Source organism: Lysobacterales bacterium (assembly GCA_016703225.1).
Taxonomy (GTDB): domain Bacteria; phylum Pseudomonadota; class Gammaproteobacteria; order Xanthomonadales; family Ahniellaceae; genus JADKHK01.
The window spans coordinates 568,243-623,486 of record JADJCM010000002.1 but is presented as its reverse complement, the minus strand read 5'-3'; the positions used below and the strand labels follow the sequence as shown (position 1 = coordinate 623,486).

The window sequence follows — 55,244 nt, the reverse complement described above, 5'->3', positions numbered from 1 at the left end:
ATCTCCGCGGCGTTGATCGATGCCATCGGCGACGACGGCTATCTGCACGAGGACAACGACGGCATCGTCGCGGCACTGCCGGCTTCATGGCGGGTCGAAAGCGCCGAGATCGAGATCGTGCTGCGCCTGATCCAGCAGTGCGATCCACCCGGTGTCGGCGCCCGCAACCTGCGCGAGTGCCTGCAACTGCAGCTGCAGCAGCAGCCACCCTGCGCCACGCGCGACCTGGCCCTGCGCATCGTCAGCGAGCACCTGGAAACGCTGCCGCGCACCGAACCGCAGCAACTTGCGCGGCGGCTTGGCGTCGAGATCAGCGCAGTGGAGTCGGCACTGCGTCTGGTCCGCAGCCTCAACCCGCGCCCCGGCGAACGCCCGGAGGACAGCGACGGCGACGCCGTGGTTCCGGACCTGATCGCACGCAAGCTCAACGGTCGCTGGCGCGTGCAGCTGAACCCGGCGACGGCGCCGGCGATCGGCATCAACCGCCAGTACGAGCGCATGGCCGCCGAATCGAGGGGCGACACCGGCAGCTATCTGCGCGGCCGCCTGCAGGAAGCGCGTTGGCTGATGAAGAGCCTGGCGCAGCGCGGCGAGACCCTGACCAAGGTAGGCAACTGCATCGTGCGCGAGCAGGGCGCGTTCCTCGACTATGGCCCGGAGGCGTTGCGACCGCTGACCCTGCGCGTCATCGCCGACGAGGTCGGCCTGCACGAATCCACCATCTCGCGGGCAACCACGCGCAAGTACATGGCCACACCGCGCGGCGTGTTCGAGCTCAAGCGCTTCTTTTCCAGCGGTGTCGCCACCAATGAAGGCGGCGAAGCCTCGGCCACCGCCATCCAGGCCATAATCCGCAAGCTCATCGATGCCGAAAACAAGGCGAAACCCTGGAGCGATCAGGCCTTGATGGAGTCACTCAAACTGTCGGGTATTCAGGTTGCGCGGCGCACGGTCGCCAAGTACCGTGAGGCCATGAACATCCCATCATCCAGCGACCGGCTGCGAAAGGTGTGAACCCGTCCATGACCCACCCTTCCGATCGCGATTGCCGGCCCCATACCCATCTTGCCGCCCGAGCGGGGAACCCGCGGAGACGGAACATCCGGGCGCGCAGCGCGCCCATCATCGTTGGAGGTAGACCATGCAAATCGAGATCTCTGGTCAAGGCGTGGAGGTCACGCCGGCCCTGCGCGATTACGCGACCGAAAAGCTGCAACGGGTCGAACGCCATTTCGATCACGTCACCCGAATCCATGTAGTTCTCGGCCTCGAAAAGCTGACCCACAAGGTCGAGGCCACCATCAACTCGACCCAGAAGCAGATCCACGCCGACGCCGAAGCCAACGACATGTACGCGGCCATCGACCTGCTCAGCGACAAGCTCGACAGCCAGATCCGCAAGCACAAGGAAAAGCTGACCGACCATCACCGCGCCGAAGCACAGACCCGCAAGACCGGCACCTGAGCCCGACCGCGCCGGCCGCAACGCGCGGCCGGCGCGCCCCTGCCGCAACCCCTCCGCGAGTGTCCCGATGCGCACCAGCCACCCGCTCCCGCATGCACGCATCGCGCCCGGCAACGCAGCGCTCGGAGCCGCCGCATGATCCGCACCATCACCGCGCGCGAACTGTTCGACCAAGTCACCGAGCGCATGAAGCTGCGCTGGGTCGCCGGGCAGCGCGGCGAGCACCGCATCGTCGAACCGGGTGAGAACCTGCAGCGGCGTCCGTCGCTGGTCGGTTACCTCAACATCATCTACCCGAACAAGCTGCAGATCGTAGGCATCGACGAACTCAAGTACCTGGACGCGCTCGACTCGCGCCAGCGTTGGGACACGGTGCAGAAGATCATGAACTACAAGCCAACCGCGATCGTCGTCACCCGCGACCAAGCGGTGCCGGCCGACCTGCGCGAAGCGGCCGAGGAGACCCAGACGCCGATTTGGGTCAGCGCCCGCCGCGGCCATGAAGTGCTCACCTACATGCAGTACCACCTGTCGCGCGCCCTGGCGCGCAACACCTCGCTGCATGGCGTGTTCATGGAGGTGTATTCGATCGGCGTGCTGATCACCGGCGACGCCGGCTCGGGCAAGAGCGAGCTGGCACTGGAGCTGGTCACGCGCGGCCATCGTCTAATCGCCGACGACGCCCCCGAGTTCACCCTGATTGCGCCCGACGTGATCGACGGCACCTGCCCGGAGATGCTGCAGGACCTGCTCGAAGTGCGTGGCCTTGGCATCCTCAACGTGCGCCAAATGTTCGGCGACACCTCGATCAAGCGCAACAAGTACCTGCGCCTGGTGGTGCACCTCGGCAAGCTCGAAGACGTGCACCAGAACGACGGCATGGCGCGCCTGCAGGGCGTGACCACGACGCGCAACGTGCTCGATGTCGAAGTGCCGCAGATCACGCTGCCGGTCGCGGCCGGACGCAACCTCGCGGTACTGGTCGAAGCGGCGACGCGCACCTTCCTGCTCAAGAGCAAGGGCATCGATCCGGCGCAGACCTTTATCGACCGTCAAGCCCACCAGATGCGCAGGGCCTCGCCATGGTAGACGCGCCACTGCACTTCACGCCGCCGCCACCGCCGCGCACCCCGGGCGAGCCAAGCGAGCGCCTGATCCTGGTCAGCGGCCTGTCCGGCGCCGGCAAGACGGTCGCGCTGCGCACGCTCGAGGACCTCGACTACTACTGCGTCGACAACCTGCCGACCGCGCTGCTACCGGCCTTCGTCGAAGCGGTACGCGCCCAGGGCCATCATCCGCGGCTGGCCGTGGGCGTCGACGTGCGCAACCGCCAGGACGACCTGCAGAAACTGCCGACGATGCTGGCGCGCATCGCGCACCAGGGACTGGCCTACCAGCTGATCTTCCTCGACACCCGCGACGAGGTACTGCTGAAGCGTTTTTCGGACACGCGGCGACGCCACCCGCTGACGCACGACGGACTCGCCCTCAACGATGCCATCGTGCTCGAGCGCAAGCTGCTGCGACCACTGGTCGCGATCGCCGACAAGGTGATCGACTCCTCCGAGTTGAACGTGCATCAGCTGCGCCGCGTCATCGCCACCGAGTTCGGCACCCAGGGCGCGTCGCTGTCGCTACTGTTCGAGTCGTTCGCCTACAAGCGCGGCGTGCCCTCGGACGCCGACTTCGTGTTCGACGCGCGCTGCCTGCCGAATCCGCACTGGGAAGCGACCCTGCGCCCGCTGTCCGGCCGCGACCCGGCGATCCGCGACTACTTCGCCAAGTTCCCGGAAGTGGCGCACTACATCGAACAGATCCGCGCCCTGCTCGCGACCTGGCTGCCGCGCTTCGAAGCCGACCAGCGCAGCTACATCACCGTCGGCATCGGCTGCACCGGCGGCCGCCACCGCTCGGTCTACATCGTCGAACGCCTGGCCGAAGCCTTCCGCGAGTCACGCGAACACGTCATGACCTTTCACCGGGAGCTGGAATGAGCGTCGGAGTACTGCTGTTGACGCACAGTGGCGTCGGTCCGGGGCTGCTCGGTGCTGCGCGCGGTGTGATGGGGCCGTTGCCGTTGCGTACCGCGGCGATCGAGGCCGGTTTTGGCGAGGGCCACGAACAGGTGCTGATGCGCGCATCGGCAGCGGTGCGTGAACTGGAACAGGGTGCCGGGGTGCTGGTGCTGACCGACCTCTACGGCGCCACGCCGAGCAATGTCGCGGCCAAGCTCGCCAACCTCGGCTGCCGCATGCGCCGGGTGGCGGGAGTCAACTTGCCGATGCTGCTGCGAATCATGAACTATGCCGAACAGCCGCTCGATGAACTGGTCAACACCGCGACTGCCGGCGCGCGCAACGGAGTGATCGTCGACCATGCTTGAACAGGATCTCGTCATCAGCAACAAGCTCGGCCTGCACGCGCGTGCCTCGGCCAAGCTGGTGCAGCTCGTCTCCGGATTCCGCTCCACGGTGATGATCAGCTGCCGCGGTCGCGAGATCAATGCCAAGAGCATCATGGGCCTGATGCTGCTCGCCGCAGGCATCGGCACGCCGCTGCGACTGCGCGCCGAGGGCGAGGATGAGGTCGCGGCCATGGCGGCGGTGGTCGATCTGTTCCAGCGCAAGTTCGACGAGGGCGAATGACGACGCTGCGCACCGAACTCGAAGGCAGCATCGCCGCCAAGGGCCTCGCGCTCGGCAGTGCGCGTGTAGTCTATTCGGCCAAGATCGACGTTGAAACCGAGCCGCTGCCGAGTGCCGGCATCCCGAACGAGGTGAAACGATTCGAGGGAGCGCTGAAGACCGCACGCGCGGAACTGGCGAGCCTCAGCGAGCGCGTCTCCGGTGCGCTTGCGCGCGACCTGTCGGAGATCATCGACGCGCACGCGATGATCCTCGACGATCCCGAGTTCACCGACGCCGTGGTTGCGCTGATCCGCAGGGACCAACTGCGCGCGACCGCGGCCTTGAAGCGCCAGCGCGACCTGCTCGCCGAGGCCTTCGACGCCATCGACGATCCCTACCTGCGCGCGCGGCGCGACGACCTCGATCACGTCGTCTCGCGCGTCTATGCGGCACTCGCGCGCGGTGGCGCCGAGCCCGAGCGCAAGCCGTCGGCCGAAGGCCAGATCCTGGTCTGCGACACCGTGGCGCCGGCCGAGCTCGCGCAACTCGCCGAGACCGGTTTGCGCGGGCTGGTGTGTACTGCCAGCAGCCCGTATTCGCACACCGCCATTGTTGCGCGCGGGTTGCGCCTGCCCTTCGCCTGTGGCGTCAAGCATGCGCTCTCGGTGGTGCACGAGGGCGACGTCATCTTGCTCGACGCCGACCACGGCCGCATCGTGGTGCGCCCGGACAACATCGACCAGGCGCGCTTCCGCACCCTGCAGAAGGAAGCCGAACGCCTGCGCCGGCAGCGAGCGCGCATCAAGGTCACCGACGCCCACACCCGCGATGGCGTGTCGATCAAGCTGCACGTGAATGCCGAGAACCCGGACGTGATCGCCGCCGCGCGCCGCGCCGGTGCCGACGGCGTCGGCCTTTTCCGCACCGAGTTCCTGTTCATGAAACGGCGCGAACTGCCGAGCGAGGACGAACAGTTCCGTGCCTACCGCGATGCGATCGTGGCCATGGCCGGACGCCCGGTGACCCTGCGCACGCTTGATCTCGGCGCCGACAAGGCCATCGGTGGTCCGCTCGAGATGGCGCTGGAGGAAAACCCGGCGCTCGGCCTGCGCGGCATCCGCCACTCGCTGGCGCATCGCGACATCTTCATCGCACAACTACGCGCCATGCTGCGCGCCTCGGCCTATGGCCCGATGCGCATCCTGCTGCCGATGGTGTCCTCTGTCGAAGAGGTGCGCGAAGCGCGCGCACTGATCGAACTGTGCAGCGACGAGGTGCGGCGTGCGCGCCATCCGGTCGCTGACGAAGTTCCGCTCGGTGCCATGATCGAAGTCCCCGCCGCCGCGCTGGTCAGCGCCGACATCGCGCGCCATGCCGACTTCCTCGCGATCGGCAGTAATGACCTGGCGCAGTACGTGCTGGCCGCGGACCGCAACAACGCCGCCGTCGCCAGCAACTACGACCCGCTGCATCCGGCGTTCCTGCGCCTGCTGTTCCTGGTGCTGGACAATGCCCGCCAGGCCAAGCGCCCGATCAGCGTCTGCGGCGAGATCGCCGGCGACCCCTACTACACGCCGCTGCTGCTGGCGCTCGGGCTCAGCGAATTCTCGATGCACCCAAGCGCACTCGCCGACGTGCGCGAAGTGCTCGCGACGCTCTCGCGCAAGTCGCTCAAGGCGCGCGCGCCACGCCTGCTGCACGCACCCGACCGCGCCGCGCTCGCCGAGATCGTCAGCTCGATGACGACAGCGTGAGCGTTCGCTTCAATGCTCGCCCTGGTATTTCTTCTCGCCAGCGGTCACGCGCAGGTCGAGACGGTTTTCCGGCGGCGGTAGTGGGCAGGTCGAAAACGGATTGAACGCGCAGGGCGGGTTGTAGGCCTTGTTGAAGTCGATGACCAGCTTGCCGTCCGCCTTTGGCCACGGCGCGTAGACGAAACGACCGGGCCCATAGGTTTCCTTGCCCGAGGTGCGATCGGCGAAGATGATGAACAAGTCCTCCGAGCCTTCCTCGATCACCGGGTAGATGCGGTACTCGCGGCCGTCGCGCGTGAAACTGCCATAGCCCGGGTTCGGCATCTCCTCGATGGTGCCGATCACCGTCTGGATGCCGAACGACTGCGGCTCCTTGTGCGGCGTCCAGTCGGCCTCGATACGCCAGCTTGCATCGACCGGGTAATGCGCGATGCCGGCGAAATTCCGACGCCGCTCGGACTCGCTGTCGCGCACGCGCAGCGCGTACTTGTCGCCCCGCTTGAGCACCAGAAAGCTCACGCTGCCGGCGCTGACCAACGAAGGCGAACCGCTGGCATCGGCAGCGAGCACGTGCCAGATGCGTCCGCCCTCGCTGCGTTCGGCGCTGCTGTTGCTGACCATGACCTGCGGACCGCCGCTGGCCGCGGCGAACACGATCTCGTCGCCCTGCAAGCGCAGCGTGCCCCAGTGCGCCGGACCGGCGGCAAGCACGATGGCATTGTCTGCTGCGCTGCCGAGCGTCTGCTCGCCCGCCGTCAGCCAGTGCAGGCCAATCAGGCTGAGCCAGCCATCCGGCTTGCGCAACCGCTCCAAGCGTCCACTGCGCCAGGCGTCGACATCGGCCGCATGATCGAACACCGGTGCCGCGGCCTCAGACGGAGGTGTCGCCGACAGGCGCGCTTCGTTCTGCGCGCAGGCAGCCAGCAAGGTGGCGGCCAAGGCGGACAAGATCATCGGCAATCGATTGCGCATGGGATTTCCTCGAAGTCATGGGTTCAACGTCCGCGCTGGAACACGCGGTCCAGATCCTGCATCGTCCACTGCACCCAAGTCGGGCGGCCGTGGTTGCACTGGCCGGAACGTTCGGTTTCTTCCATCTGGCGCAGCAGCGCGTTCATTTCCGGCAACGTCAGGCGCCGGTTGGCACGCACCGATGCATGGCAGGCGAGCGTGGACAGCAACTCGTTCGCCGCCTCCTGCAGTCGGCGCGAACTCTCATGCTGGACAAACTCGGCCAGCACATCGCGCACCAGTAGCGCCACATCGACACCGTCGAGCAGTACCGGAATGCGCCGGATCACGACTGCGGTCTCGCCGCTGCGCGCCAATTCGATTCCGAGTTCCAGGAATGCGTCGTGGTGCTCTTCCGCGGCATCGGCCTCGCGTCGCGACACCGCAACCGCGGTCGGCAGCAGCAGCGGTTGCGATACCACGCCACCCGCGATCCGCTGAGCCTTCAGCCGCTCGTAGGTGATGCGTTCATGCGCGGCGTGCATGTCGACCACGACCAGGCCCTGCGCGTTCTGCGCGAGCACGTAGATGCCATGCAACTGGGCGATCGCGAAGCCGAGCGGCGGAATGTCCGCAGCGTCCGACACCGGCAGACCGGCAGGCGTGTCCCCAGTCGCCGCAAGCGGCGCTGCGGCTGCATTGCGTCCATAGACCTGGCCATACGCTGCCAACGGCTCGGCCACGCCGAGACCGAGCCCGGCCTGGCGCGGCACAAAGAACGCGGCCGGCGCCGTGGCGCGCATCTCGGGCGCCACGATCGTCGCAGCCTGGCCGGCGCGCGTATGCGCCAGCGCCTCGTGCAGGCTGCGATAGAGGAAATCGTGCACCAGTCGCTGCTCGCGAAAGCGCACTTCAGTCTTGGCCGGATGCGCATTGACATCGACCCACTGCGGATCGAGATCGAGGAACAGCACAAATGCGGCGTGGCGGCCATGGAACAGCACATCGGCATAGGCCTGGCGCACCGCATGCGCGATCACGCGGTCACGCACCAGACGCCGGTTGACGAAGAAGTACTGACGATCGTTCTGCGCCCGCGCCGCGGTCGGCAGCCCGACATGGCCGTGCAGGCGCAAGCCGACGGCGCTGTGGTCGATACGCAGGCTGTGCGCGAGGAACTCCTCGCCGAGCATGGCGTCGACGCGCGCCTCCGGCGACTCGCCGCTGACCTCGTCACGCAGCAGCGCACGGCCGTTGTGCAGGAGCGCGAACGCCACCTCGGGCCGCGCCAGCGCGATCGCGCGCAGCCAATCCTCGACGTGACCGAGTTCGGTGCGCTCGGCACGCAGGAACTTGCGCCGCGCCGGAACATTGAAGAACAGTTCGCGCATTTCGGCGAGCGTGCCGACCGGGTGCTGCGCCGGCTTGATGTGTCCGAACTGACCGTTGTCGACTTCGAGTTCCGAGGCATGCGAGGCCTGCGCCGTGCGCGACACCAGGCGGAAGCGCGAGACCGAGGCGATGCTCGGCAAGGCCTCACCGCGAAAGCCCATGCTGCGCACCGACTCGAGATCTTCCAGCGAAGCGATCTTGCTGGTCGCGTGCCGCGTCAACGCCAGCGGCAAATCCTCGACATCGATGCCGACGCCGTTGTCGCGCACCCGCACCAGCTTGACGCCGCCCGCCTCCAGCTCGACCTCGATGCGGCTGGCGCCGGCATCGAGCGCGTTCTCGACCAGTTCCTTGACCACCGAAGCCGGGCGCTCGATTACCTCACCGGCGGCGATCTGGTTGATCAGCTGTTCGGGAAGTTGCTGGATGCGCATCGCGGACTCGGTCGGAGCCGCGCATTCTAGCGGTGCGCGCGGTTCAGATCGCCACGGGGATCTTCAGCACCACGCCGGCGTCGACGCTGTCGTCGGCCAGTTCGTTTTCACGCTTCAACGAGGCCACCGAAACGCGATGGCGTTGCGCGATCAGCGACAGCGACTCGCCACGCGCAACCACGTGGTGGCGGGCGCGCTGCGGATTGGCGGCAAACCAGGTGCCGGGCGGCGGCGTCGTCGCGAAGTAGTCGCGGATGCCTTCGACCAGGGCGTCGGCCAGCTTGTCGCGATGGGCTGGGTCATTCAGCCGCTTCTCTTCGGACGGATTGCTGATGAACGCGGTCTCGACCAGCAGCGACGGCACATCCGGTGAACGCAGCACGACGAAATTGGCGCGCTGCACCTCGCGCTTGTGCAGATTGCCGATGCGCGACAGCCCGCGCAGCACGTTGTTGGCGACGACCTCGCTGGCCTGCATCGTCGCGCCCTGCGACAGGTCCAGCAGCACCGCCGCGAGCGTCGCATCCTTGTCGTCGATGGACACGCCGCCGACCAGATCGGAGGTGTTCTCGCGATCGGCGAGCATGCGCGCCGCCTCGCTCGACGCACCGCGGTTGGAAAGCACGAATACCGACGAACCGCGCGCCTGCGACTTGACGAAGGCATCGGCATGGATCGACACGAACAGATCGGCCTTCTGCTCGCGAGCGATCTCGTAGCGACGGTTCAGCGGGATGAAAAAATCGCGATCGCGCGTCAGCACCGCCTGCATGCCGGGCTCGGCGTCGATGCGTGCGGCCAGCGCCTGGGCAACAGCCAGGGTGATGTCCTTCTCGCGCGAGCCATTCGCGCCGGACGCGCCGGGGTCGTCGCCGCCGTGGCCGGCATCGATCGACACCACCACCTCGCGCTCGCCGCCCGCGACGCCAAGCGAATCCTCATGCTTGACCACGCGCGGCGCGTTGGCACGATCGAACAGATCGATGACCAAACGGTGCCCAAACTTGTCCGCGGGCGGCAGCAGAAAACTCTTGGGCTGCACGCCGCGATCCAGATCGAGCACGATGCGCAAGCTGTCGGCACCTTGACGGCCAGTGCGCACGCGCTGAACCACGCCTTCGAGCGCACTGCCGTCGAGCGACTTCGAGACGCGGCTGCGCGCGATGTCGAGCACCAGTCGATCCGGGTTGTCCAGCGTGAAAAGCTTGTAGTGGACCGGCCCGCTGACATCGAAGACGACGCGAGTGTGGTCATCTGCATCCCAGAACCGCACCGAGCGGACGTCACCGGCCAACACCGCTTCCGCACCGAGTGCGAGCAGGAAAAGACCAGTGAGGCGGGCAAGACAGGCAAGCATGGCCCGGATTTAACTCCAGACAGACCGCGAATTCAAGCAGAAACTTCAATCAAATCCGTTCACTAACGGTGCTTTCTGAACAAGCCTGCAGGTCTCGGCCACAACCGCTTGATCGTCTTGACCGATCGCCAGCCGTTCGCAGAACGCTTCCCCTGCCAGCGTGGCTGCCGACAAGGTCAGCGTGCGCGCCTCGGTGGCCTCTCGATGCAGCGTCGCAACGACATCCAGCGCCGGGGTCTGATCGCCGCCGCGGTCGGGCCACTCAATCAGCAAGATCGCGTCGGAGCCGGCCAAGTCGGCGAGCCCGAGCTCCGCCAGTTCGTCCGGGCGACGAATGCGATACAGATCCAGGTGATGCAGTTGCAAACCCGGCAATTCATAGGACTCGACCAACGCATAGGTCGGGCTCTTGACGCGCATGCCCGGGGCCAGGGTCTGGATCAGCGCGCGCGCCAGCGCGGTCTTGCCGGCGCCGAGATCGCCGACCAATCCGATCGCCAGCGGCGCCTGCAAGGCATGCGCCATGCGCGCGGCGAAGGCTTGGGTTGCGGCGAGATCAGGCAGGGTTGCGCTGAAGTTCATGGGTTCACGAGCATCCGCAGCTCGGCAATCAGGTCCGTGGCGAGCAGGCCACGCTCGCCGTTGCCTGCGGCGCGATCACCAGCCAAGGCATGCACGGTGACGCCAACCCGCGCCGCGTCAACCAGACCCAGTCCTTGCGCGATCAACGCAGCGATGATGCCGGTCAACGCATCGCCCATGCCACCCGAGGCCATGCCCGGATTGCCGAACGGACAAACCGCGACGGCACCATCGCGATCGGCGATCAGAGTACCCGCGCCCTTGAGCACAACGATGGCCCGAAAGCGGCGGGCAAGTTCGCGCACCGCTGCGTAACGATCCTGTGCAATGGCTCCCACCTCGACTCCAAGCAAGCGCGCGGCTTCGCCGGGATGCGGCGTCAGCACGCAGTCGGTCGGCAGCTGGATGCGCGCGGCCGCCAACAGGTTCAGCGCATCGGCATCCAGCACCATCGGCAGAGCGCTTGCGCAGGCTTCCGCCGCCATCTGCAGACCCCAATCCGACTGCCCCAAGCCGGGGCCGAGCGCGATCACATCGGCGCGATCGATCAGGCCGCGCAGTTCGGCACTCGACGCCACCGCGCGCACCATCGCCTCGGGAATCGACGCAAGCATCGGCGCGACATGCTCCGCACGCGTCGCCACCGACACCAGGCCGGCACCGCTGTGCGCCGCTGCACGCGCGGCGAGCAGGGCCGCGCCACCGTGACCGTGGTCGCCACCGATGACCAGCACGTGTCCGCAGCCACCCTTGTGCAGATCACGGGCGCGCGGCGCGAGTGCCGTGCGCAGCCGGGGCAACCCGAGCAGTTCGGCATCGGCATCGGTGCCCGCGAATGCCCCCGCCGGAACCTCCAGCGTAGCCAGTTGCCGCTCGCCGCACACTCGCGCCGCGACGCCGGTCCACAGGCCGCGCTTCCACGCGACGAAGGCGAGCGTTGCAGCCGCATGCACGCACGCGCCTGGGGCGTGGCCACGATCCGCATCCAGCCCCGATGGCACATCGAGCGCGAATACCGGCGCCGATTGCGTGTTGATCGCAGCGATGGCCGCGGCCGCCATACCCTCCGGGGCGCGATCAAGGCCGATGCCAAACAGCGCATCCACCACCAGATCCGCTTCCGGCAAGGAGCCGCCGGTGTACGCCAGTACCTCGCCGCCGGAAGCGTGCCATGCGTTCACGGCGCGCTGCGCGGGCTCGCACGCGGGCGCTGCTCCGACCTGCACCAGCGCGACCTGCAGCCCAAGCGAACGCGCGAGTTCGGCGACGACGTAACCATCGCCGCCGTTGTTGCCACTGCCGCAGACGATGACGATGCGCGTCGCCTCGGGCCAACGCGCACGCAGCGCGCGAAATGCCACCTGGCCGGCCCGGCGCATCAGCGTCCACAGGTCGATGGCAGAGTCCTGCACCGCGCGCGCTTCGATCGCGCGCACGGCGGCAACGGAGTAAAGCGCGGTCAGCAGCGGGTTCATCGGCGGATTGTACGCGGCCGCCTGCCTATACTGCCGCCATGCGCCCGCCCCCGCCCGATCCGCACTCGCTCGCCGCCACCATCAAGGAACAGGCAGCCGCGCTCGGTTTCAGCGCCTGCGGTATCACCGGCACCACGCTCGGCACGGACGAGGCCCATCTGCTGCGTTGGCTCGACGACGGCTTTCATGGCGAGATGGACTACATGCAACGCCATGGCACGCGCCGCTCGCGACCCGACGAACTGGTACCCGGCACGCTGTCGGTGATTTCGGTGCGCATGGATTACTTGAGCAGCGACGCCGCCGACATGCAGGCGACGCTCGACGACAAGACGCTCGCCTACGTGTCGCGTTACGCGCTCGGCCGCGACTACCACAAGCTGATGCGCAATCGTCTGCAACAGCTGGCGGACCGCGTCGCCGCCCTCGTCGGACCGTTCGGCTACCGCGCCTTCGTCGACAGCGCACCGGTGCTCGAACGCGCGCTCGCGCGCAATGCCGGGCTCGGCTGGATCGGCAAGAACGCCGTGCTGATCGACCGCCGTCGCGGCTCCTGGTGTTTCGTCGGCGAACTCTATTCCGACCTGCCGCTGCCGCACGACGCGCCCGAGACCGGCTTCTACTGCGGCACCTGCACGCGCTGCATGGATACCTGTCCGACTGGTGCGATCGTGGCGCCGAACCGCATCGATGCTCGGCGCTGCATCTCCTACCTGACGATCGAACTGCACGGCCCGATTCCCGAGGAACTGCGCGCGGCGATCGGCAACCGCATCTTCGGCTGCGACGACTGCCAACTGGTGTGCCCGTGGAACAAGTTCGCACAACCGTCGCGCGAACGCGACTTCGCGCCGCGCCACGGGCTCGATCGCATCGCCCTGGTCGATGCCTTTGCCTGGAACGAGGAGCAATTCCTCGCCCGCAGCGAGGGTTCGCCGCTGCGCCGTATCGGCCACGAACGCTGGCTGCGCAACCTCGCCGTCGCGCTCGGCAATGCGCCCTCGACCCCGGCGGTCATCGCCGCACTGCAATCGCGACGCGACGATCCTCGGAACTGGTGCGCGAGCACGTGCGCTGGGCCCTGGCCCGGCACGGCTCAGCGTGAACGAATCTCGCGGATCAGTGCCTGCGTTCCCGGATCAGCGTCATCGCCGCAGCCTCGGACGACAGGGCGGGCAGGAACTCGCGGGCGATGCGCTTGCCCAGTTCCACACCCCACTGGTCGAAGGGATTGATGCCGACCAGACAGGCCTCGACGAAGACGCTGTGTTCATACATCGCGATCAGGGCACCGAGCGCTTCCGGCGTGAGCGCGTCGAGCAAGATCACCGTGCTCGGCCGATTGCCTCCGTGGTGCTTGTGTGCGGCCAGCGGATCGTCGCTGTCGCGGGTGTCGTGTCCGTAGGCGAGCGCCGCACTCTGCGCAAGCAGGTTGGCAAGCAGCACGCGATGATGCTCCTGGTGTGCGTGCGCGGGCTGGATCACGCCGATGAACTCGACCGGCACCACCTGCGTACCCTGATGCAGGGCCTGGAAAAACGCGTGCTGCGCATCGGTGCCGACACCACCCCAGACCACCGGCGCCGTCGGCTGCCCGACCGGCTCGCCGCCGCGGCGCACCGACTTGCCGTTGCTCTCCATTTCCAATTGCTGCAGGTAGGCCGGCAACAGTGCCAAGCGCACGTCGTAAGGCACCACGCAGCGCGAACGATGGTCCAACGCAACCCGATTCCAGTGCTCGATCATGCCGCGCAACACCGGAAGGTTGCGTGCGAACGGCGCATCGAAGAAATGCCGATCCATCTGCCGGGCGCCGTCGAGCAAGTGCTGGAACGCATCCATGCCATGGGCCAGTGCAAAGGAAAAACCGACCGCGGACCACAGCGAATAGCGCCCCCCAACCCACTCCCAGATCGGCAGGCAGCGCTCTGCACTGACCCCGAACTTCTGCGCCGCCGGCACATTCGCCGTCACCGCGAAAACCCGCGCGCGCATCGCCTCGGCGCCGAGCGCGCGGCTCAGCCAGTCAATGAACAGATTTCCATTCAGCAGGGTCTCTTCGGTGCCGAAGCTCTTCGACACCAGAACGACCGCGGTATGCGCAGGGTCCAGACGGCCGATCAGGTCTGCCGCACGATGCGCATCAATGCTGGACACGAAATGCAGGCGCGGACCGGAGCCAGAGGTTCCGATGGCATCGGCGAGCAAGCGCGGTCCGAGGTCGGAACCGCCGATGCCGATGTTCACGACATCGCGCACGCCGCAGCCGTCGTCGAAGCCGTCGGCGCGTAATCGCGCCACCCAGTCCTGCACCAGGCCGGCCGCACGCGCTGCCTCCGACTGCGCATGTGCCACGACAGCGGCATGCAGCGAATCCCCGACATCTGCGCGCAGCGAATGATGCAGCGCCGCGCGTCCCTCGGTGCTGTTCAGCGCTTCTCCCGCGGCGAACTCCGAGCGCATCCGCTGCAGTTCGGCCCGGTCGGCCAACCGCAGCAACCGATCCAGCGCTTCCGAATCAATCAGCTGCCGCGAGAAATCCGCATGCAGCGGCCCCACACGCAAGCGCAGGCGGGCGCCGCGCTCGGCATCATGCGCCAGCAATGCCAGCGTCGACCGCCGCAATCGGGCGGCATCTTCCTCGAAACGCATGGGCACCGAATCCCTGGTTGGAGTCATCCGCGCGAGTATACCGAGCGCCTGCGCCGCCTCCGAACGCTGCCTGGCAGTCGCAGGACCGACCCGAATGGCAGGCAAAAACCCCTCTGAAAACCAGAGAGGGTCTAATCGGAGTGACGATTACCTAACAATGCGCCCTGCTGCCGAGAGGGATTGCTCATTTCAAGCGATCAGACCTTTCGGCGCGAGCAATGTACCAAGAGTGATGCGGAAACGCAACAACTCTGTGGCTTCGTCACAACACAAAATGCAATGTTCTTCTAGATCAGAAGGTTGTCGATCAAGCGCGCGCGTCCAAGCCGTGCAGCTACCAGCGCAACCAGGGGCTCCTGCCGGCCCACCTCCGGCTCGGCAAGATCCTCGGCTCGCCGGATCGCCGCATAATCGACCCGAAACCCGGCTTCGCTCAGCCGGTCTAGCGCCGCCATTTCAACCGCCAACCGGTCACGCCCCTGCCCAACCGCGTCGAGCATCGCCAGGAGCGTCCGGTGGATCTCGACTGCGCGCACGCGCTCGTCCGGCGACAGGTATTGATTGCGCGAACTCATCGCCAGACCATCGGCTTCGCGCACGGTGTCGATCCCGACAATCTCGATCGGCAGCCGGAGGTCGCGCGTCATTCGCTCGATCACGCGCAGTTGCTGAAAGTCCTTGCGTCCGAAAAACGCGAGGTCGGGCTGCACCAGATGGAACAGCTTGCTGACTACAGTCGCTACTCCATCGAAATGTCCGGGCCGGAACGCGCCACACAGACCATCGCCAAGCAACGGCACGTGCACGCGCACCGAAGCTTCGGTACCAAACGGATACAGTTCGGAGACGGTGGGCTCGAACAACAGGTCGCAGCCAGCATCCGCCAAGCCGCGCGCATCCGCCTCGATCGTGCGCGGATACGCGGCGTAGTCCTCGTTCGGCCCAAACTGGGTGGGGTTGACGAAGACACTGGCGATCACGCGATCACAACGCGCTCGTGCTGCTGCGATAAGCGCGAGGTGTCCCGCGTGCAAGTTGCCCATGGTCGGCACCAAGCCGATGCGCGCACCGGCCAGGCGCCACTTCGCCACGCATGCACGCAAGCCGGTCGCATCGCTAGCCCGCTGCAGATCACTCTGCATATTCGTGCTCCGCGGCCGGGAAGCCGCCGGCGCGCACATCAGCGACGTATTGCCGGAAGGCATCGAGTACGCTGTCACGACCACTGAGGAAATTCCTGACGAAGCGCGGACGACGCCCGGAACTGATCCCGATCACGTCGTAGCAGACCAGGATCTGGCCGTCGCACTGCGGCCCGGCGCCGATGCCGATTACCGGAATCTCCAGATCGGCGCGCAGCGCGGCCGCGACCGGGCTCGGCACGCACTCCAGCACCAGTAATTCCGCTCCCGCGTCCTGCACCGAGCGCGCTGCGTCGCGCAGCGCCTGCGCCGCCGCGTCGCCACGGCCCTGCACCTTGTAGCCACCCAGTCGCAACACCGATTGCGGCGTCAGCCCGAGGTGCGCGCACACCGGCACCTCGCGCTCCACCAGATAACGAATGCTCTCGATCACCTGCCCGGCGCCTTCGAGTTTCACCATCGCGCACTCGCCCTCGGCGATCAGCCGCGCGGCGTGCGTGAACGCAGTGCGCGGGTCCGGATAACTGGCGTAGGGCATGTCGGCGATGCGCAATGCCCGCTTCGATCCACGCGCAACGGCTCGACCGTGGTAGACGATGTCATCGACACTGACCGAGAGCGTGCTGCGCTTGCCATGCACGACCATGCCCAGAGAATCGCCGACCAGGATCACATCGATATCGGCGTCGTCCGCGAGCTTGGCGAAGCTCGCGTCGTAAGCGGTCAATGCGCAAATCCTGCGGCCTTCCTGCTTGAACTGCCGCAGCATCGGCACCGTGATCGGCGGGCTGCGTGTTTCGGTCGAACCAGCGTACATGGCAGCTCCTTGCGGGGACCGCGATTATCGGCAGAGCCGACGCGCAGACTCAAGCGTGGAGTCGATGAATATCCGCGGGCAGCAGCCGCGATGCCAGCACCCGCACCTCGTCGCCGCCGAACGGGCGGAAGTCGGGTGCGATGTCGCTCCAGGGCAGCATCACGAAGGCGCGCTCCAGCGCGCGCGGGTGCGGCAACTGCAACTCGGGCGTGGCGAGAACCCGTGCATCGAAGGCCACCAGGTCGAGGTCGATTCGACGCGGACCATTGCGCTCGCCGCGCACGCGCCCCAGCAGCACTTCGAGCTGGAGCAGGCTGCGCATCAACGCGAGCGGACAAAGTGCGGTCCGCAGCTCGACCAGCGCATTGACAAAATGCGGTTGATCGAGCCTCCCCACCGGTGCCGAGCGATACAGCGATGACTGCGCGACGACGCGGCCCAAGGGGCCTTCGTCCAATCTCGCCATGGCCTCGCGCAGGCGCGCGGCCGGATCGTCAAGATTGGCACCTAGCGCGACGAAAGCGCGTGCAACGTCGTTGCTGCTCACTCCGTAGCCGCTGCCGCCGCGCCCGGCTTGCGCCGGCGGCGACGCTTCTTGCGTGCCGGCGCGTCGGTTGCTGCTCCGCGCTCGGGCGCGGGCGGCAGCCCGGCCAGCACCGCGTCCGGACCATCGCGCTGCGCCTGCTCCCAACGCGCCGCCAAATCGGCCAACTCGGCATGCGCGCTGGCGCGCAGCAACAGAAAATCGAAGGCCGCGCGGAATCGCGGGTGCGCGAGCAGGCGCTGCACACGCTTGCGCTGGTTGTTCAGGAAACGCGGCTGCAGGTCCCAGATTTCCTGCATCGGCAACGAGAACCGCTTCGGCAGCGCGATGCGCAGTGCCTGCTCGGCGACGATCTGCGCAGAGGCATCGATTTCGGCATCGCCGTGTCCGCGCTCGGCCAGAGCCGCCGCACGGTACTCGACTGCGGGCCACAGCAGCGCCGCGAACAGAAACGCCGGCGTCACCGGCTTGCCGAGCGCGATGCGCGCATCGGTACTGGCCAAGGCAGCTTCGATCAGAGCGCGCCCGCGCGGGTCCTTGTGGATTGCCAGCGATGACTCCGGAAACAGCACCGCGAACAACCCGTAGCGCTCCATCTCGCGGAAACCGGACAGCGCATGCCCGGCCAGGAACAGTTTCAGCATCTCGTCGAACAGCCGTGCCGGCGGCGCATCGACCAGCAGCGGCCCATATTCGCGGATGCCGACGGCAACATCGTCGGCAACGACGAATCCGAGCTTGGCCGCGAAGCGCACCGCCCGCAGCGTCCGCACCGGGTCTTCGCGGAAGCGTCGTTCGACATCGCCGATCAATCGCAACACGCGCCGCTGCACATCCTCGAAGCCACCGACATAGTCGCGCACCGAGAAATCATCGATCGCGTAGTACAACGCGTTCACGGTGAAATCGCGGCGCACCGCGTCTTCCTCGATGCTGCCGTACACGTTGTCGCGGGTCAGTCGGCCGTCGACCATTTCGCGGTCGCCAGACCCGTCGTCGCTGATGCCGCGAAACGTCGATACTTCGATGATCTCGTCGCCGTAGTGCACGTGCGCCAACCGGAAGCGCCGGCCGATCAGCCGACAGTTGCGAAACAACGCCTTCACCTGCTCGGGTGTGGCGTTGGTTGCGACGTCGAAGTCCTTGGGCCGGTTGCCGAGCAGCAGGTCGCGTACCGCGCCGCCTACCAGACCGGCATCGAAGCCGGCATCGCGCAGGCGGTACAGCACGCGCAGCGCATTCGGGCTGATGTACTGGCGCGAGATGCAATGGTCGGCGCGCGCGACGACGCGCAGTTGCGCAGCGACGCGCTTGCGCACGTCCGCGGGATCGGAGGTTTCGAGAAAATCCATGGTGTCCTGATGACTGCCGGCGGCAGCCGCTGAGATTGTGTGCGGGCCGAGGGGGCCGCGAGCCGCCGCGCATTATGGCCCAAGAAGCCTTGAGATCGGTGTGGTCGCCGCTATACTACGGCGCTCCGCAAAGTGGCCTCAAGCCGCGCTCCCATCGTCTAGCGGTCCAGGACGTCGCCCTCTCACGGCGAAAACAGGGGTTCGATTCCCCTTGGGAGTACCAACCGGGTCCAGTCCATGCCTTTTGTCGTCACCGAGAACTGCATCAAGTGCAAGTACACCGACTGCGTGGAAGTCTGCCCGGTCGATTGCTTTCATGAAGGCCCGAACTTCCTGGTGATCGACCCGGACGAGTGCATCGACTGCACCCTGTGCGAGCCCGAGTGCCCGGCCAAAGCCATCTTTCCCGAAGATGATGTGCCCGCCGGCCAGGAGCACTTCACGCCGCTCAATGCCGAGCTGTCGCGGGTGTGGCCAGTACTCACCCAGCGTCGCGAACCGCTGCCGGAGGCCGCCACGTTCGACGGCCAGCAGGGCAAGTTGAAAGATCTGATCCGCTGAAGTCCGCCGGCACTCCCGCGCCGGCAGCACTCATTCCCACTGGATGCGATCGCGCAGCGCCGACAGCACGCGCTGGGCGTATTCGTCGTCGATGCGCAGACCATCGTCCTCTTCCTCGATGATCACGCGCGCGCCGACCGGGTCGTCGACCACATGCGCAACGCGCAGGATCGTATTCACCCGCGTACCGTCCTTCCACCACCAGCGTTTGCGCTCTTCGGTGACGTCAAAGCCGAGCGTGATGCGGTGTTCCGTTGCATCCACCTCCCCCAGTTTCGCGATCTTGGCCTGGGTCAGGGCCTCGACCACCTTGGCGAACGCGGCGTCCGGCGGCATACGCATCTTCAGCCGACTCTGCGGATCGTCCGCATCCAGCGGCAAGCCCGCGAGTGGCGCTTCGGACACAGAGCCGGCCTCGCCCGCAGCATCTGGCACCATCATCGACTGGCGCCGATCCGGCGCATCGAGCGCATTCGGCACCTGCAACGTCTTGCCATTCTCGGCATCGAGATAGGCCTCGTGTAAGCCGCCCCGGCCGAACAGCCCGCAGCCAGAGAAAAAAACCAGCGCCGGAATCAGCGGCAGCCAACGAACATTGGGACTCGACATCGAACGTACTCCTCAACTCACGAGGTTCGCATCGAGCGATGCGAGCGTCGCGAGACATTGATCAATCGTGGCATGGTGCTGCGCCGACAACGGCGTCAACGGCAAGCGGTGCAGCGGCTGCAGGTATCCGAGTCGATGCAGGGCCCACTTCGCCGGAATCGGATTCGACTCGAGAGCAAGCACCCGGTACAGATCGGATAGCTGCGCATCCAGCGCCGCGGCGGTCATCTGCGTGGCCGCATTGGCCGACAGGGCGCGTTCGCACAGGATCGCGAACAAGCGCGGCCCGACATTGGCCGCAACCGAGATCGTGCCGCGGGCTCCCGCGAGCATTGCACCCAGCGCGGTCGGGTCGTCGCCGCTAAGCACGGCGAAACCCGGCGACTGCAGCTTGAGCAGCGCGGCCATGCGTTCCGGCTCGGCCAATGCTTCCTTGACCCCGATGATGCGCGGGTGTGCGCACAGCGCGGCCACGGTTTCCGGTTGCAGATCGCAGCCGGTACGCCCGGGCACGTTGTACAGGATGATCGGCAGCGGCGACTCGACCGCAAGATGCAGGTAGTGAGCGAGCAGCCCATGCTGCGGCGGGCGCACGTAGTAGGGCGTAACCGCGAGCACCGCTTCAGCGCCAGCATCCGCGGCGATGCGCGTCAGCGCAAGCGTCCTGCGTGTGCTCGGCGAGCCCACACCGGCAATCAGCGGGATGCGCCCACCGATGCGGGCGACTGCATGACCGATCAGCGCCCGATACTCGTCGTCGTCGAGCAAGGCCGCTTCGCCGGTGGACCCGGCGAGGACAAGCCCATGCGTGCCGCTCGCGAGATGCCAGTCGAGCAATCGGTCGAGCGCAGGGAAATCGAGCTGCTCGCGCGCGTCGAAGGGCGTGACCAGCGCGCAAATGCTGCCGTGAAGTTGCATCGGAGGGATTCACCAGGAACGCTGCCATGTTACTTGCGGGTCCCGAGAGCGACAAGTATTCTGCAGCCATCCATTCAGCCCACACGAGCACTCCGTGGCGCGACCGACATCGAACGAAAACTATCTGGTCGTCATTGCGGTGGCCCCGCAGAAGAAATCGCCCCTGCTGCTCCTCACCCGTCGCGTCGGCGAGAGCGGCTGCCATCTCCTCGAATCCCGATTGTCGACCCTCGGCGACGACGTCGCCATCAACCTGCTGCTGGTTGGCTCATGGGACGCCGTCGCCAAGTTCGAGACCGCGGTGCCGCGCATCGAGCGCGAAGAGGGCATCCGATTGCTCCTGCAACGAACCGCCGCGAAGGACACGCAGAACGCCATGCTGCCCTACGTCGTCGAAGTCGTTGCCGCCGACAAGCCAGGCATCCTGCACCAGCTTGCCGAGTTCTTCATCGCCCATACCATCTCCATCGAGAGCCTGAGCTCAAGCCGCTACCGGGCGATGCAGACCGGCGCCGAGATGTTCTCGGCGCAGATCACCATCGGCATTCCGGCCAAGACCCACATCGCCTCCCTGCGCGACGATTTCCTCGAGTTCTGCGACGCGCAGAACCTCGACGCGATCATGGACCCGATGAAGTTCTGATGGCGGACCCGAGCCTCCGCCCATTCCCCGCCACCGCATCGCGGTGTGTCCGACAACCCGAGTGTTTCCCGCTGCATCTGCTCGCCATCGCCGAGGAGGTTTCATGATGATGTCCGAACGCAAGCGCATCTACGTGCTCGACACCAACGTGCTGATGCACGATCCCACCGCCCTGTTCCGCTTCGAGGAACACGATGTCTTCATCCCGATGACGGTGCTGGAAGAACTCGACAACGGCAAGAAGGGCACCTCGGAAGTCGCACGCAATGCCCGCCAGGTCAGTCGCTTCATCAACGAGCTGATCGAGGCGCATGGCGCCGAACGCATCGAACGCGGCCTGAAACTGGTGCGTCCCAAGGGCCTGAACCTGCGGCGCGAGTCGCAAATCGGCCGCCTGCTGTTCCAGACCAGCGCCGGCGATCCGGCGAAGTCGCGCATGAAGGTGATGCCCGACAACCAGATCCTGGCCGCGATCGTGGCGCTGCATCAACAGCACCCGCAAACCGACGTGGTGCTGGTGTCGAAGGACATCAACCTGCGGATCAAGGCGTCGATTTTCGGCGTGCCGGCGGAGGACTACGAGAATGACCGCGCGCTCGATGACTTCAGCCTGCTCTACACCGGGCACACGGAACTGCCGGCCGACTTCTGGAGCAAGCACGCCAAGGACCTGCGCTCGTGGTCGGAAAAAGGGCACACATTCTATGAATTGAAGATGCGCAAGAACGAGGACTGGTCGCCCCATCAATGTCTCTACCTAGCCGGCGAGGACGAACCCGAGTTCCGCGTGCTCAGCATTCGCGACAACATCGCGAAGCTGCAGATCCTCGACGACTTCACCGGCGGCAGCCACTCGGTCTGGGGCATCCATGCGCGCAACCGCGAGCAGAACTTCGCGCTCAACGCACTGATGGACCCGGACGTCGATTTCGTCACCCTGCTCGGCACCGCAGGGACCGGCAAGACGCTGTTGGCGCTCGCGGCAGGACTTGCGCAAGTCATGGACCAGCAGCGCTATCGAGAGATCATCATGACCCGCGTGACGGTATCGGTCGGCGAGGACATCGGCTTCCTGCCCGGCACCGAAGAAGAGAAGATGACGCCCTGGATGGGCGCGCTGACCGACAATCTCGAAGTGCTGGCCAACCCGGCCGAGGGTGGCTCCTGGGGCCGCGCCGCGACCAACGACCTGCTCGCCTCACGCATCAAGATCCGCTCGATGAACTTCATGCGCGGCCGCACCTTCCTGAGCCGCTACGTCATCGTCGACGAGGCGCAGAACCTGAGCCCGAAGCAGATGAAGACCCTGCTCACGCGCGCCGGCCCCGGAACCAAGATGGTCTGCCTGGGCAACGTCGAGCAGATCGACACGCCCTATCTGACCGAAACCACATCCGGCCTCACCTACGCGGTCGACCGCTTCAAGAACTGGCCGCACAGCGCGCACATCACCCTGCGCCGCGGCGAACGTTCACGCCTCGCGGATTTCGCTTCCGAGTCGCTGTGACGGCACCAAAAAAGAGGGGCTCCAATCGGAGCCCCAAGCAGTTCTTAGCCCTGTAAAGCCCTCAGAAATCGACGCGCCAGCGCGCTTCGACCTCAAACTGTTCGCCACCGGCATCGCCACGGCCGAGGGCCGAGGAATTGCCGAGGAAGTACTCGATGGGCGCGTGACTGGCGGCGACGCTCAGTTCACCAGCGCGCTCAAACCGGTGCGAGACGCCGAGCGCGAAGTTGCGGTCGGTGAACTCGTCGCTCAATGCGTTGTACAGCAGCGTCGAACTTGGCTCGGGCTGCTGCTGCGTCGAATAGCGGAAATCGATGCGCGAAGCGCGACCGATCGAATAGTCCATTCTCACGTCGTACACGGTCAGGTCGCGCCAAGCGAAGTCTGGCGAAGTGCCGTCACCGAGCAGCGACAAGAAGCGCTCCGGCAATGCATAACTGGAGAACGCATTGATCTCGCTGTACATCACCCGTTGAGTGCCAAGTGCAAGTCCCAGTCGCGGCGACAGCGCGATGCGTGCCGAGACCTCGGCCCGTGCCGGCAGATCGAAATCTCCCGGATCACTGAACACGCCGCGGTAGGACTGGAACGGCTGCATGTCGATCTTGGACTGCAACGCCGCCTGCACCGAAACCCGTTCGCCCAGCATCTGCGCCGCATTCAAGCGCACACCCGCCGCAGTGGCCGACTCCGCTCCGATCATCTGCATCGGCTCACCCGAATCGATCAGGTGCGAGCCCAGACCGAACGAGGCGAACTGTTGCTCGGCCACGACGACGCCCGCGCCAACGCGCACGCCGCCATCAAACTCGTGCGACAACTGCAATCCGACGAGGCGCTGCGCCAGACCCGGGGCGTTCTCGTCGAACATGCCCAAGGACGCGACATTGCTGGCGACGAGGTCATTTCCGCGCGACTGCGACAACTGCAATTCAACGGTCGCACCAGACACCGCTGCGTTGAACTCGGCCCGCACCGTCTCCGACAAGGCGCTCGCAACCACCATGCGCGAATCGGGCACGACCGCTTCGGATCCTTGCGCCCACGAGAAGTCAGGCGTCATCGCCGAGCGGGCGTATTCCTTCCAGCCATCGGCACGCGCAGCCATCGACCCGGCCAATAGGCCGCAGGCGATCAGGACAGGCAATGTCGACAGGCGAGGGTTCATTTGGTGACACGTTGTTGCGGATGCGCGACATCGTCGCAAAAAAACCACAGCAGGTCAACAGGAACTGAACAACTCTCCGATGACTCGTCCGGCGGAAACCGACTGCCCTCCCGCAACAGGCGATGGACCGCCGCTCAGATGCGCGAAATGATCGCGTCGGCAAAGCTCGACGTGCTGCCACTTCCGCCGAGATCCGGGGTCACGCCCTCGCGTGCAGCCATGGCCTGGCGAATCGCGGCGCGCAACCGGGTCGCCTTCTCGATCATGCCGAAATGATCGAGCATCTGCGCTGCTCCAAGCAGCAGCGCCACCGGGTTGGCGACGCCCTTGCCGGCGATGTCCGGCGCCGAGCCGTGCACCGCTTCGAAGATCGCCGCGTCGGTACCGATGTTCGCACCCGGTGCGAGCCCGAGACCGCCAACCAAGCCGGCACACAGGTCGGAGATGATGTCGCCAAACAGGTTGGTGGTGACGATCACGTCGAACTGGTGCGGGTTCATCACCAGTTGCATGCAGCAATTGTCGACGATCATCTCGTTCATCTGGAGATCGGTGTACTCGGCCGCGACCTCGCGCGCGACGCGCAGGAACAGCCCAGAGGTGGACTTCAGGATGTTGGCCTTGTGCACCACCGTGACCTTTTTGCGTCCGACCGTGCGCGCCAGATCGAAGGCGTAGCGCACGATCCGCTCGGAGCCACGGCGCGTGACCTTTTGCGTCAGCGTCGCCACCTGGCCGTCAGCCGACAACGCCTGGCCCTCGCCGATGTAGGCGCCTTCGGTGTTCTCGCGCACGGTGATCAGATCGATATTCTCGTAGCGCGACTTGGTGCCCGGAAAACTGATCGCAGGGCGCACGTTGGCGTACAGGTCGAAGCGCTTGCGCAATTCGACGTTGATCGAACTGAAGCCCTCGCCGACCGGCGTGGTCAGCGGACTCTTCAGCGCGACGCGGTGGTGGGCGATTGCTTCCAGCGTCGGCGCCGGCAGCAGTTCGCCGTGCTTCTCCAGCGCGACCATGCCGGCATCGACGAAGTCGTACTGGAAACCGCACTGCAGTGCATCGAGGACACGCAAGGTCGCGTCCATGATTTCGGGGCCGATGCCGTCGCCGCGGATCACCGCAATGGTGTGGGTCATGGGGAGCGTCCTGAAAAGGCGGCATGCGGCCGCAAAGGGGGCGCGATTATCCCGACGCCACCGCGCAATTGCCAGATTCGAAGGCGGCGCCGATGCAGCCAGGGTTCAGTGGCAGTGCCGCGGCGACCAGCCCCGCTTCAGGCCAACGCAAACTCCGGACGCTCGTGCAAGCGCCCGACCTCGGCCAGCCATGGCGCCAGGTGCCGGTCAGCCCAGCGCAGTGCACGCGCGATGTCGGCGCCATAGTGCTGGCGCAGGATGGACGCTTCATGCTCGCGTTGTGCGAGTCCGTAGGGCCGCGTCTCCGCTTTCGCATGCAGCGCGCCGGCACGCAGCGCCTGCTCGGACAAAATCGCAGCAGGTATGCCCAGTTGCAGCCAGGCATTGGCCGCAGCGGAAACGGCCACCGGATCGGCGAGCAGCACCCGCTCCTGCAGCACACGCACGCGTGCCGCACCAAATCGGTCCAGCAGGCGATCCACCAGCAGCATCTGTGCCGCCCACTGCAAGGCCACCTGACACAGCAAGTCCGGCGGCGGGTGCGGCGGCCGCGACATGCCAAGCGCTTTCAGTGCCCGCGCAACCAGTTCGCCTATGCGGGCATGGGTCTCCGGTGTCTTCTTGATGTTGCTGACGATGAAGTCGTCGAGTCTGGAAGTCAGCACCAACGCTCGTTCGCCGGGGCGCAGATCAAGCAGGTCGGCGGCGATGTTCAGCGCCGCATGGGTGGGCTTGATCAGTACCGTCGCATCGTCGTGCCAGGGTCGCGCCAGCAGGCGCAGGGGCAGATCCATGGCCCCTGCGAGCGGCCAGTCCGCAAATCGGGCATCGGCCAACCGACGCAGCAACATCGGCTCGCGCAATGCCGTGCAGTAGGGCGCGCAAAACAGCATGCGTGCGAGCAGGGTCGAGCAGCAGAACGAGGTGTGGAACAGCCAGCCCACCCGCGTCTGCGGCCACGACTGCTGCGCCAGCGCGTCGAAAGGCACCTGCACGCAGCGCTGCCAGGGTGCATCGATGCGACTGTCGAGAAACACGTTGCGCTGGAGTGCCGCATCGTCAAGTTGCAGGAAACCGACCCAGCGCCCGGGCAGGTGCAGGTCGGTCGCGAACCAGCGCGCATTCGCAAACCCGTCTGCCGGTGGATCGAACCAGGAGTGCATGCCGGGTCGCGTCCGCTCAGGCGTCAGCGTCGGGAGCAGCGGATTCGAGCTGGTCGAGGAAATCCACGGCGCGGCGCAGGTGCGGGATGACGATCGATCCGCCGACAACCAGCCCGACGCTGAATGCCTCGAAGAACTCGTCGCGACTCACCCCGGCCTCGCGGCATTGAGCAACGTGATAGCTGATGCAGTCGTCGCAACGCAGCACCATCGACGCGACCAGTCCCATCAACTCCTTGGTCTTCAGGTCGAGCGCGCCGGGCTTGTAGGTCTGCGTGTCGAGCGCGAAGAAGCGTCGCACGACCTGGTTGTCCTCGACCAGGATGCGTTCGTTCATGCGTTTGCGGAAATCGGTGAAAGCGGCGACGCGATCACCAGCGGCGTCGGTTACGGTGTGTTCGTGAGCCATGAATCCAGTTCTCCGTTGCGATGCAATTTCATCAGGTCGTCATAGCCGCCGACGTGTCGATCATGGATGAAGATCTGCGGCACGGTGCGGCGTCCGCTGCTGCGCCGAAGCATGGTCTCGAACTCGGCACGATCGCGGTCGACACGCACCTCGTCGTAGGCCAGACCCCGGCTGGCCAGGAAGTTCTTCGCCGCCACGCAATACGGGCAGGCGGCAGTCGAATAGATCAGGACTCCCCTCATATGCAGCTCACTGGCTTGGGCAGTCCGGCATAGCGACAGGCTTGGCGCGCCGGCCCATCAGGGAACAACCGGTACAGGTAACGACTGCTGGCCTTGTCCGCACCCAACTGGCGACCGACTTCCTTGACCAGCAGCCGCATCGGCGGGGCGATTCGGAATTCTTCGTGGTGGCGGCGCAGCAAATGCAGAATTTCCCAACGCTCGGCATCAAGGTTGATGCCGTCTGCGGCTGCGAGGTGAGTCGCCAGCGCTTCGCTCCAATCAGCGAAGTGGCGGAGATAGCCGCGTTCATCGAGTTCGATGCTGTGCCCCGCGAATTCGATGCGGTTCATGCCCAGCACACCTGGCGCGACTTCGCCGCAGCCAACGCGACGAAACCGGCTTCGTCGATGGCACTGAAGCCAAGGATGGCCTGCGGGTCCAGCCCGCGCGTGAGCACGTCGCCCATCAGCACATGCCCGCTGACCCCGGCCGGCAAGGTGATTCCAGGCTGGAACGCGGCACGCACGCCGTCTTGCAGCAGCAGCAGTGCGTCGCCCGGCGCGAGCAGGGCCAGCATCACCGCCCAGGTTTCGCCTTCGGCAGGAGCGCGCACGATGCAATGCAGAGTGTCAGAAGCAGAGGACATGATCGTTTCCTGCGAGCCACGCCGCGAAGCGGGCGCGCGGCAGAATGTCGAGGCCATCCAGATGCGGCTGCAGTGACCGCGATTCAAGGCACTCGCGGCTGGCGACCATGATGCTGGCGCCATGGTGGCGCAGCCCGGCGATCATGCGGTGGCGCTGGCTGCGTTCGTCGCCGTCGGCACTGCCACACAGCATCTCGACTCCGGCACCGATGAAGCCCACTTGCAGCTCATGCTCGAATGCCAGCAGCGACAGCGCGGCATCGATGCCGGCGGCGGCGTCGACGCCACGCCAGGGGCCATGGGTAAACAGGATCGCCACCCGCTTCATGCGCGGAAGCTCACGACCCGATCAACCTCGTCGAGCGCATCGCACCACTGCCCGAGGCTGCCGCGCTGGACCGACGCGATTGGCTCGACTCCGAGTTTCTCCAGCCAGGTCGAACACGCCAGCAGCGGAATCCGGTGCTGCCGCGCCAGCGCCAGCAACGCCCACAGGTCGGCATCGAGATCGGCACCGGCCTGCGCCGCGCGCACGCCGTCGCCGTGCAGGAAAACCTGGCGAATGGCATGCCCGCCAGCGAGCGCCGCAATCGCGAAACCAAGAGCGCTTGCGACGGCGGTACCGGCGTCCGGGGAATCCTGGATGAACAGCGAAAAGCGCATGTGCACGGCCTTAACGGATCTCGGGTTAGGCTAGCGCGGTCTGCCGGACAATGAGAGACCCCGTGCCCGCCCGTACCCTTTCCGCGATTGTAGCCTTCGCACTGTGCACACCGTTCGCGTTTGCGCAGAACGTGCCCTTGCCCGACATCGGCTCCTCGGCTGGCGAGATCCTCAGCCCCGAACAGGAATACCAGTACGGTGCCCGCATGCTCTACGAGATGCGCCGCGTCGATCTGGTGCTGGAAGACGCGCTGATCGCCGACTACGTGCACGCGCTCGGCTATCGCCTGGTTGCTCTGAGCGAACGCCCCGAGCAGGAGTTCACCTTCTTCGTGGTGCGCTCCAACGACATCAATGCATTCGCCGCCCCGGGTGGTTTCGTCGGCCTCAACGTCGGCCTGATGCACACGGCCGAGAGCGAGAGCGAAGTCGCGGCGGTATTGGCGCACGAAGTCGCGCACGTCACCCAGCGCCACCTGGTGCGCGCCTACGAGTCGATGCAGAAGGCGACGCTGCCGATCGCGCTGGCCATGCTCGGTGCGGTACTGGCCTCGCGCAACAGCTCCGGCGACGGCACCGAAGCGGCTCTGATCGGCGGCATGGGCCTGTTGCAGCAACAAGCGATCAACTTCACCCGTCACAACGAATACGAAGCCGACCGCATCGGCATATTCACCCTGGCCAAGGCCGGTTTCGACCCCGAGGCGATGGCCGGATTTTTCGGCCGCATGGGGCGTGCAACACGCTCGAACAACACCGGCGAGGTGCCCGAGTTCCTGCGCACGCACCCGGTCACCACAGCGCGCATCACCGAGGCGAAAAACCGCGTCGAGACCATCCGCCGCGACCCGCCCACGGTCACCGAATCAGCGGCGAATGAAGCACGCTTCCGGCTGATGCGCGAACGCGCCCACGTGCTCACCGCGAGCGAACCGGCGAAACTGGTCGGCATCTATCGCGACCAGCTGCGGCACGCCGATGCCAGCCAGGCCACGGCTCTGCGCTATGGACTGGCGATCGCGTTGCTGCGCTCGGGCCAGGCCAAGGCCGCTGGCGAGGAATTGGACACATTGCTCGCGGCGGCACCGACCGAAATCGCCTTCCTGCTGCCGCGCGCCGAAGCGCGCCGCATTGCCGGCGATACCGAGGGCGCATTGAAGACCTTGCAGGCGTTGGCGGAACTTGCGCCCGACCATCGCGCAGTGCAGTTGGCGCATGCCGAGACGCTGAACGCCGTCGGCGGGAAGTCTGGCGGTGAGCGCGCAATGGCAGTACTGCGGCCGCTGCTCGCACGCAACGGAGCCGACCCATCGACGCAAGCGGTGTTCGCCCGCGCTTGCGAGCTGGCCGGCGAAGAAACCCGCGCGCTGGAAGCACACGCCGAGGTGGCGCTCTACACTGGCCGACCCTATGACGCCATGGAGCAGCTCAAGCGCCTGCTCGAGCGCCCCGGCATCGACTACTACCAGCGCGCCCGCGTCGAAGCACGCATCGAAGAACTGAAACCCTACATGGCCGAGATCGAGCGCCAGCGCATCCGCAAGGAAGACCAGGATCGCTGAGCTTCAGGCCGCCGCCTGCGGCGTCGGCAGCATCCTGGAAACCAGTTCCCGCGCCGCGCTGCGCCGCAGGTAGCGCGGCACGGCGTAGGTGAAGCGGGCTTCGGCGATCGCCGCGTCGGCGATCGCATCGACATCCTCGGCACGCAGGCTGGCCAGCGTCGTGGGGATGCCGAAGCGTGCATTCATGGCGCGGATGCGCGCGATGAATGCCAGGGCCACCTCGTGGTCGCTCGCACCTTCGGCCCCGATGCCGCAGTGGCGCGCCATGCGCGCCAACCGATGCGAGCAGTGCGACAGGGAAACGTCGAGCACATGCGGCATCGCAATCGCGTTCGCCAGTCCATGCGGCGTGTGGTACATGGCGCCGAACTGGTGCGCGATGGCGTGCACGTAGCCGACCCCCGCCTGGGTAAACGCGATCCCGGCCAAGTGTGAGGCGCGCGCCATTTGCTGGCGCGCCTCGAGATCGCAGCCGTCGGCCACTGCGCGCTCCAGGTAGCGCAGGATCAGGCTGGCCGCCTCCAGTGCCTTGACGTCGGTCTTGTGTCGAGCAATGCGCGAGACGAAGGCTTCGACCGCGTGCGTCAACGCATCCATGCCGGTGGCCGCAGTGATGTGTGCCGGCAACCCGGTCATCAGCGACGCGTCGAGCGCGGCGGCCGTTGGCATCAGCGCCAGATCCACCGCCGGCAACTTGCGCCGCTGCACGGGGTCGGTGACCACCGCCACGATCGTGCACTCGGACCCGGTCCCTGCCGTAGTCGGCACCGCGTACAGCGGCAGCATCCCGCGCCAGGCACGGAACAGCCCGGCAAACTTCACCACCGGCTTGCGGTTGCGCGCCAGCGCACCGATCAGCTTTGCGGCATCGATCGGCGATCCGCCGCCGACCGCGAGGATCGCTTCGCAACCATGGGCCTGCAGCACCGCATAGCCGGCCTCGATCTGGGCCACGGTCGGATTCGGCTCGACGCCATCAAACACGACATGCGCGACGCCGAGCGTATCGAGTTCGGCGAGGATGCGATCGAGCACACCAAGCTTGAGCAACACCGCGTCGGTCACCACCAGCACGCGCCGATGCCGGCTCGCGGCCATGAAGCGGACCAGTTCAAGCGACGAATCGCTGCCCTCGAATGCCCGCGGCCAACGAAACGGCAGCATCGCCGTCGTCATCCCGAACAGGCGCATCCAGACGCGCAGCGCAGCCACTTCCAGCGTATGCAACATGAGCTTCGAACCCCGAGCCAGCGAGCACTGGCACCACGACCGGGCATGCTAGCCGCAATCACTCGTGTGCATCACCCAGGCGGCGGCACGTAGCCCGCGACCGCGTCACCGCCGCCGCCAAACAGGAAGGCTTCCATCTGTTCGCGCAGGTACTTGCGGGCTTTCGGGTCCATCGGCGAGAGGCGGTTCTCGTTGATCAGCATGGTCTGGTGCGCCAACCACTGCGCCCAGGCTTCCTTCGAGATGCCGTTGTAGATGCGCGCGCCGATCTCGCCCGGATAGGGCGCGAAATCGAGGCCTTCGGCGTCACGGCCCAGTCTTGCGCAGCGAACCGTCCGCGCCATCGTCAGGCTGCCAGCCTGTGCAGCGCATCGTGAAGCCGCTTGGCCGCTTCATCCGACAGAGAGACGTCCTCGAAACACACTGCAGGGTAGAGAAAATCTTCGCCGGAATCATCAACAATCCGGAGCCAGTCGCGCTCCGTCGCCAGCACTTCATAGATGCGGCCTACGGTGAGGTCGTCGCCCGACACGTCACCGAACTCTCTGCTGGCACAGACTACGAATCGAGCCATCGCTTCACCTTCAGCTTGACCTTGCCGATCCCGTGGGCTTCGTACCAGTGTACTTCCGCGACCCCGAAGCGGCCATCGGTCGCTTCGATTCGTGCAATTCCCTTCTTCTTGCGCCACAACCCTTGCCCGTAACGATCACGCAGTGCGGCCAGCTCGCGAATGCCGGAGCCCTGAGCGATGATCTCGATGTCACGGATCTCGCCAAGGATGCGAATCACGTGCGATGACTCCGGTGCAGCGAATCAATGCCCACCGCCCCCATCAATCTGCTTCAGCTCGGTCGACAGCGATGCCGCCGCGGCCTGGCCGTCGGCGTAGAGCATCTTGCAGTTGTCCTGGTAGAACAGCGCATTCTCGATGCCGGCGAAACCGGCGCCCTTGCCGCGCTTGATCACGATCACCTGGCGCGCGTTGGCGACGTCGAGGATCGGCATGCCGTAGATCGGCGAACTCTTGTCGGTCTTCGCGACCGGGTTCACGACGTCGTTGGCGCCGATCACGATCGCCACATCGGTGGTCGAGAATTCCGGATTGATCTCGTCCATGTCGACGATCAGGTCGTAGGGCACGCCGGCTTCGGCGAGCAACACGTTCATGTGCCCGGGCATGCGGCCAGCGACCGGATGGATGGCAAACTTGATTTCCTTGCCGCGCTCGCGCAACTGCTTGCACAGCTCCCAGATCTTGTGCTGCGCCTGCGCCACCGCCATACCGTAGCCAGGCACGATCACGACCTTGTCGGCCATGTACAGCAATGATGCGGCGTCGCTCGCTTCGATCGGCTTCATCGAACCCTTGATGTCGGTGGCGGACTGTCCGCCACCGCCGAAGTTCTTGAACAGCACGCCGCTGATCGGGCGGTTCATCGCCTTGGCCATCAGCTGCGTCAGCAACATGCCAGCGGCGCCGACGACCATGCCGGCGATGATCAGCGCTTCGTTCTGCATCACATAGCCTTCGAAGGCGACGGCCAGACCGGTGAATGCGTTGTACAGCGAGATCACCACCGGCATGTCGGCGCCGCCGATCGGCAGTGTCATCAAGATACCGACCAGCAGCGCCATCACGAAGAACGCGACGATGATCGTCGTGTCGAGCTGCATTACCAGCATGCCGCCGAGCGCGAGCGTCGCGATGAAGAACAGCAGGTTGAAGTACTGCTGCCCGGGGAAGGTGAAGCGCCGGTCCATGCGTCCGTCGAGCTTGGCCCAGGCGATCACCGAACCCGACATCGAGATCGCGCCGATCAGCGCACCGACGATGGCGAGCACCAGCGTGGTCTTGCTCGGCACCGAACCTTCATGCACGTGCTTGATCATTTCGCCGGCACCGATCGCCGCCGCCGAACCACCGCCCATGCCGTTGAACAGGGCGACCATCTGCGGCATGTCGGTCATCGCGACTTTCTTGCCCCACAGCCAGGTCGGAATCACGCCGACCGCGATCGCGCCGAGGATCAGGCCGATGTTGTGGCCGCCGGTCACCGCAAACGTCGCGACGGTGGCCAGCACCATGCCGATACCGGCCTGGACGATGCCCTTGCGTGCCGTCACCGGACTGGCCATGCGCTTGATGCCGAGGATAAACAGCACCGCGGCGATGAAGTAGCTCGCCTTGGCGATGTTCGTGAGCACCGCCGGCGAAAACAGTGTTGCCATGTCGAGGTTCATCGCTTACTTCCCCTTCGACGACTTGAACATTTCGAGCATGCGCTCGGTGACGACGTAGCCGCCGGCGGCATTGCCCGCGCCAAGCGCAACCCCGATGAAGCCGATGACCTTGCCGATCGGCGTATCGGCATGCGCCAGCGCCACCATCGCACCGACCAGCACGATGCCGTGAACGAAGTTCGACCCGGACATCAGCGGCGTGTGCAGGATCACCGGCACGCGCGAAATGATTTCGTGACCGGTAAAGGCGGCCAGCAGGAAGATGTACAGCGCAAGGAATCCGTCGATCATGATTGCTTCTCCGGGGCAGCGCCTTCGACTGCGACGCGACTGGGTTCGTGCTTGATGACGCCGGCATGCGTCAGGCAGGTCTTTTCGATCAGCTCGTCCGACCAGTCCAGGCTCAGCGCGCCGTCCTTCAGCATCAGGCTCAGGAAATTGAACAGGTTGCGCGCGTACATTTCGCTGGAGTGGATCGCGCCCATGCTCGCCAGATTCAGCGGCCCGATCACCGAAACCCCGCCGACGACCACGGTCTCGCCCGGCTGGGTGAGCTCGCAATTGCCGCCGGTCTCGGCCGCCAGATCGACGATCACGGCGCCGGGCTTCATGCCCTTGACCATTTCGGCAGTGATGATGCGCGGTGCCTTGCGCCCAGGGATCGCGGCGGTGGTCACGATCACATCGATGCCGCGCACGTGCTCACCGAGTCGCTTCTGTTGCTCGGCCTGTTCTTCCGGCGTCAGTGCGCGGGCGTAACCGCCGGTGCCGGCCGCGGAAACGCCGAGGTCGAGGAACTTGGCGCCGAGCGATTCGATCTGTTCGCGCACTTCCGGGCGCACGTCGAAACCTTCGACCTGGGCACCGAGACGGCGCGCGGTCGCGATCGCCTGCAGGCCGGCGACACCGGCACCGATGATCAGCACCTTGCTCGGTCGGATGGTGCCGGCGGCGGTGGTCAGCATCGGAAAGAACTTCGGGGCAGCCTGGGCCGCGATCAGCACTGCCTTGTAACCGGCCATGCCGGCCTGCGAGGACAGCACGTCCATCGCCTGGGCACGCGTCGTGCGCGGCAGCAACTCCATCGAGAAGCTGGTGATCTTGCGGTCGCGCAACAGCTTCACGCGCTCGGGCGAGGCATGCGGCTGCAGCATCGAGATCAGCACCGTGCCCTCGCGCATCTTCGCGATGCGATCGTTCTCCGGCGGCTGCACCGCAAGCACGACATCGGCCTTGGTCAACAGGTCGTTGGCGGAAGCCACGGCGGATGCGTCCTTGTAGAGATCGTCGGGCATCGCGGCATCGACGCCGGTGCCGGTTTCAATGCGCACCTCGGCCCCAAGGGCTTTGAGCTTCTTCGCGATTTCTGGCGTCAATGCGACGCGTCGTTCATTCGCTGCGGTTTCGCGCAGCGTGGCAACCATGACGGGCATGCTCGTCCCCATTCCTTCCGCCGGTGAAGCGCCGATGCTAGCCGATGCAGCGACGCTGCGGGAACCGGCATCGCTACACTGCGCACCCGCACCGGAGGTCCAGATGAGCTTGATCGAGTTGCTCAGGCAGCGCCGCTCCCACCCATCGCGGCAGCTGGTCGATCCCGGACCGAACCCGGCGCAGCTGCGCGAACTGGTTGAAATCGCGATGCGCGTGCCCGACCACGGCAAGCTTGAGCCGTTCCGAATCATCGGCGTGCCACGCGCAGCGGGCAGCGTGCTGGGCGCACGTCTGGCCGCGATCACGCTGGCGCGCCAGCCCGATGCCGATGCCGCGGTGCTGGACAAGGACCGCGCGCGCTTCGATCGTGCGCCGCTCTGCCTGGTCGTGGTTGCACGCCAGCAGGTGGGCCACCAAATCCCGACCCTGGAACAACTGCTGTCGGCCGGCTGCGTCGCCTACAACCTGCTGCTTGGCGCGCAGGCGCTCGGCTTCGGCGCGCAATGGATCACCGGCTGGCCGGCCTATGACCCCGAGGCCGCAGCGCTGTTCGGACTCGCTGCCGACGAGCAGGTAATCGCCTTCGTGCATGTCGGCACGCCGCAAGGCGATGGGCCGAATCGGGCGCGACCTGACTTCACCGCGAAGTACCGCGAGTGGCAGCCATGAGCGCACAAACGCCGGTCTACCTGATCGACGCCAGCATCTACGTCTTCCGCGCCTACTTCTCGGTATCGCCGGAGTTCTTCGATGTCGAGGAACGCCCGGTGCATGCGGTGTTCGGTTTCCTGAACACCCTGCTGACCCTGCTGCATGACGAAAAGCCCGGGCATGCCGCGGTCTGCTTCGACGAATCGCTGACGACCTCGTTCCGCAATCGACTGTATCCCGCCTACAAGGCCAATCGCGAGCTGCCGCCCGCGGACCTGGCCACGCAATTCGAGTACTGCAAGCAGTTGTGCCATGCGCTCGGATTGCGCGTACTGGTCGATGGTGAATACGAGGCCGACGACCTTGCCGGCAGCGCCCTGCATGTGTTGCGCGCCCAGGGCTTCCGAGGCGTGCTGATCACCGGTGACAAGGACTTCTCGCAACTGGTCGGCGAGCATGATCTGATCTTCGACGTCAGCCGCAAGGAAAAAACCGATGCGGCCGCCGTGAAGCGCAAGTACGGCATCCGCCCCGAGCAGTTCGCCGACTACCTGGCCTTGATGGGCGATGCAGTCGACAACATCCCCGGCATCCATGGCATCGGGCCGAAAACCGCTGCGACCTTGATCGGCCATTTCGGTTCGCTCGATGCCTTGCTCGAGCGCGTCGAGGAAGTGCCGTTCCTGCGCCTGCGCGGGGCCACCCAGATCGCCGAGAAGCTGCGCAAGGGTCGCGACGATGCGTTGCTGTTCCGCCTGCTCAGCCGCATCGCCCTGGATGCACCGGTACCGATGGCTGCGGTGGACTACGCCTGCGCGGCGCCGGACATGAAGGCGCTGGAAGCGACGCTCGACCAGCTCAAGTTCGGTCCCCTGACGCGAAGGCGCTGCCGCGAGTGGCGGCAACGCTTCGACTGATCGAGCGGCTTACTGCTTTGGCGCCATCGGCTGGGCGGCGGGGGTCACCACTGCCTTGCCGCTGTCGATGGCGAAGTTGATATCGCTGCGGTACACGTGCACGGGTTTCAGCGCAGCAACATCTTTGGGCACGCCGTAACGGTCGTACTGTCCGCGCTGGGTGTTGGCGATGAACCAGAATTCGTCGCCGACCACAACGCCCTGTGTCGGCGTACCGAATTCCGGTTTGGCGGCATCCAGCGCCTGGGCGTGCGTCACCCGGGTCTGGGTTTCATCCAGCGCCAGACGCATCACCCGGTTCGGCGGAAAGCCGTTTTGCACCGCCAGCAATTGGCCCTTCCAGAAGGCCAGCCCCTCGATGCCGTACAGACTGAGGTTGGCATGCGGCGCCACAGCGAATGCCTTGCCAGTGTTCATCTCGATGCCGAACAACCCGAGGTCGTAGTCGGCGAAAAAGAGCTTGCTGCCATCGTCATTGAAGGCCAAGCCGCGAATGCTGGTCAGCTTCGGATTCTCGACCACCTGCTCCAGCTGATCGCCAGCGAGTCGGTAAATGCGGCGGGCAGGACCATCGGCGACGTAGACCCCGCCGGACGGTGACAGAGCAATCGACGACAGGATCGACGGCCGGTGGTTGGCCGGAGTCTCGACCTTCCCCACAAAAGCGCCGCTCGACAGCATGAACTGGTACAGCACGGCCTTGCCGAAATCTGCGGCCTGGATACCCAGACGATGCGGCACGCCATTGCCGATCACCCACAGCAGATCGCGCTTGGCATCCACCGCGAGGCCGTACACGGCGAGCAGTCCATTCGCGGCATCGGCCTGGATGAAGGGCGTCACCTTGCCGGACTCATCAACCAGATTGATCGAGCCGTCGCGTACCGATGCCGCGAGGAAACGCTTGCGCACCGGGTCGTAACCGACCGACTCGATCAGGGTGTCGCCGCCGGGAAGATCGAACCCCGGGGACCCGCCGCCGAACGCCTTCTGGTTGGCCTGCAGATTGAGCACGATGTAGTCCCACACGCGCGTGCCCTTGATCTTGTCGAAGCGCGCATCCAGCTCGGGCGCGTAGGCGTAGCCCTGCGCTTGCAGACGCACCAGAAGATCGTAGGCATTGCGCTTGTTGTCCTGCCGCGCGTAGGCCGCCGCGAGTTCGTAGCCGATCGGTCCCTGCATCGGGCGCAGCGCAAACAGCTTCTGCAAGGCATAGGCCTGGTGACGCCAGTCCTTCTCCAGCTCGAACTGCTTGGCCAAGCGCGTCAGGGTCAGGGCATCGCTGACCAGATCGATCTTGTTCTCGATCTCGGTGGGAACCCTTGCCGCGGCCACCGGGCCGGCCTTGGGACGGGCCAGCAGCGGCGGCACAGCCGCGTCCTCGGCGAGTGCCGGCGGTGCCGCGATGAGCCAGGCCAGAATCAGGAGCAGCAGGCGATGTTCGAAATACATGAGGATTCCTCGAAACAGGATGGCGATCAGACCTGCGAGCAACGCGGAAGTTTCACGCGCCGCAACCCATTGCCGCTGCAGAAACCGGGCCGCTAGCATGACCGCAGAACCCAAGGGGCGCGCACCATGACGGAAACCGAACTGCTTTTCAACGGACGCTGGCTGAATGTGCGCAGGCGCGGCAGCTGGGAATTCGTCGAGCGCGCCAACCCGCATGGCGCAGTCATCATCGTCGCGTTGACTGCTGGCGACGAGTTGTTGTTCGTCGAGCAGCACCGGCCGCCGCTGGATGCGAGAACCATCGAGATGCCGGCCGGATTGATCGGCGATCTCGCCGGCAGCGAGCACGAAGATGCACTCGCCAGCGCTGCGCGCGAACTGGTCGAGGAGACCGGCTACGCCGCCGCGCGTCTCGACTACATCACCGGAGGACCGGTGTCGTCGGGGCTGAGTACCGAGATCGCACATTTCGTGCGCGCCACCGGACTGACGCGGGTCGGCTGCGGCGGCGGCGACGAGAGCGAGAACATCATCGTGCACCAGGTTCCGCTGTGCGATGCCGCCGCGTGGCTGGTCTCGAAGGGAACGGCCGGCTACCCGCTCGATCCGAAACTCTGGGCCGGGCTGTATTTCGCGGAACGCAATGCGGATGGATCGGCCTGGCGGTGATGGGATCACGGCGGCAGGCAAGCCGCTCCCACGCTACAGCGGTCCGCGCTCCCAAGGGCCGGTAATCGCTACCGTGAATCCCGGCGTGTAGCAGTTGGCGAACAGCCAGCGACCGTCCGGCGAGAAACAGACGCCGCACCACTCCTCGAAGCGGAAATCACCGCGGAAGCCGAACTCGCCGGCGAGCACGACATTGCTTTCGGCGAAGTCGAATGCGCGCCCTTCGCCATCCATGCCGATCATGCGCTGCGGTTTGCCGCTGTCGTTGTCCTCGTTGATCAACAGACCAGCACGCGGCGTCACGCAGAGGTTGTCCGGGTAATCCATGGTCTTCGCCGACTTCGACTCGAACAGCAGGCTCAGCGTTTCCTGGCGTGGCCGATAGATCCATATCTGGCCGATGCCGAGGTCGCCGCCCGAGGTCGAGGTGAAGAAGATGGCATCGCCGTGGATGTAGCAGCCTTCGAGCCGCGCGAAGGCAGTCGCGCCTTGGCGCAGCCCCTGCTCGGCCACTGCCGCACTCTGCACCGCAGTCGGAGAACTCAGCCGACGCGGGTCTTCGATCGGCAGCCAGCGCACGTCGAACGTTGCGCCGACAGTCACGCCGCGGCGCAGGTCACTGCGGCCCGCAGCGGCCAGCATGGACAACTGCCCGCCGCGCGCCAGTTGTTCCGGGTCCTCCGGAATGTAGCGATAGAAGCCCGAAACTCCGCGTCCGTCCTCGGTCAGGTAGACATGGCCAGTGTGCGGATCGGTCGCCGCCGCTTCGTGCTTGAAGGCACCCATGGCTTCGATGATCTGCGGCGGGCGCAGTCCGTCGGCAAACACCTCGAACACGAAACCGTGCGGCTTGCTCAACTCCGGACGATGCTGGCCGCGATCATCGATGCCGGCGTGCGGATCGAAGGTCATTTCCTCGCAACTCAGCCAACTGCCGCGCCGACTCACGCCGCCAGCGCAGTTCTGCAAGGTGCCGGAAAGCACCGCGCGGAAACCGCTGGCTTCGCCGCGGTCACCATCGAAATCGAATGCGACGCAGCCGCCGCTGGCGGGCGCGTCGTACTGCAGCGACGAATCGCCGAAACTGCCTTCCGAGGTAATGACTTCATGGTTGCGGATCAGCGTGCAGCGGGCACCGACAGCGGAGACCACGCCCATGCCGTCATGCGCGGTCGGGATCATGCCACCCTGCATCGCCTCGCCGGCCCAGCCGAAGCTGCGATAGCGAAAGCCCTCGGGCAGACGCAGCAAGTGCGCACCGGTGGTTTCGTCTGCGATCGGACGCAAGGGCCCATAGCCGATGCGCGACGAGGCTGCGGCCGGGGCCTCGCCACGCGCACGGCATCCAGCCAGACCGAACATGCCGGCCAGCGGCAGCGAGGCACCCAGCCCCAAACCTGCGCTGCGCCTGAGAAATGCGCGGCGCTCCGCCAGATGGTCCGAACTCACCTCAGTTCAGGCCGGCAACGCCCAGTGCCTGGATGCGGTATTCGACCCGCGATGCCGCCGGATCGAAGGCCTGGCCCTGGTCTTCGGCCATGTGCTTGGCTTCCTTCTCGCTCAACTCGATGCGCTCGAGTTTGCCGCTGACCACGGCATTGCCGGAAAAGTCCTTGGGCAGGGTGAACTTGTGCTGGGTCATCACCCGCGCGCTCTGTTCGCCGTCGAGCAACTGCATCCAGCAACCCTGCTTCTGGCAGACCTTGCCAACGCGACCGCTGAAGACGCCGTCGATGCTGCTGTGTTCGGCATCAAGCCGACCCAGCACCGCGCCCAGGGCGTCGGACTTGGCTTCAGCCGGGATCACCTCGCCGTAGCCGCCGGCAGCGTTCACACTGGGCGCGGGCGCGGCATGGGCGGCTTCGGCGTGTGCGTCCTCGGCGAACGCGGGCTGCAGGCTGGTCAGCGCGATCAGGGCGAGGGCGAGCGGGGCGAGCTTGAACATCATCGGTGCGATCTCCAGTGGTCGGGTTCGAGGGCGTGGGTTCAGTGCAGTTGCAGGGAAAAAAGTTCCGCGACCGGCGCGCTGCTGCCGTAGCGGCCGCTGGCGTCGCGGCTCGGCTCGGCCAGGGCGAAGTCCGGGTCGTGGGTGAAGAACAAGCGTACGCCACGGGCCAGCTTGTCGTCGAGGAAGGCGCGCTTCTCGTCGATCAGCAACTCCGGATTGCGGTCGTAGCCCATGGTAATCGGCAGATGCACCCAGGCGCGGCCCGGGATCAGGTCGGCACAGGACACCACACCGCCATCACCGCCGATCTCGGCCAGCATCAGCCCCGGCGTGTGGCCATTCGAATAGCTGAAACGCACGTCGCTACCGAGCGTGTCGCAGCGCTCGCCGGTCACGATTTCAAGGCGTCCCGAGGCTTCGAGCAAGGCGCAGAGCTCGGGGATGAACGATGCGCGGTCGCGCGGGTGCGGCGCCTGCGCGCGCGCCCAAGCCTCGGCGCCGACGATGAAGCGCGCCTGCGGAAACAGCAGCTGCGGCGCCTGCCCTTCCTGCCATGGCGCGAGCAGCCCACCGGCATGGTCGAAATGCAGGTGCGAGATCACGACCGCGTCGATGGTTGAGTCGCTCGCTCCGATCGCCGCCAATGAATCGAGCAGCACGTGGCGGTCCTCGACCACGCCGTAGCGCTCGCGCAGTTTCGGATCGAAAAACGCGCCGATGCCGGTCTCGAACAGCACGCGCTTGCCGTTCACGCCCTCGGCATACAGCGCGCGACACGCGAGCGGGATGCGATTCTGCGCGTCCGGCGCAATCCACTTCGCCCACACCGCCTTGGGCGCATTGCCGAACATCGCTCCGCCATCCAGCTTCTGGCTGTTGCCGAGGATCGACCAGAGTTTGATCGTCATCGCGGCCGCCTCAATGCACGCCCGTGGAGCCGACGCCGCCACGCGGATCGGCGCCACCCGAGAGCGTGTTCGCCTTGCGGTCCCACACCACCAGGTGCATGTTGCCCCAGGGACGCTCGCCATCGCTGAGCACATGGCCGCGCGCGCGCAGGCTGGCAGCTTCGTCCTGGCTCAGTGCACCCGCCTCGGCGGAGATCGCATCGGGCAGGTACTGGTGATGGAAGCGCGGCGCGGCCACGACCTCGGTCGCAGTCTTGCCTTCGAACACTTCGAGCAGACCGATCAGGACCATGGTCGCGATGCGCGAACCACCGGGCGTGCCGATCACCGCCGTCGTCTGCGGCCCGAACGCGATCGTCGGCGACATCGTCGAGAGCATGCGCTTGCCGGGCCGGGGCGCGTTCGCGTCGGTACCGACCAGGCCATAGGCATTGGCCTGGCTGGCGGCGAGCGCGAAGTCGTCCATCTCGTTGTTCAACAGCACGCCGGTGCCGGGGATGATGAAGCCTGAGCCCATCGGCAGGTTGACGCTGGCGGTGACCGCGGCCAGATTGCCCTCGGCATCGATGATCGAGAAATGCGTGGTGTCGGTGCCGCCATCGACCACGCGCCCCTCCGGCAACGAGCTTGATGGCGTGGCGCGGTCCAGGCGAATCGAGCTGCGCAGCCCGGCCGCGTAGTCCTTGCTGGTCAGCAGGCGGATCGGCATCGGCACGAAGTCGGGATCGCCGAGGATGTAGCTGCGGTCGCGATAGGCGCGCCGCATCGCCTCGACCGTGAGGTGGATGCGATCGACCCGTGGCATCGAGCCAAGATCGTAGCCTTCGAGGATGTTCAGGATCGTCGCCAACAACACGCCACCCGAAGACGGCGGCGACGCGCTGATGATGTTCCAGTCGCGATAACGGAAGCGCAGCGGCTCGCGCTCTACCACCTTGTAGCTGGCAAGATCGGCGAGCGTCCAGTTGCCGCCCTGGGCACGTACGCCGTCGACCAGACGTCGCGCCAGTCGGCCCTGGTAGAAGCCAGCGAAACCGCGATCGGCGATGCGTTCCAGTGTCTGCGCCAGATCCGGCTGACGAATGATCGTGCCGAGCGCTGGCAATTCTCCGTTCGGGAAAAACACCGCGCGCGATGTCGGGTAACGCAGCATCACCTCCTTGCGCATCGCCAGCATGCCGCGCAGCCGCTCCTCAAGCGGGAAGCCCTGGCGCGCGATGCGGATTGCCGGCGCCAGCGACCGCTTCAGTGGCAGGCGTCCGTAGTGCTCGGCCAGGTGCACCATCGCTGCAGGCTCCCCGGGAATGCCGCCGGCAAGTGCGCCATTCACGCTCTTGTCGCGATCGAGCAAGCCGTTACCGTCGAGATAAGCCTTGGCATCGACCGCAAGCGGCGCCGTCTCACGGCCATCGATCATCACCTGCTTGCCGTCGCTGGCTCGGTGCAGCAACCAGAAGCCGCCGCCGCCGATGCCGCTCGACGAAGACTCGACCACGGCCAGCGCGGCGGTCACCGCGACTGCGGCATCGAAAGCATTGCCGCCTGCGGCCAGCACCTCGAAACCGGCATCCGTCGCCAGGTGATGGGCACTGGCGATGGCCGCCTTGCCGGGCGCTGCAGGGGTCTCCGCGCCGACGCTCGCGCCCACGCACAGGGCCGCCAGCCACGCCCATCGAAGAATCCTCATGCCTTGATCTCCTGCCGCATCAGCAATGCATACTTGGCCAGCAGTTGATCGCGCGTCTCCGGCACCATCGCATCCGGCTCGATGCACTCGACCGGACACACCGCAACGCACTGCGGTTCGTCGAAATGGCCAACGCACTCGGTGCACAGCGTCGGGTCGATCTCGTAGATGAACTTCCCGGCCGTGATCGCCCGGTTCGGGCAAACCGGTTCGCAGACGTCGCAGTTGACGCAGAGTTCGTTGATCAGCAGGGCCATCGGGGCATTATCGCGCGATCGGTGCGGCTTTTCCCTTCTCCCCTCGGGAGAAGGTGGCCCGAAGGGCCGGATGAGGGACAGCCGGGCTGCGGCGTCCGCGCTCCGTCGTCCCTCACCCCAACCCCTCTCCCTCCGGGAGAGGGGCAGGTTCGGCACTGCGACCTACTTCGCCTCGACGAACACGAACTCGGCGGCGCTCGGCGCCACCGCATCACGCACGCGCTGCTCGTCGGCCACGGCGCCGATGAACAGCACGCGCACGTCCTTGAGCGAGGCCGGGCGCGATACCTTGAACGCTTCGATGATGATGTCGGCCATGCGCGTTGAATTCGGCGAACCGAAAGCGATCATGTTGCCGGGCAGGATGCCGCGGCCGATCACATCGGTGATGTCGGACTGCTGACGGTCTGCCTGCTCGATGACCTCGGGCGTATCACCCGCCGGCACGTAGTACATGTATGGGCGCTGGCGAATGCCTTCCATGTTCTGCTTGGCGATGCCGACCAGGTAGTTCTTCCAGCCCGCGGTGTCGTTCGGGTCGGTCGGCATCGTCACCGCGACGGCGGCAGCGGCAGGCTTGGCTTGTTCTTCTTTCTTGCACGCAGTGAGAGCGAGCAGCGAAAGCAACAATGCGGCAGCGATTCGGATGTTCTTGGTCATGGAATTCCCCGGAATGGACTGGATCTACTGTGCGGCGCACCAGCGGGTCTTCAAGGCCTGCTGGACCGCGGGATGGACGAAACCCGAGATATCGCCGCCCAGCCGTGCGATTTCGCGCACCAGCGACGACGAAATGAAGCTGTACTGCTCGGCTGGCGTCAGGAACAGGGTTTCGACGCGCGGGATCAGATGGCGGTTCATGCTCGCCAACTGGAACTCGTACTCGAAATCCGATACCGCACGCAAACCGCGCAGGATCACTCCGGCGCCGATTACGCCCACGAACTCGGCGAGCAAAGAGTCGAATCCGACGATCTCGACATTGGCCAGCGGGCCGATCGCCTGTTGCGCCAGATCGATGCGCTCGGCCAATGGAAAGGCAGGTCCCTTGCCCGGACTCTCGGCAATGGCGACGTAGAGCTTTTCGAACAGCGGCGCGGCACGGAGCACCAGGTCGGTGTGTCCGTTGGTCATCGGGTCGAAAGTACCGGGATATACCGCGATACGAGGCGAATACGTGGGCACGGCGTGGCTCGGTCGGGTTTACCGGCCGCGAGCTTACCCGACCGGCGCGACACGCCGATAGAGCGCCGCGCGTACCTCCCCCGCCTGCATCTCACGCAACAGCTGCCAATTCGCGGGCAGCGCCGGGGTCAACTGGCGCGGCGACTCGACATAGACGCGCGCGCCATCGACCAGCAGGCCGCGCTGCTCCAGGCGCTCGGCCACGCCGACCCAAAGCTCCGCCGCGAACGGCGGATCGAGGAAAACCAGCGAATACGGCGCGTGTGGGCCGAGCAGAAAAGTCTCGGCCGGCAGTTGCTTCACTTCCGCGCTCTGCTTCAGGCGCGCCAATGTCGCGCGCAAGGTTTCCGCCAAGGCGCGATCAGACTCGACGAAATCGACTTCGGCGGCGCCGCGCGACAAGGCTTCGATGCCAAGCGCGCCGGTGCCGGCGAACAAGTCCAGTACTCGCGCGCCCTCGATCACCGGCGCCAGCCAGTTGAACAGTGTTTCGCGCACCCGATCCGGTGTTGGCCGCAGCCCGGGGCGGTCGGGCACGTCGATGCGCGAACCGCGCAGCCGCCCCGCGATGATGCGGACGCGACCCGGTGCGCGCTTCATTCGTCGGTGACGGCCTGGCAGGTCAGCAGGTCTTCGTCGGTGATGACCCACGAGTCCTTGCCGCCGCACAGGGTGACGCCACCAACGACGCAGGAATCGCCGTCCTCATCGACGATGCGGACATCGTAGTCGTCGCAGGGAATGCCGCGCAGCTGGAAGGTCTCGCCACTGCCAATGACCGCATCGCCCAGTTGGTCCGGGCCCCATTCCTCATCGTCCACCGAAGACAGGTACAGGTGATGGATGTCCCACAATGACTCGTTCACGATCTTGACCACCGAGTCGTACTTGCCCGCATGCACGATCGGGCCGACGGCCATCGCGACCAGGGCCGCGAGCAGAACAAGGACTTGACGCATGGGCGCACTCCATTGGGTGGGCGCCGATTGCACTCCCTTGCCGCGCCTGAATCAAGCCATCGCGGTCCCTGCTAGCATTTTTCGCATTCGAGGAGTTCCGATGTTCCGATTCTTCAAACGCAAGCCGGACATCACGCCGGCCGCAGAAGCCGTGCCGACTCCCGCGCCTCCTCCTCAGGAGGGTGCGGCGATTGCATCCGCGCCCACCTGGCGCGATCGCCTGCGCGGCAGCCTGCTCGGGCGCCAGGTCAGCGCTCTGTTGTCGTCGCACCCCAAGCTCGACGAGGATCTGCTGGATCAGCTCGAGACCACGCTGCTCGGCGCCGATGTCGGGGTCAAGGCGACAGCCGAGGTGCTGGATGACCTGCGCCGGCGCATGCAGGCGCGCGAATTCGCCGACGCCAACGCGCTGTTCGCGCAACTGCGCCGGCAACTGGTGGCGATGCTGCGCCCGGTCGAAAAGCCGCTGGAACTGGCGGAGGGCGTGCGCCCGTTCGTGCTGCTGGTGGTCGGCGTCAATGGTGCCGGCAAGACCACCACCATCGGCAAGCTCGCCAAGTGGATGAAGCGCGAAGGGCTGGAAGTGATGCTCGCCGCCGGCGACACCTTCCGTGCCGCCGCGGTCGAACAATTGCAGACCTGGGGCGAACGCAACCAGGTTCCGGTGATCGCCCAGGGCGGCGGCGCCGACTCCGCTTCGGTGATTTACGACGCGCTCGCTGCGGCGAAGTCGCGTCAGGTCGATGTGCTGATCGCCGATACCGCCGGTCGCCTGCACACCCAGGCCGGGCTGATGGATGAGCTGTCCAAGGTCAAGCGCGTGATCGGCAAGCTCGACGCTACCGCACCGCACGAAACCCTGCTGGTGATCGACGGCAACACGGGCCAGAACGCGCTGAATCAGGCGCGGCAGTTCCATCAGAGCGTGGGGCTGACCGGCCTCGTGGTGACCAAGCTCGACGGCACCGCCAAGGGCGGCGTGGTGTTCGCGCTGGCGCGCGAGATCGGCGTGCCGATCCGTTTCATCGGTGTCGGCGAGGGCATCCTCGACCTGCGCGTGTTCGATGCCGAGGAGTTCGTCGACGGACTGCTGCCGGAACCCGCCGGCCACGCATGAGGGGCCCCACGTTCGCGGCGCGGCTGCTGCACTGGTTCGATCGCCACGGCCGTCACGACTTGCCCTGGCAGCATCCGCGCACGCCCTACCGCGTCTGGCTCAGCGAGGTGATGCTGCAGCAAACCCGGGTCGCCACTGCAGTGCCCTACTTCGAACGTTTCGTGCAGCGCTTCCCGGATATCGCAGCGCTCGCACGTTCGGAGCAGGACGATGTGCTCGCGTGCTGGTCCGGGCTCGGCTATTACAGCCGCGCCCGCAATTTGCGGTGCGCCGCCCAGACCTGCGTCGCGGATCACGATGGCCAGCTGCCGCGCACGCTGGAGCAACTCACGGCGCTGCCCGGCATCGGCCGCAGCACTGCAGCGGCGATCCTGGCGCAGGCGCATGGTGATCGCGTCGCAATTCTCGATGGCAACGTCAAGCGTGTACTTGCGCGCCACGCTGGCATCGAGGGCTTCCCGGGCCTGCCCGCAGTCGAGCGCGCCTTGTGGTCGGAGGCCACATCGCGTCTACCGCAGCAGCGCCTGGCCGACTACACCCAGGCACTGATGGACTTCGGTGCAACCGTGTGCACGCCGCGTCGCCCCAGCTGCCCGGCTTGCCCGTTGCGTGACGATTGCCTGGCATTGGCGCGCGACCGCGTGCACGCATTGCCGACCCCGAAGCCGCGTCGGGCCATTCCCGAGCGCGAGGTGGTGATGCTGGTCCTGCTCGACCGCGCCGAGCGCGTGCTGTTCGAGCGACGCCCGCCGAACGGGATCTGGGGTGGCCTGCTCGGGCTGCCCGAGTTCGCCTCGATCGACGATGCCCTGTTCGCCGCGACGCGCCACGGAACCACGCTCGGCGAGGCGCTTTGGGTCCGGACCTATCGACACCAGTTCACGCATTTCAAGCTCGACATCCATCCGCTGCTGCTGCAGGTCGGCAACACCCCGGCAGTCGCCGAGAGCACCTACGAATGGCACGCGCGCGAGGCTTTCGCAGATCTGGCACTGCCGACCGCAGTACGCCGCGTGCTCGAGCTCGCTTTGCGGCCAGGGGCCGCTGATCGCCGCCGCCATCTCGCGTAAGCTTCGCGCGTGAACGAAATTTCGATCATTGCCGCGCTCGACCGCAACCGCGCCATCGGCTTCCAGAACCGCTTGCCGTGGTCGCTGCCGGACGACCTCAGGCGCTTCAAGGCGCTGACCATGGGCCACACCATCCTGATGGGCCGCAAGACTGCCGAGTCGATCGGCCGTGCTCTGCCCGGGCGCAAGAACCTGGTGCTCACGCGCAGCGGCAGGGTGCCGTACGCGGACATGATCGCGGTCGCGACGCTGCAAGAAGCACGGGAGCAAGCCCAGCAACGCCTTTTCGTGATCGGCGGTGGCGAGGTTTATGCCCTGGCCTTGCCGCTGGCGGCGTACATGCACCTCACCCACGTCGATGTCGCATTGACCGAAGCCGATGCCTGGTTTCCACCGATCGATGCCGATGGCTGGCTGCGGGTGGGGGCCGAAACGCACGCCGCTGATGCGCGTCACCCGTACTCGTTCGAGTTCGTCGAGTATCGGCGGAGTGATCCGCAATGAACACCGGCTTCAGCGCGCGCATCGATCGCGGACTCGGCGGCAACCAGGTCAGCTGCGAACTCGACGGCATCCCGCCGCATCTGATCGGACACGACGCCGAGCTGTCGCTGCGCATTCAGGTCGATGTCAAACGCGCCTCCGGCGTCGACAGCGGCGAGACGCTGCTGGAACAACCACTGCGCATCAGCGCCACGCGGCTGCGCGTACCGATCGCGCAGTTTCCGGAACACGCCTACGCCTTCCAAGGCCAGCACATCGACATCCGCCTGCTGGCCCGGCTGCGTGTCGACGACGGCGTGATCTTCGACACCACGCTCGAAACCGCGCTGGAACTGCCGCAACGCCGACCACTCGCAAACACCGCGCAGGCATCCGCATGGATCGAGCCGCCGGACCAGTATTCGCTCGCCGCCAACCTGCGCGCACTCTCGCCGAAGGACCGCCTGATCGCGAAACTGCTGCTCGCGATCGCCGGCGTCGTCGGCACTGGCAACGCCGCAGTCGGCATGCACGACCAGTTCGTGCCCGAGTCGCAGATCTACTGGTACGACCACAGCGGCGATGATGGCTCCGAATCGCCGATGCTGAAATCGCTGGCCGGCAGCGGGTTCCTCGGTGTCGGTCTGTGGATCGCCATCCGCGCCCGATTGCGCCGCTACATGCGCATCGGCCTCGCTTCCGGCGTGGGAACACCGCGCCGCGGCGAGCGCGTGGCGGCACGCAATCTGGTGGAAGGCGAAGCGCGCGTGCCGCTCGAACGCAGCACCCTGCGCGTGGTCGCCGCCAACCGCGAGAAAGGTCAATACCGCGAGAAGTCCGGCAAGGAAACCAAGACCAGAAGCTTTGCCCACCCGCTGCAAGCCGTGGTGCTTTTCGAGCAGTTCCTGCCCCACGTCCCGGCCGGCAGCCCGCTCCAAGACCACATCGACGGCGACGTCGACTTCGAGCCGATCTTCACCAACCTGCTGCCCCCGCTCGGCGTCGGCAGCAGCCACGGCGTCGACGTGGTCTGGGAAGTGCAGCTGCTACACCCCGACTTCGTCGACCAGGAACTCCCCGGCCCAACCCAATGGACTGCGAGCGACTGGACCACCCCCGACTCCGACGCTTCAAGCTCACCAACACATCGGCCAGCGCATCGACCGACGCATTCAGCTTGACAGCCCGGCGCGGACTGACGATCATGCGCGCCCCTCCAATTCCCCGATAGCTCAGTCGGTAGAGCAACGGACTGTTAATCCGTGTGTCGCTGGTTCGAATCCAGCTCGGGGAGCCAGACAAGTCAAAGCCCTGCGGGAGACCGCGGGGTTTTGGCTTGATGGACGCTAGGCCGCAGCCAAACCCTGACTTGTTCGAGCCCACAAGACAACGAAGCACCGCCTCGAACCGTTCGGGTACAGGCATCCATCCGGCTCGCGGCGACGATTCATTTCTGTCACGAACCAGCCGAGAACCACGATTCGCAGGCCAACCGCGTATCGTTGGTCGTTTCACTCAACAAACCAGCCTACGCACGAACGACCCAATCCCGAGGCAAGGCGCTGGGGTGAGTCAATCGCGTTTCAATGGCTACCAACATTTTCCGACCGAGGATGCGCTGCCCGTAATGGTCTTGACGCCCGCCTGATTGATGCCCAACGTCGCACAGGCGGTGTCGTGGGTCGCCTGCGCCCCTTGGGGGACTGCAGTCAACGTGTAGGCAGTAGCAGTAGCGGTGCCCGGCGCCGGAATCGAATAAGAGGCAGCGACGTCCGTCTGGCACGCCAGCACTGGATTAGCACCGGCGTAGGTCAGCCTGACGGTGTAGTAGCGCTCCATGAACTGCGCCGCCTCCATCAGGCAACCGGCAGCGGCTTTTCTGCGCGTCTTTACCATCTGATCGAGGTAACTGGGATAGGCGATCGCTGCAAGAATCGCAACGATCGCAACGACGATCATCAACTCGATCAGCGTAAAGCCGCGACGATCAAGCCAACCTGGCTGCGCGCGACGGCGCAGCGTCCATCCATAATCCGAGGCGTTCATCAGTCTTACTCTTTGATCAACTCACGCCAAGAAATGCGTCCCCGGTTCGCAGGGTTGTTGATGCCGACTTCCTGTGCGCCAACCGGCTTGGGTTGAAAGAGCGTATCCGAGATGATCAAGCCTTGTCCTGGAGAACTGCTCGTGCCGACCGAACCAACGCCTACGGCACTGCTGCCACTACCGAGAACGTCGTCGTCGAATTCGCCATCGCCATCGACATCGAAGAAGTTTTCCGAGACGCTGGTGCCCGTGAATGCATCCAGCGCGTTGATATAACCGCGACCATCAACCACGCAGCCGTCGGCGATGGGGATGTAGCTGGATACCAGCAGTGTCTTGCCGATCAGCACCGTATCGGTGAGGATGCGCTCACCCAACTTGGTTGCCAGGGGCGGTTCCACCAGATCGATGAACCAGCCCTTTTGCCCGCGGGAAGATCTGCGTTCGGCTCGAAACCGCGGACAACGTTACCGTCAACCGCACCAATCGAGACAATATTTCGCTGCTGCAGGTTTGCCGCACGTGCTCCGATGGTCGTCAGCTCATCCTTGATTCCGTACCAAGTTTGCACCTTTGTGTTTGCCGTTCCGTCGACGTTGTACAAGTCATCGGAGTTGAGCAAACGCCCGGTGCCGAAGAACACCCATGCATTGCCGTCAACCGGGCTGATTCCGATCTCCGGGGCGCCGGTGATCGGTTGCGCGTTGCCAGCAGAGTCTTTGGCCGAGTGCAAGATCTTGCGGCTCGCAGCAGTCAACCAGTTGCTCGGCGAGGTGGAGCTGACATCAAAACGCCAGAGGTTCCCCAGCAAATCACCGGCATAGACCGTGTCGACGTCGTCGTCGCCGTCGCTGTCCCAACCGATGGGCGCAGAAAGCCCATTTGGCGCGGCTGCGCTACCCACGCCGGTGTCGATTTCGGCGATAACAGCTCCGTTCGTCATGTTGAGCACGTAGAGCACAGCCTTGTCATTCGTACTGTTGGGCCCATTCGCCACGAAAACCGCTGTCGAACCGTCGTTTGCCTTGGCGATGAACGGCCGACCCAGCACATTGCCCATCAAATCGTGCGCGGTAGGATTGAAGTCCCAAAGCACGTGGCTCGCATCGATGTTCGTTGGATCCGTCACGTCCAGCCCGAACACCCCCTTTCCGCCGCGCCCCAACGCGCCAACCAAATAGGCCTTGTCGTCGGCGTTCGACGCGCGCTCCGCGACGAACACAGGGCCATCTACGAAATAGGCGTGGGCATAGCTGTCTGACGACAGCGAACGCAGCGCTGCGAGATCGACACCTCCGGGAACGTAGGCGAATTGCTCTTCGCCTGTGGCGCCGCTGAAAGCGTGCAACATGCCATCGTTGGCACCCACGAAAATCGTGTTGGAGTCGACGGAGAAAAAGGGCGAACTGAGGACGATGTCACCGAGCAGGTGCGAGCGGTCCCGGAAACTGCCGCCATGGGCGATTTCCTGACTCTGATCACCGCGCAGATAGTCGGTCACTCCGGCATCGACCGCATTCAAGTAACTCGCCTGCGCGGTCGTCGGAAAATCTGCACCCGCAGTACCGTCCCAAGTCAGGAGTGTGCGAGAACCGGGGGCAGGTATGTGCTCCGAGGCCGACCACGCTGGAGTCAGAGCCGCTCCCGTGTCTGTCACGTCGTAGGCGTCCACTTCGCCAACCCAGCGATTCGAGGTAAACCTCGCCTGGAACAGCAGAGTGTCGGTGCCAAGTGTTGCACTGTTGGCGGACAGATTGGAGTTGGACGCGGTGCGCTCAACGACAGCTGATAGGGCCGAGCGCAGTGCTTGAGCGAACGCCTGCGGATTCGTCGCGGCGACAAACTTGCCGCGACCGTTGACCGCGGCGTGCCAGAGGTCGTCGATTTTCGCCGGATCGGAACTGCCAGGATCCGGCCAATTCAAGGTACCTGCCTCCAGCGCCGGTAGATCCGAATCCTCGAGATCGCCACGCAGGCCGAGAGAGATGCCGAAGGTGACCATATGCTGCCAAAACGCCGGATCGGCATTGGAGGTCGGCACCTCGTTGTCCAAGGTTGTGCGCAAGTCCTTCTTCCAGAAGTTCATCGCCACATCGGCAAGCGTATTCTCAGCAGCCGCCAAGTAGGGTCGAACTGGACTGTAAGTGTACGAAGCGGAGTTCGGCCCAGTAATTGTGGTCCCTGCATCCTCGTCGCCGCTCATGCCGGTGAACCCGCCGTCTCCGTTCCAATAGCCATCGGTCGTCAGGATCGCGAAGTTCTGGCGACAGGCCAACTCGGATACGCCCGTTCCCTTGTAGGGATTGCCGGCGCCGGACTCTGAGTAGTAGTTGCCCAGACGCTGGAGTGCACTGCGCAACGGCGTGCCCCCATTGTCATCCATTGAAAAGAGGCTGTTGAACCAATTGGTACGATTACTCGTCACCGGAGAGGTTCGATCACGGAACAGACCGCCATCGGAGTCGACCGGAATCCTAAAGGGGATCGAACCCAAACCGGCCATGCCGACACGGAAATCGCCACCCAACTCGGAAAACGCGCGCGACGCACCAGCCTTGGCGGCCTTCATGCGGGTGCGGTGGAACGACCACCAGTTCGCGTAGTTCTGGCGTTCATCGGCCTCGCTGCGGCCGGTGGGGGTCGCGTAGCTGCAGTGCCGCCAGCCCCACCCGCTGGTGGTCGTTGCGCAGCCAACGCTGGCGACGCCGGTTTCCGGGTCACCCGTCGTGTACTCCACCCGGAGCGTGACATTCGAAAAAGTATTGCTGTTGGCGTTGTTGGCGGCGCGCACGCCGACATACCAGTTACCTGCAGCTGGGTTGGCAATCGTGATGGTCTCGTTGCTGCTGCTACCGCTCGCCCGTTGCGTGTAGGTTCCAGTCGTCGGCAATGCCCCGAAGCGAAGATACAGGTTGGCGTCGGCGTCACCGCCCGTCAACCGGACGGTAAGGCTCGCCACGCTCGCCGGCAAAGTGAATGCCGCGGAACGACCGGAGGCCACGTTCGCAGGCGCCGTCACGCCGGTACCGCCGCCGTTGGTCCAATTGTTCCTGGTCGCCGACAGGCCGTTCTGCGTGTACAACACCGTCGTCGTCGAATTGACTTCGTCGCGCTCGCTCCGCACAAGGCTGCCGGAGTTGGTGAACTGATAGCGGTAGTACTGCGTCACGTCGTTCAGGTTGGTCGCGCCGGCTTTCGGCACGAGAAAGTAGGGCGTATACCCGTACAACGAGGTCGTACCGGTCGCCCCACCGACGTGGCTGCCGTCCGTCCAAACGGCGCTGTAGGGCGTGCTGGCCATCGGTGCACCGCTCGCCTGCATCCACGGCTGGTAAATAACGTTCGGGTTGTACGACAGCGTGTTGTAGGTGTAGGTGCGGAAGGAGACGTCGGGGATGTTGTCGGAGTCGAAATCGTAGACGTTGGTCGTGTTGCTGAGCTCACGCGTGCCATCCGGACCGCCGATCGGTATGGTGTCCCCATCGTCGGTGGTGCTCAAGCCTCCGCCACCCAGCGAGATGTCGTAATTCGGTAGACTGCGATAACCCATCGAACCCGAGGTATCGAGGGCCAGCACCACATTCGGAGGCACCGACGCCCCGGATTGCAACGGTTTGTTCGGAATGACGATACCGGCTTGAGCGGGACCCACGACGCTCAGCGCAACTACGGCACTGATCGCGGTTCGACGCATCAGACGCTCGATTGCGGATTCGCGGAGGACGGCAATCTGGTTCATTTTGCACCTCGTTCAGTAAGCAGCGACATGAGCTTGCAACAACACACGCGCACGATCGGCCTCGCTGCTGCGCGCGGTAACACGGTATCGCGGCGACTCGCACTGCGCGTTCTTCGGTTTTTTCTTGCTACAGCCGGTAGAATTCTCACCCATGCCCATGTGCTCGACCAGAAACTCGGGAGCAACGGCGATGCCCCCCGTGCCCGAATTATCAACCCCAAGAGCAGAGCTAGATTCGCGCCACGCGATCGCCGTATCCTCCCAACGCATCACATCCCCAGCGATGAGATCTGAACGCAAACCGCACAATCCGGCACTGCAGCCAGCCCCCGCGGCCGGCAACGGTGTCTTCGCCTTGAGGAGCGCCTCCCCCTCACGCAACCCAGTTTCGGCAGCTTGGAAAGCGAGGCTGCGGTCGTATATGCCAGCACTCATACGCTCGCCCATCGCCGTTCCTCGCATGCTGGACACGCCCATCCAGGTCATCACCAGCAGAAGGATGAGCACGACCACAAGCGCCGCGCCGCGCTGACGACCGTATCGAATAAAACGGGGCACAGACGGCTTCATTTGTTTCGACTCCTCAATGCGACGGTGTGTTGAACACACCGATAGACCCGCCCATCACTCGGTGGGGTATAACCGGTGTGACAGGTATCCAGAGATGGCTGTGGCACGCCGGTTGCTGCTACGCGTTCCGAACCGGCGAGGATGAGCGAAATCCGGGCACCGGTCACAGCAGACCAATCGGAAACTCCAGATGCGGAATTGTCATTGGCGGGACGGTAGCTGGCCGATGGTGGGGTCAAGTAACGGACCTGCATATCAACCACGCCTTCAACCACTTCCTCAGGGGCGGCAATGGAGGATCCTCGCAATGAGACGCGGAACAACGAGTTTCCACCACGGCCGTTGGCAGCGACGTACCATCGGGTCGCCTGTAGCCGGACCAGCGTCGAGTTATCGGGAAACTGGTACACCTCGCCCACCGGGGTACAGAGCGGAGGAACCTTGAAGCCCAGCCCCCTGCTGCAGTTCCCTGGAGTACCGGAGTTGTTGTGAATCACCGTCGCGCCGCCGCCACCCGTCATCTGGAAAATCGCGCCCTGGCTGTAGTTGCACGCCATCAGGATGTCATTCGCTACGAACCCATGAGTCGCGGGCGTCACGCCGAAAGTCGCGGTGCCCGTGACATGACTCGTTACATAGGCGGCGCCCGACGAGCCGGAAACAGTCTGTATGGCATCGGTTCCCGCCACGCTGCCGGACAATGCGCCGTTGTCGTGGCCTACGATGCCGCTGGCCCAGCTATTCCACCAGGAACTGCCGGCGCCGTTCAACACATTAGTGACTGGAATGTGACGCGAACACGGAACCGTTCCCGCCTCGCGCAGATCGCGCGCCATCAGCTCAAATGCGACTCTCGCGTTTTCCTGGGATCGAGACAGGCTTTCCGAGGCGGCATATGTGCGGCTGAAGGACAAGAACATGC

General features: G+C 65.4%; 60 protein-coding genes, 2 tRNA genes and 2 pseudogenes (2 of these 64 only partly in view). 21 read left to right on the top strand and 43 right to left on the bottom strand.

Features of this window, described 5'->3' with window-relative positions; all coding sequences use genetic code 11:
• The 7 genes from IPG63_11495 to ptsP form a co-directional block, all read left to right on the top strand.
• Nucleotides 1-1,014, top strand: the 3' portion of a protein-coding gene (locus tag IPG63_11495; GenBank protein ID MBK6727868.1) for an RNA polymerase factor sigma-54. It extends 405 nt beyond the left edge of the window; only the last 1,014 of its 1,419 coding nucleotides appear in the window; its start codon lies beyond the left edge, outside the window; it ends in the stop codon at nt 1,012-1,014.
• Between the two features lie 127 nt (nt 1,015-1,141).
• Nucleotides 1,142-1,465 (top strand): ribosome-associated translation inhibitor RaiA, encoded by a 324-nt coding sequence (gene raiA / locus IPG63_11490; protein MBK6727867.1) that lies wholly within the window; start codon nt 1,142-1,144, stop codon nt 1,463-1,465.
• Nucleotides 1,466-1,600: 135 nt separating this feature from the next.
• Complete coding sequence (hprK, locus tag IPG63_11485; protein ID MBK6727866.1) at nt 1,601-2,554, top strand: HPr(Ser) kinase/phosphatase; 954 nt, start codon at nt 1,601-1,603, stop codon at nt 2,552-2,554.
• Nucleotides 2,548-3,459: an RNase adapter RapZ gene (gene rapZ, locus IPG63_11480; GenBank protein MBK6727865.1), complete on the top strand. Its 912-nt coding sequence runs from the start codon at nt 2,548-2,550 to the stop codon at nt 3,457-3,459. Before hprK ends, rapZ begins: the two co-directional genes overlap by 7 nt.
• Nucleotides 3,456-3,848 carry a PTS fructose IIA subunit family protein gene (locus IPG63_11475; protein MBK6727864.1) on the top strand — a complete coding sequence of 131 codons (393 nt, stop codon included), beginning with the start codon at nt 3,456-3,458 and terminating at the stop codon, nt 3,846-3,848. Before rapZ ends, IPG63_11475 begins: the two co-directional genes overlap by 4 nt.
• Nucleotides 3,841-4,110 carry an HPr family phosphocarrier protein gene (locus IPG63_11470; GenBank protein ID MBK6727863.1) on the top strand — a complete coding sequence of 90 codons (270 nt, stop codon included), beginning with the start codon at nt 3,841-3,843 and terminating at the stop codon, nt 4,108-4,110. The genes IPG63_11475 and IPG63_11470 overlap by 8 nt, the downstream gene beginning before the upstream one ends.
• Nucleotides 4,111-4,115: 5 nt before the next feature.
• Nucleotides 4,116-5,846, top strand: a complete 1,731-nt coding sequence (ptsP, locus tag IPG63_11465; protein ID MBK6727862.1) for a phosphoenolpyruvate--protein phosphotransferase — start codon at nt 4,116-4,118, stop codon at nt 5,844-5,846.
• Nucleotides 5,847-5,855: 9 nt separating this feature from the next.
• Here ptsP and IPG63_11460 read toward each other — a convergent pair whose 3' ends face one another.
• The 5 genes from IPG63_11460 to IPG63_11440 are packed head-to-tail and all read right to left on the bottom strand — an operon-like array spanning nt 5,856 to nt 12,037.
• Complete coding sequence (locus IPG63_11460; GenBank protein ID MBK6727861.1) at nt 5,856-6,800, bottom strand: DUF1684 domain-containing protein; 945 nt, start codon at nt 6,798-6,800, stop codon at nt 5,856-5,858.
• A gap of 41 nt (nt 6,801-6,841) precedes the next feature.
• Entirely contained in the window at nt 6,842-8,623 is a 1,782-nt protein-coding gene (gene mutL / locus IPG63_11455; GenBank protein ID MBK6727860.1) for a DNA mismatch repair endonuclease MutL, read from the bottom strand.
• A gap of 43 nt (nt 8,624-8,666) precedes the next feature.
• A complete protein-coding gene (locus tag IPG63_11450; protein ID MBK6727859.1) occupies nt 8,667-9,980 on the bottom strand; it encodes an N-acetylmuramoyl-L-alanine amidase in 1,314 nt (437 codons plus the stop codon).
• 45 nt (nt 9,981-10,025) lie between these two features.
• On the bottom strand, nt 10,026-10,562 hold the full coding sequence (gene tsaE, locus IPG63_11445; GenBank protein MBK6727858.1) for a tRNA (adenosine(37)-N6)-threonylcarbamoyltransferase complex ATPase subunit type 1 TsaE: 537 nt from the start codon (nt 10,560-10,562) through the stop codon (nt 10,026-10,028).
• On the bottom strand, nt 10,559-12,037 hold the full coding sequence (locus tag IPG63_11440; protein ID MBK6727857.1) for an NAD(P)H-hydrate dehydratase: 1,479 nt from the start codon (nt 12,035-12,037) through the stop codon (nt 10,559-10,561). Before IPG63_11440 ends, tsaE begins: the two co-directional genes overlap by 4 nt.
• 38 nt (nt 12,038-12,075) lie before the next feature.
• Here IPG63_11440 and queG point away from each other — a divergent pair.
• Nucleotides 12,076-13,142 (top strand): annotated as a pseudogene (gene queG, locus IPG63_11435) (tRNA epoxyqueuosine(34) reductase QueG).
• Here queG and pgi read toward each other — a convergent pair.
• The 5 genes and pseudogenes from pgi to pcnB form a co-directional block, all read right to left on the bottom strand.
• A pseudogene (pgi, locus tag IPG63_11430) lies at nt 13,134-14,689 on the bottom strand (glucose-6-phosphate isomerase). The pseudogenes queG and pgi overlap by 9 nt on opposite strands.
• 287 nt (nt 14,690-14,976) lie before the next feature.
• On the bottom strand, nt 14,977-15,831 hold the full coding sequence (locus IPG63_11425; GenBank protein MBK6727856.1) for a pantoate--beta-alanine ligase: 855 nt from the start codon (nt 15,829-15,831) through the stop codon (nt 14,977-14,979).
• Nucleotides 15,821-16,648 (bottom strand): 3-methyl-2-oxobutanoate hydroxymethyltransferase, encoded by an 828-nt coding sequence (panB, locus tag IPG63_11420; GenBank protein MBK6727855.1) that lies wholly within the window; start codon nt 16,646-16,648, stop codon nt 15,821-15,823. Before panB ends, IPG63_11425 begins: the two co-directional genes overlap by 11 nt.
• 49 nt (nt 16,649-16,697) lie before the next feature.
• Complete coding sequence (folK, locus tag IPG63_11415) at nt 16,698-17,195, bottom strand: 2-amino-4-hydroxy-6-hydroxymethyldihydropteridine diphosphokinase (protein ID MBK6727854.1); 498 nt, start codon at nt 17,193-17,195, stop codon at nt 16,698-16,700.
• Entirely contained in the window at nt 17,192-18,544 is a 1,353-nt protein-coding gene (gene pcnB / locus IPG63_11410; GenBank protein ID MBK6727853.1) for a polynucleotide adenylyltransferase PcnB, read from the bottom strand. The genes folK and pcnB overlap by 4 nt, the downstream gene beginning before the upstream one ends.
• Nucleotides 18,545-18,691: 147 nt before the next feature.
• Between pcnB and IPG63_11405 the strand changes: the two genes are divergently transcribed.
• Both IPG63_11405 and IPG63_11400 read left to right on the top strand, forming a co-directional pair.
• Nucleotides 18,692-18,767: transfer RNA gene (locus IPG63_11405), tRNA-Glu, on the top strand.
• A 14-nt stretch (nt 18,768-18,781) separates the two neighbouring features.
• A complete protein-coding gene (locus IPG63_11400) occupies nt 18,782-19,105 on the top strand; it encodes a ferredoxin family protein (GenBank protein ID MBK6727852.1) in 324 nt (107 codons plus the stop codon).
• Between the two features lie 30 nt (nt 19,106-19,135).
• Here the strand turns inward: IPG63_11400 and IPG63_11395 are convergent, their stop codons facing one another.
• Nucleotides 19,136-19,714 (bottom strand): hypothetical protein, encoded by a 579-nt coding sequence (locus IPG63_11395; protein ID MBK6727851.1) that lies wholly within the window; start codon nt 19,712-19,714, stop codon nt 19,136-19,138.
• A gap of 12 nt (nt 19,715-19,726) precedes the next feature.
• Nucleotides 19,727-20,632: a 4-hydroxy-tetrahydrodipicolinate synthase gene (locus tag IPG63_11390; protein ID MBK6727850.1), complete on the bottom strand. Its 906-nt coding sequence runs from the start codon at nt 20,630-20,632 to the stop codon at nt 19,727-19,729.
• A gap of 94 nt (nt 20,633-20,726) precedes the next feature.
• Between IPG63_11390 and IPG63_11385 the strand changes: the two genes are divergently transcribed.
• Nucleotides 20,727-21,275: a glycine cleavage system protein R gene (locus IPG63_11385; protein ID MBK6727849.1), complete on the top strand. Its 549-nt coding sequence runs from the start codon at nt 20,727-20,729 to the stop codon at nt 21,273-21,275.
• Nucleotides 21,276-21,384: 109 nt separating this feature from the next.
• Nucleotides 21,385-22,782 (top strand): PhoH family protein, encoded by a 1,398-nt coding sequence (locus tag IPG63_11380; protein MBK6727848.1) that lies wholly within the window; start codon nt 21,385-21,387, stop codon nt 22,780-22,782.
• Nucleotides 22,783-22,843: 61 nt separating this feature from the next.
• Here the strand turns inward: IPG63_11380 and IPG63_11375 are convergent, their stop codons facing one another.
• The 9 genes from IPG63_11375 to IPG63_11335 all read right to left on the bottom strand — a co-directional run bounded on the left by IPG63_11375 (nt 22,844) and on the right by IPG63_11335 (nt 28,194).
• The gene (locus IPG63_11375; protein MBK6727847.1) at nt 22,844-23,950 is read right to left on the bottom strand and encodes a hypothetical protein; all 1,107 of its coding nucleotides are present in this window, start codon (nt 23,948-23,950) and stop codon (nt 22,844-22,846) included.
• A 134-nt stretch (nt 23,951-24,084) separates the two neighbouring features.
• Nucleotides 24,085-25,089, bottom strand: coding sequence for an isocitrate dehydrogenase (locus tag IPG63_11370; protein MBK6727846.1), 1,005 nt, complete (start codon nt 25,087-25,089; stop codon nt 24,085-24,087).
• Between the two features lie 137 nt (nt 25,090-25,226).
• A complete protein-coding gene (locus tag IPG63_11365) occupies nt 25,227-26,252 on the bottom strand; it encodes a hypothetical protein (GenBank protein ID MBK6727845.1) in 1,026 nt (341 codons plus the stop codon).
• A gap of 16 nt (nt 26,253-26,268) precedes the next feature.
• Complete coding sequence (locus IPG63_11360; protein MBK6727844.1) at nt 26,269-26,661, bottom strand: carboxymuconolactone decarboxylase family protein; 393 nt, start codon at nt 26,659-26,661, stop codon at nt 26,269-26,271.
• Nucleotides 26,640-26,903: a glutaredoxin 3 gene (grxC, locus tag IPG63_11355; GenBank protein ID MBK6727843.1), complete on the bottom strand. Its 264-nt coding sequence runs from the start codon at nt 26,901-26,903 to the stop codon at nt 26,640-26,642. Before grxC ends, IPG63_11360 begins: the two co-directional genes overlap by 22 nt.
• Nucleotides 26,900-27,235, bottom strand: coding sequence for a TusE/DsrC/DsvC family sulfur relay protein (locus tag IPG63_11350; GenBank protein MBK6727842.1), 336 nt, complete (start codon nt 27,233-27,235; stop codon nt 26,900-26,902). The genes grxC and IPG63_11350 overlap by 4 nt, the downstream gene beginning before the upstream one ends.
• Nucleotides 27,232-27,531: a sulfurtransferase TusB gene (locus tag IPG63_11345; GenBank protein MBK6727841.1), complete on the bottom strand. Its 300-nt coding sequence runs from the start codon at nt 27,529-27,531 to the stop codon at nt 27,232-27,234. Before IPG63_11345 ends, IPG63_11350 begins: the two co-directional genes overlap by 4 nt.
• Nucleotides 27,515-27,859 carry a DsrE family protein gene (locus IPG63_11340; GenBank protein ID MBK6727840.1) on the bottom strand — a complete coding sequence of 115 codons (345 nt, stop codon included), beginning with the start codon at nt 27,857-27,859 and terminating at the stop codon, nt 27,515-27,517. Before IPG63_11340 ends, IPG63_11345 begins: the two co-directional genes overlap by 17 nt.
• Entirely contained in the window at nt 27,856-28,194 is a 339-nt protein-coding gene (locus tag IPG63_11335) for a DsrE family protein (protein ID MBK6727839.1), read from the bottom strand. Before IPG63_11335 ends, IPG63_11340 begins: the two co-directional genes overlap by 4 nt.
• 62 nt (nt 28,195-28,256) lie before the next feature.
• Here IPG63_11335 and IPG63_11330 point away from each other — a divergent pair, with 62 nt between their 5' ends.
• Complete coding sequence (locus IPG63_11330) at nt 28,257-29,756, top strand: M48 family metallopeptidase (GenBank protein ID MBK6727838.1); 1,500 nt, start codon at nt 28,257-28,259, stop codon at nt 29,754-29,756.
• 3 nt (nt 29,757-29,759) lie between these two features.
• Here the strand turns inward: IPG63_11330 and IPG63_11325 are convergent, their stop codons facing one another.
• From IPG63_11325 to IPG63_11295, 7 genes are all read right to left on the bottom strand, one after another.
• On the bottom strand, nt 29,760-30,986 hold the full coding sequence (locus IPG63_11325) for an iron-containing alcohol dehydrogenase (GenBank protein ID MBK6727837.1): 1,227 nt from the start codon (nt 30,984-30,986) through the stop codon (nt 29,760-29,762).
• Nucleotides 30,987-31,057: 71 nt separating this feature from the next.
• Nucleotides 31,058-31,330 (bottom strand): oxidative damage protection protein, encoded by a 273-nt coding sequence (locus tag IPG63_11320; protein MBK6727836.1) that lies wholly within the window; start codon nt 31,328-31,330, stop codon nt 31,058-31,060.
• A gap of 2 nt (nt 31,331-31,332) precedes the next feature.
• The gene (locus tag IPG63_11315) at nt 31,333-31,560 is read right to left on the bottom strand and encodes a hypothetical protein (GenBank protein MBK6727835.1); all 228 of its coding nucleotides are present in this window, start codon (nt 31,558-31,560) and stop codon (nt 31,333-31,335) included.
• The gene (locus IPG63_11310) at nt 31,545-31,778 is read right to left on the bottom strand and encodes a hypothetical protein (protein MBK6727834.1); all 234 of its coding nucleotides are present in this window, start codon (nt 31,776-31,778) and stop codon (nt 31,545-31,547) included. The genes IPG63_11315 and IPG63_11310 overlap by 16 nt, the downstream gene beginning before the upstream one ends.
• A 24-nt stretch (nt 31,779-31,802) precedes the next feature.
• Nucleotides 31,803-33,230 carry an NAD(P)(+) transhydrogenase (Re/Si-specific) subunit beta gene (locus tag IPG63_11305; protein MBK6727833.1) on the bottom strand — a complete coding sequence of 476 codons (1,428 nt, stop codon included), beginning with the start codon at nt 33,228-33,230 and terminating at the stop codon, nt 31,803-31,805.
• 3 nt (nt 33,231-33,233) lie between these two features.
• Nucleotides 33,234-33,521, bottom strand: a complete 288-nt coding sequence (locus tag IPG63_11300) for an NAD(P) transhydrogenase subunit alpha (protein ID MBK6727832.1) — start codon at nt 33,519-33,521, stop codon at nt 33,234-33,236.
• Entirely contained in the window at nt 33,518-34,663 is a 1,146-nt protein-coding gene (locus IPG63_11295; protein MBK6727831.1) for a Re/Si-specific NAD(P)(+) transhydrogenase subunit alpha, read from the bottom strand. Before IPG63_11295 ends, IPG63_11300 begins: the two co-directional genes overlap by 4 nt.
• Nucleotides 34,664-34,766: 103 nt before the next feature.
• Here IPG63_11295 and IPG63_11290 point away from each other — a divergent pair, with 103 nt between their 5' ends.
• Nucleotides 34,767-35,333, top strand: a complete 567-nt coding sequence (locus tag IPG63_11290; GenBank protein MBK6727830.1) for a nitroreductase — start codon at nt 34,767-34,769, stop codon at nt 35,331-35,333.
• Nucleotides 35,330-36,232 (top strand): exodeoxyribonuclease IX, encoded by a 903-nt coding sequence (locus IPG63_11285; protein MBK6727829.1) that lies wholly within the window; start codon nt 35,330-35,332, stop codon nt 36,230-36,232. The genes IPG63_11290 and IPG63_11285 overlap by 4 nt, the downstream gene beginning before the upstream one ends.
• Before the next feature lie 9 nt (nt 36,233-36,241).
• Here IPG63_11285 and IPG63_11280 read toward each other — a convergent pair whose 3' ends face one another.
• A complete protein-coding gene (locus IPG63_11280) occupies nt 36,242-37,684 on the bottom strand; it encodes a hypothetical protein (protein ID MBK6727828.1) in 1,443 nt (480 codons plus the stop codon).
• A gap of 126 nt (nt 37,685-37,810) precedes the next feature.
• Here IPG63_11280 and IPG63_11275 point away from each other — a divergent pair, with 126 nt between their 5' ends.
• A complete protein-coding gene (locus tag IPG63_11275; GenBank protein ID MBK6727827.1) occupies nt 37,811-38,353 on the top strand; it encodes an NUDIX hydrolase in 543 nt (180 codons plus the stop codon).
• Nucleotides 38,354-38,386: 33 nt separating this feature from the next.
• Here IPG63_11275 and IPG63_11270 read toward each other — a convergent pair whose 3' ends face one another.
• From IPG63_11270 to IPG63_11230, 9 genes are all read right to left on the bottom strand, one after another.
• Entirely contained in the window at nt 38,387-39,802 is a 1,416-nt protein-coding gene (locus IPG63_11270; GenBank protein ID MBK6727826.1) for a DUF839 domain-containing protein, read from the bottom strand.
• A gap of 1 nt (nt 39,803) precedes the next feature.
• Nucleotides 39,804-40,301, bottom strand: coding sequence for a DUF4920 domain-containing protein (locus IPG63_11265; protein MBK6727825.1), 498 nt, complete (start codon nt 40,299-40,301; stop codon nt 39,804-39,806).
• Nucleotides 40,302-40,339: 38 nt separating this feature from the next.
• Nucleotides 40,340-41,203 carry an MBL fold metallo-hydrolase gene (locus IPG63_11260; protein ID MBK6727824.1) on the bottom strand — a complete coding sequence of 288 codons (864 nt, stop codon included), beginning with the start codon at nt 41,201-41,203 and terminating at the stop codon, nt 40,340-40,342.
• Nucleotides 41,204-41,219: 16 nt separating this feature from the next.
• Nucleotides 41,220-42,896: a gamma-glutamyltransferase gene (gene ggt / locus IPG63_11255; GenBank protein MBK6727823.1), complete on the bottom strand. Its 1,677-nt coding sequence runs from the start codon at nt 42,894-42,896 to the stop codon at nt 41,220-41,222.
• A complete protein-coding gene (locus IPG63_11250) occupies nt 42,893-43,153 on the bottom strand; it encodes a YfhL family 4Fe-4S dicluster ferredoxin (protein ID MBK6727822.1) in 261 nt (86 codons plus the stop codon). Before IPG63_11250 ends, ggt begins: the two co-directional genes overlap by 4 nt.
• A gap of 162 nt (nt 43,154-43,315) precedes the next feature.
• Nucleotides 43,316-43,813, bottom strand: a complete 498-nt coding sequence (locus tag IPG63_11245; protein ID MBK6727821.1) for a hypothetical protein — start codon at nt 43,811-43,813, stop codon at nt 43,316-43,318.
• Nucleotides 43,814-43,837: 24 nt separating this feature from the next.
• Complete coding sequence (coaD, locus tag IPG63_11240; GenBank protein MBK6727820.1) at nt 43,838-44,338, bottom strand: pantetheine-phosphate adenylyltransferase; 501 nt, start codon at nt 44,336-44,338, stop codon at nt 43,838-43,840.
• A gap of 33 nt (nt 44,339-44,371) precedes the next feature.
• Nucleotides 44,372-44,938, bottom strand: coding sequence for a 16S rRNA (guanine(966)-N(2))-methyltransferase RsmD (gene rsmD / locus IPG63_11235; protein MBK6727819.1), 567 nt, complete (start codon nt 44,936-44,938; stop codon nt 44,372-44,374).
• On the bottom strand, nt 44,935-45,297 hold the full coding sequence (locus IPG63_11230) for a hypothetical protein (protein ID MBK6727818.1): 363 nt from the start codon (nt 45,295-45,297) through the stop codon (nt 44,935-44,937). Before IPG63_11230 ends, rsmD begins: the two co-directional genes overlap by 4 nt.
• A gap of 100 nt (nt 45,298-45,397) precedes the next feature.
• Here IPG63_11230 and ftsY point away from each other — a divergent pair, with 100 nt between their 5' ends.
• The 5 genes from ftsY to IPG63_11205 all read left to right on the top strand — a co-directional run bounded on the left by ftsY (nt 45,398) and on the right by IPG63_11205 (nt 49,264).
• Nucleotides 45,398-46,414 carry a signal recognition particle-docking protein FtsY gene (ftsY, locus tag IPG63_11225; protein MBK6727817.1) on the top strand — a complete coding sequence of 339 codons (1,017 nt, stop codon included), beginning with the start codon at nt 45,398-45,400 and terminating at the stop codon, nt 46,412-46,414.
• Nucleotides 46,411-47,484: an A/G-specific adenine glycosylase gene (mutY, locus tag IPG63_11220; GenBank protein ID MBK6727816.1), complete on the top strand. Its 1,074-nt coding sequence runs from the start codon at nt 46,411-46,413 to the stop codon at nt 47,482-47,484. The genes ftsY and mutY overlap by 4 nt, the downstream gene beginning before the upstream one ends.
• An 18-nt stretch (nt 47,485-47,502) precedes the next feature.
• Nucleotides 47,503-47,988: a dihydrofolate reductase gene (locus IPG63_11215; protein MBK6727815.1), complete on the top strand. Its 486-nt coding sequence runs from the start codon at nt 47,503-47,505 to the stop codon at nt 47,986-47,988.
• Nucleotides 47,985-49,148, top strand: coding sequence for a hypothetical protein (locus IPG63_11210; GenBank protein ID MBK6727814.1), 1,164 nt, complete (start codon nt 47,985-47,987; stop codon nt 49,146-49,148). The genes IPG63_11215 and IPG63_11210 overlap by 4 nt, the downstream gene beginning before the upstream one ends.
• Before the next feature lie 40 nt (nt 49,149-49,188).
• A tRNA-Asn gene (locus IPG63_11205) sits at nt 49,189-49,264 on the top strand.
• A 293-nt stretch (nt 49,265-49,557) separates the two neighbouring features.
• Here the strand turns inward: IPG63_11205 and IPG63_11200 are convergent.
• The 5 genes in view from IPG63_11200 to IPG63_11180 are tightly spaced (at most 12 nt apart) and all read right to left on the bottom strand, a layout consistent with a single transcriptional unit that may run on beyond the window.
• Nucleotides 49,558-50,013 (bottom strand): prepilin-type N-terminal cleavage/methylation domain-containing protein, encoded by a 456-nt coding sequence (locus IPG63_11200; protein MBK6727813.1) that lies wholly within the window; start codon nt 50,011-50,013, stop codon nt 49,558-49,560.
• Nucleotides 50,014-50,018: 5 nt separating this feature from the next.
• Nucleotides 50,019-50,390, bottom strand: a complete 372-nt coding sequence (locus IPG63_11195) for a hypothetical protein (protein MBK6727812.1) — start codon at nt 50,388-50,390, stop codon at nt 50,019-50,021.
• Nucleotides 50,357-53,752, bottom strand: coding sequence for a pre-peptidase C-terminal domain-containing protein (locus tag IPG63_11190; GenBank protein MBK6727811.1), 3,396 nt, complete (start codon nt 53,750-53,752; stop codon nt 50,357-50,359). Before IPG63_11190 ends, IPG63_11195 begins: the two co-directional genes overlap by 34 nt.
• Nucleotides 53,753-53,764: 12 nt before the next feature.
• Nucleotides 53,765-54,322: a hypothetical protein gene (locus IPG63_11185; GenBank protein MBK6727810.1), complete on the bottom strand. Its 558-nt coding sequence runs from the start codon at nt 54,320-54,322 to the stop codon at nt 53,765-53,767.
• Nucleotides 54,319-55,244, bottom strand: the 3' portion of a protein-coding gene (locus IPG63_11180; GenBank protein ID MBK6727809.1) for a PilW family protein. The gene runs 109 nt beyond the window's last position; the window shows 926 of its 1,035 coding nt (coding positions 110-1,035); its start codon lies off the right edge, out of view; the stop codon is at nt 54,319-54,321. The genes IPG63_11185 and IPG63_11180 overlap by 4 nt, the downstream gene beginning before the upstream one ends.

Coding starts and splice junctions, on each gene's coding strand:
- rsmD (MBK6727819.1), bottom strand. CDS start 44,938: ATGAAGCGCGCACCGGGTCGCGTCCGCATCATCGCGGGGCGGCTGCGC.
- hprK (MBK6727866.1), top strand. CDS start 1,601: ATGATCCGCACCATCACCGCGCGCGAACTGTTCGACCAAGTCACCGAG.
- IPG63_11450 (MBK6727859.1), bottom strand. CDS start 9,980: ATGCTTGCCTGTCTTGCCCGCCTCACTGGTCTTTTCCTGCTCGCACTC.
- ftsY (MBK6727817.1), top strand. CDS start 45,398: ATGTTCCGATTCTTCAAACGCAAGCCGGACATCACGCCGGCCGCAGAA.
- IPG63_11320 (MBK6727836.1), bottom strand. CDS start 31,330: ATGGCGCGGACGGTTCGCTGCGCAAGACTGGGCCGTGACGCCGAAGGC.
- IPG63_11185 (MBK6727810.1), bottom strand. CDS start 54,322: ATGAAGCCGTCTGTGCCCCGTTTTATTCGATACGGTCGTCAGCGCGGC.
- IPG63_11460 (MBK6727861.1), bottom strand. CDS start 6,800: ATGATCTTGTCCGCCTTGGCCGCCACCTTGCTGGCTGCCTGCGCGCAG.
- panB (MBK6727855.1), bottom strand. CDS start 16,648: ATGTACGCTGGTTCGACCGAAACACGCAGCCCGCCGATCACGGTGCCG.
- IPG63_11375 (MBK6727847.1), bottom strand. CDS start 23,950: ATGAACCCTCGCCTGTCGACATTGCCTGTCCTGATCGCCTGCGGCCTA.
- IPG63_11265 (MBK6727825.1), bottom strand. CDS start 40,301: ATGATGTTCAAGCTCGCCCCGCTCGCCCTCGCCCTGATCGCGCTGACC.
- IPG63_11440 (MBK6727857.1), bottom strand. CDS start 12,037: ATGAACCCGCTGCTGACCGCGCTTTACTCCGTTGCCGCCGTGCGCGCG.
- IPG63_11275 (MBK6727827.1), top strand. CDS start 37,811: ATGACGGAAACCGAACTGCTTTTCAACGGACGCTGGCTGAATGTGCGC.
- IPG63_11390 (MBK6727850.1), bottom strand. CDS start 20,632: ATGCAACTTCACGGCAGCATTTGCGCGCTGGTCACGCCCTTCGACGCG.
- IPG63_11335 (MBK6727839.1), bottom strand. CDS start 28,194: ATGCGCTTTTCGCTGTTCATCCAGGATTCCCCGGACGCCGGTACCGCC.
- IPG63_11350 (MBK6727842.1), bottom strand. CDS start 27,235: ATGAACCGCATCGAATTCGCGGGGCACAGCATCGAACTCGATGAACGC.
- IPG63_11365 (MBK6727845.1), bottom strand. CDS start 26,252: ATGCACTCCTGGTTCGATCCACCGGCAGACGGGTTTGCGAATGCGCGC.
- mutL (MBK6727860.1), bottom strand. CDS start 8,623: ATGCGCATCCAGCAACTTCCCGAACAGCTGATCAACCAGATCGCCGCC.
- IPG63_11285 (MBK6727829.1), top strand. CDS start 35,330: ATGAGCGCACAAACGCCGGTCTACCTGATCGACGCCAGCATCTACGTC.
- IPG63_11360 (MBK6727844.1), bottom strand. CDS start 26,661: ATGGCTCACGAACACACCGTAACCGACGCCGCTGGTGATCGCGTCGCC.
- IPG63_11210 (MBK6727814.1), top strand. CDS start 47,985: ATGAACACCGGCTTCAGCGCGCGCATCGATCGCGGACTCGGCGGCAAC.
- IPG63_11190 (MBK6727811.1), bottom strand. CDS start 53,752: ATGAACCAGATTGCCGTCCTCCGCGAATCCGCAATCGAGCGTCTGATG.
- IPG63_11305 (MBK6727833.1), bottom strand. CDS start 33,230: ATGAACCTCGACATGGCAACACTGTTTTCGCCGGCGGTGCTCACGAAC.
- IPG63_11290 (MBK6727830.1), top strand. CDS start 34,767: ATGAGCTTGATCGAGTTGCTCAGGCAGCGCCGCTCCCACCCATCGCGG.
- IPG63_11380 (MBK6727848.1), top strand. CDS start 21,385: ATGTCCGAACGCAAGCGCATCTACGTGCTCGACACCAACGTGCTGATG.
- IPG63_11325 (MBK6727837.1), bottom strand. CDS start 30,986: ATGTTGCATACGCTGGAAGTGGCTGCGCTGCGCGTCTGGATGCGCCTG.
- IPG63_11340 (MBK6727840.1), bottom strand. CDS start 27,859: ATGAAGCGGGTGGCGATCCTGTTTACCCATGGCCCCTGGCGTGGCGTC.
- IPG63_11300 (MBK6727832.1), bottom strand. CDS start 33,521: ATGATCGACGGATTCCTTGCGCTGTACATCTTCCTGCTGGCCGCCTTT.
- IPG63_11400 (MBK6727852.1), top strand. CDS start 18,782: ATGCCTTTTGTCGTCACCGAGAACTGCATCAAGTGCAAGTACACCGAC.
- IPG63_11245 (MBK6727821.1), bottom strand. CDS start 43,813: ATGACCAAGAACATCCGAATCGCTGCCGCATTGTTGCTTTCGCTGCTC.
- IPG63_11315 (MBK6727835.1), bottom strand. CDS start 31,560: ATGGCTCGATTCGTAGTCTGTGCCAGCAGAGAGTTCGGTGACGTGTCG.
- ggt (MBK6727823.1), bottom strand. CDS start 42,896: ATGAGGATTCTTCGATGGGCGTGGCTGGCGGCCCTGTGCGTGGGCGCG.
- IPG63_11200 (MBK6727813.1), bottom strand. CDS start 50,013: ATGAACGCCTCGGATTATGGATGGACGCTGCGCCGTCGCGCGCAGCCA.
- pcnB (MBK6727853.1), bottom strand. CDS start 18,544: ATGGATTTTCTCGAAACCTCCGATCCCGCGGACGTGCGCAAGCGCGTC.
- IPG63_11475 (MBK6727864.1), top strand. CDS start 3,456: ATGAGCGTCGGAGTACTGCTGTTGACGCACAGTGGCGTCGGTCCGGGG.
- IPG63_11395 (MBK6727851.1), bottom strand. CDS start 19,714: ATGTCGAGTCCCAATGTTCGTTGGCTGCCGCTGATTCCGGCGCTGGTT.
- IPG63_11280 (MBK6727828.1), bottom strand. CDS start 37,684: ATGTATTTCGAACATCGCCTGCTGCTCCTGATTCTGGCCTGGCTCATC.
- tsaE (MBK6727858.1), bottom strand. CDS start 10,562: ATGAACTTCAGCGCAACCCTGCCTGATCTCGCCGCAACCCAAGCCTTC.
- mutY (MBK6727816.1), top strand. CDS start 46,411: ATGAGGGGCCCCACGTTCGCGGCGCGGCTGCTGCACTGGTTCGATCGC.
- IPG63_11470 (MBK6727863.1), top strand. CDS start 3,841: ATGCTTGAACAGGATCTCGTCATCAGCAACAAGCTCGGCCTGCACGCG.
- IPG63_11230 (MBK6727818.1), bottom strand. CDS start 45,297: ATGCGTCAAGTCCTTGTTCTGCTCGCGGCCCTGGTCGCGATGGCCGTC.
- IPG63_11250 (MBK6727822.1), bottom strand. CDS start 43,153: ATGGCCCTGCTGATCAACGAACTCTGCGTCAACTGCGACGTCTGCGAA.
- IPG63_11425 (MBK6727856.1), bottom strand. CDS start 15,831: ATGCAGAGTGATCTGCAGCGGGCTAGCGATGCGACCGGCTTGCGTGCA.
- IPG63_11370 (MBK6727846.1), bottom strand. CDS start 25,089: ATGACCCACACCATTGCGGTGATCCGCGGCGACGGCATCGGCCCCGAA.
- grxC (MBK6727843.1), bottom strand. CDS start 26,903: ATGAGGGGAGTCCTGATCTATTCGACTGCCGCCTGCCCGTATTGCGTG.
- raiA (MBK6727867.1), top strand. CDS start 1,142: ATGCAAATCGAGATCTCTGGTCAAGGCGTGGAGGTCACGCCGGCCCTG.
- IPG63_11295 (MBK6727831.1), bottom strand. CDS start 34,663: ATGCCCGTCATGGTTGCCACGCTGCGCGAAACCGCAGCGAATGAACGA.
- IPG63_11345 (MBK6727841.1), bottom strand. CDS start 27,531: ATGTCCTCTGCTTCTGACACTCTGCATTGCATCGTGCGCGCTCCTGCC.
- rapZ (MBK6727865.1), top strand. CDS start 2,548: ATGGTAGACGCGCCACTGCACTTCACGCCGCCGCCACCGCCGCGCACC.